This window comes from Rheinheimera soli (genome assembly GCF_031457405.1).
Taxonomy (GTDB): Bacteria; Pseudomonadota; Gammaproteobacteria; order Enterobacterales; family Alteromonadaceae; genus Pararheinheimera; species Pararheinheimera soli_A.
In genome coordinates this window covers 346,028-400,276 of record NZ_JAVDWR010000002.1, presented here as the reverse complement: position 1 = coordinate 400,276, position 54,249 = coordinate 346,028, and the positions used below count along the sequence as shown (strand labels likewise).

At 47.3% G+C, this 54,249-nt stretch carries 51 protein-coding genes and 4 tRNA genes (1 of these 55 running past the window's edge); 15 read left to right on the top strand and 40 right to left on the bottom strand.

Translation table 11 applies throughout. The annotated features are described in order from the left end of the window. Positions 1-301 precede the first annotated feature (301 nt). From J2W69_RS06495 to dnaQ, 6 genes are all read right to left on the bottom strand, one after another. Positions 302-378 (bottom strand) — tRNA-Asp (locus J2W69_RS06495). 42 nt (positions 379-420) lie between these two features. After that, a tRNA-Asp gene (locus J2W69_RS06490) sits at positions 421-497 on the bottom strand. 27 nt (positions 498-524) lie between these two features. Then, a tRNA-Asp gene (locus tag J2W69_RS06485) sits at positions 525-601 on the bottom strand. Between the two features lie 19 nt (positions 602-620). Next, positions 621-697: transfer RNA gene (locus tag J2W69_RS06480), tRNA-Asp, on the bottom strand. Between the two features lie 108 nt (positions 698-805). Continuing rightward, positions 806-2,233 carry a TIGR03503 family protein gene (locus J2W69_RS06475; RefSeq protein ID WP_310275755.1) on the bottom strand — a complete coding sequence of 476 codons (1,428 nt, stop codon included), beginning with the start codon at positions 2,231-2,233 and terminating at the stop codon, positions 806-808. After that, the gene (gene dnaQ, locus J2W69_RS06470; RefSeq protein ID WP_008900555.1) at positions 2,221-2,925 is read right to left on the bottom strand and encodes a DNA polymerase III subunit epsilon; all 705 of its coding nucleotides are present in this window, start codon (positions 2,923-2,925) and stop codon (positions 2,221-2,223) included. Before dnaQ ends, J2W69_RS06475 begins: the two co-directional genes overlap by 13 nt. 65 nt (positions 2,926-2,990) lie before the next feature. Here dnaQ and rnhA point away from each other — a divergent pair, with 65 nt between their 5' ends. Beyond that, positions 2,991-3,461, top strand: a complete 471-nt coding sequence (gene rnhA, locus J2W69_RS06465) for a ribonuclease HI (RefSeq protein ID WP_310275752.1) — start codon at positions 2,991-2,993, stop codon at positions 3,459-3,461. On the opposite strand, the gene J2W69_RS06460 is transcribed toward rnhA, so the two are convergent. The 3 genes from J2W69_RS06460 to J2W69_RS06450 all read right to left on the bottom strand — a co-directional run bounded on the left by J2W69_RS06460 (position 3,456) and on the right by J2W69_RS06450 (position 5,409). After that, on the bottom strand, positions 3,456-4,205 hold the full coding sequence (locus J2W69_RS06460) for a sulfite exporter TauE/SafE family protein (protein WP_310275750.1): 750 nt from the start codon (positions 4,203-4,205) through the stop codon (positions 3,456-3,458). The two genes, rnhA and J2W69_RS06460, sit on opposite strands and share 6 nt — an antisense overlap. Positions 4,206-4,335: 130 nt before the next feature. Continuing rightward, positions 4,336-4,890, bottom strand: coding sequence for a glutathione peroxidase (locus J2W69_RS06455; protein ID WP_310275748.1), 555 nt, complete (start codon positions 4,888-4,890; stop codon positions 4,336-4,338). 165 nt (positions 4,891-5,055) lie between these two features. Further along, positions 5,056-5,409 carry a DUF2750 domain-containing protein gene (locus tag J2W69_RS06450; RefSeq protein WP_008900551.1) on the bottom strand — a complete coding sequence of 118 codons (354 nt, stop codon included), beginning with the start codon at positions 5,407-5,409 and terminating at the stop codon, positions 5,056-5,058. A 162-nt stretch (positions 5,410-5,571) separates the two neighbouring features. On the opposite strand from J2W69_RS06450, the gene ettA reads away from it, so the two are divergent. Continuing rightward, entirely contained in the window at positions 5,572-7,233 is a 1,662-nt protein-coding gene (ettA, locus tag J2W69_RS06445) for an energy-dependent translational throttle protein EttA (protein WP_310275745.1), read from the top strand. 70 nt (positions 7,234-7,303) lie between these two features. Here the strand turns inward: ettA and glnB are convergent, their stop codons facing one another. Continuing rightward, complete coding sequence (glnB, locus tag J2W69_RS06440) at positions 7,304-7,642, bottom strand: nitrogen regulatory protein P-II (RefSeq protein WP_008900549.1); 339 nt, start codon at positions 7,640-7,642, stop codon at positions 7,304-7,306. 7 nt (positions 7,643-7,649) lie between these two features. Then, a complete protein-coding gene (locus J2W69_RS06435; protein ID WP_310275742.1) occupies positions 7,650-9,263 on the bottom strand; it encodes an NAD+ synthase in 1,614 nt (537 codons plus the stop codon). A gap of 161 nt (positions 9,264-9,424) precedes the next feature. On the opposite strand from J2W69_RS06435, the gene J2W69_RS06430 reads away from it, so the two are divergent. Further along, entirely contained in the window at positions 9,425-9,943 is a 519-nt protein-coding gene (locus J2W69_RS06430; RefSeq protein ID WP_310275740.1) for a GspH/FimT family pseudopilin, read from the top strand. Positions 9,944-9,953: 10 nt separating this feature from the next. Here the strand turns inward: J2W69_RS06430 and J2W69_RS06425 are convergent, their stop codons facing one another. The 17 genes from J2W69_RS06425 to murJ form a co-directional block, all read right to left on the bottom strand. Then, positions 9,954-10,358: a type IV pilin protein gene (locus J2W69_RS06425; RefSeq protein WP_310275738.1), complete on the bottom strand. Its 405-nt coding sequence runs from the start codon at positions 10,356-10,358 to the stop codon at positions 9,954-9,956. Then, a complete protein-coding gene (locus tag J2W69_RS06420) occupies positions 10,355-11,917 on the bottom strand; it encodes a hypothetical protein (protein ID WP_310275735.1) in 1,563 nt (520 codons plus the stop codon). Before J2W69_RS06420 ends, J2W69_RS06425 begins: the two co-directional genes overlap by 4 nt. After that, positions 11,904-12,287 carry a hypothetical protein gene (locus tag J2W69_RS06415; RefSeq protein ID WP_310275733.1) on the bottom strand — a complete coding sequence of 128 codons (384 nt, stop codon included), beginning with the start codon at positions 12,285-12,287 and terminating at the stop codon, positions 11,904-11,906. Before J2W69_RS06415 ends, J2W69_RS06420 begins: the two co-directional genes overlap by 14 nt. A gap of 12 nt (positions 12,288-12,299) precedes the next feature. Next, the gene (locus J2W69_RS06410) at positions 12,300-13,241 is read right to left on the bottom strand and encodes a PilW family protein (protein WP_310275731.1); all 942 of its coding nucleotides are present in this window, start codon (positions 13,239-13,241) and stop codon (positions 12,300-12,302) included. A gap of 1 nt (position 13,242) precedes the next feature. Next, on the bottom strand, positions 13,243-13,734 hold the full coding sequence (locus J2W69_RS06405; protein WP_310275729.1) for a prepilin-type N-terminal cleavage/methylation domain-containing protein: 492 nt from the start codon (positions 13,732-13,734) through the stop codon (positions 13,243-13,245). A 63-nt stretch (positions 13,735-13,797) separates the two neighbouring features. After that, positions 13,798-14,223 carry a type IV pilin protein gene (locus J2W69_RS06400; protein ID WP_310275727.1) on the bottom strand — a complete coding sequence of 142 codons (426 nt, stop codon included), beginning with the start codon at positions 14,221-14,223 and terminating at the stop codon, positions 13,798-13,800. Beyond that, on the bottom strand, positions 14,223-17,678 hold the full coding sequence (locus J2W69_RS06395; protein ID WP_310275726.1) for a pilus assembly protein: 3,456 nt from the start codon (positions 17,676-17,678) through the stop codon (positions 14,223-14,225). The genes J2W69_RS06400 and J2W69_RS06395 overlap by 1 nt, the downstream gene beginning before the upstream one ends. 18 nt (positions 17,679-17,696) lie before the next feature. Continuing rightward, positions 17,697-18,227, bottom strand: a complete 531-nt coding sequence (locus tag J2W69_RS06390) for a pilus assembly PilX family protein (RefSeq protein WP_310275724.1) — start codon at positions 18,225-18,227, stop codon at positions 17,697-17,699. A gap of 2 nt (positions 18,228-18,229) precedes the next feature. After that, positions 18,230-19,162, bottom strand: a complete 933-nt coding sequence (locus J2W69_RS06385; RefSeq protein WP_310275722.1) for a PilW family protein — start codon at positions 19,160-19,162, stop codon at positions 18,230-18,232. Then, a complete protein-coding gene (pilV, locus tag J2W69_RS06380; protein ID WP_310275720.1) occupies positions 19,159-19,590 on the bottom strand; it encodes a type IV pilus modification protein PilV in 432 nt (143 codons plus the stop codon). The genes J2W69_RS06385 and pilV overlap by 4 nt, the downstream gene beginning before the upstream one ends. A gap of 12 nt (positions 19,591-19,602) precedes the next feature. Further along, a complete protein-coding gene (locus J2W69_RS06375; protein ID WP_310275718.1) occupies positions 19,603-20,130 on the bottom strand; it encodes a GspH/FimT family pseudopilin in 528 nt (175 codons plus the stop codon). A gap of 160 nt (positions 20,131-20,290) precedes the next feature. Further along, positions 20,291-21,220 carry a 4-hydroxy-3-methylbut-2-enyl diphosphate reductase gene (ispH, locus tag J2W69_RS06370; RefSeq protein WP_310275716.1) on the bottom strand — a complete coding sequence of 310 codons (930 nt, stop codon included), beginning with the start codon at positions 21,218-21,220 and terminating at the stop codon, positions 20,291-20,293. Positions 21,221-21,222: 2 nt separating this feature from the next. Next, on the bottom strand, positions 21,223-21,654 hold the full coding sequence (gene fkpB, locus J2W69_RS06365) for an FKBP-type peptidyl-prolyl cis-trans isomerase (RefSeq protein ID WP_008900534.1): 432 nt from the start codon (positions 21,652-21,654) through the stop codon (positions 21,223-21,225). Continuing rightward, entirely contained in the window at positions 21,651-22,178 is a 528-nt protein-coding gene (gene lspA, locus J2W69_RS06360; protein WP_310275714.1) for a signal peptidase II, read from the bottom strand. Before lspA ends, fkpB begins: the two co-directional genes overlap by 4 nt. Continuing rightward, complete coding sequence (gene ileS / locus J2W69_RS06355; protein WP_310275711.1) at positions 22,178-25,006, bottom strand: isoleucine--tRNA ligase; 2,829 nt, start codon at positions 25,004-25,006, stop codon at positions 22,178-22,180. Before ileS ends, lspA begins: the two co-directional genes overlap by 1 nt. Before the next feature lie 57 nt (positions 25,007-25,063). Then, complete coding sequence (ribF, locus tag J2W69_RS06350; protein WP_310275709.1) at positions 25,064-25,996, bottom strand: bifunctional riboflavin kinase/FAD synthetase; 933 nt, start codon at positions 25,994-25,996, stop codon at positions 25,064-25,066. A gap of 62 nt (positions 25,997-26,058) precedes the next feature. Continuing rightward, entirely contained in the window at positions 26,059-27,633 is a 1,575-nt protein-coding gene (gene murJ / locus J2W69_RS06345) for a murein biosynthesis integral membrane protein MurJ (RefSeq protein ID WP_310275707.1), read from the bottom strand. Positions 27,634-27,805: 172 nt separating this feature from the next. On the opposite strand from murJ, the gene rpsT reads away from it, so the two are divergent. Beyond that, positions 27,806-28,081 (top strand): 30S ribosomal protein S20, encoded by a 276-nt coding sequence (gene rpsT, locus J2W69_RS06340; protein WP_008900529.1) that lies wholly within the window; start codon positions 27,806-27,808, stop codon positions 28,079-28,081. 319 nt (positions 28,082-28,400) lie between these two features. Here the strand turns inward: rpsT and J2W69_RS06335 are convergent, their stop codons facing one another. Continuing rightward, positions 28,401-28,700, bottom strand: coding sequence for an ArsR/SmtB family transcription factor (locus tag J2W69_RS06335; protein ID WP_008900528.1), 300 nt, complete (start codon positions 28,698-28,700; stop codon positions 28,401-28,403). Positions 28,701-29,090: 390 nt separating this feature from the next. Here J2W69_RS06335 and J2W69_RS06330 point away from each other — a divergent pair, with 390 nt between their 5' ends. Further along, on the top strand, positions 29,091-29,582 hold the full coding sequence (locus tag J2W69_RS06330; RefSeq protein ID WP_310275702.1) for a hypothetical protein: 492 nt from the start codon (positions 29,091-29,093) through the stop codon (positions 29,580-29,582). A 2-nt stretch (positions 29,583-29,584) separates the two neighbouring features. Here J2W69_RS06330 and J2W69_RS06325 read toward each other — a convergent pair whose 3' ends face one another. Further along, positions 29,585-29,947 carry a hypothetical protein gene (locus J2W69_RS06325; RefSeq protein ID WP_310275700.1) on the bottom strand — a complete coding sequence of 121 codons (363 nt, stop codon included), beginning with the start codon at positions 29,945-29,947 and terminating at the stop codon, positions 29,585-29,587. Positions 29,948-30,157: 210 nt separating this feature from the next. Here J2W69_RS06325 and smrA point away from each other — a divergent pair, with 210 nt between their 5' ends. After that, positions 30,158-30,736, top strand: coding sequence for a DNA endonuclease SmrA (smrA, locus tag J2W69_RS06320; RefSeq protein WP_310275698.1), 579 nt, complete (start codon positions 30,158-30,160; stop codon positions 30,734-30,736). A 500-nt stretch (positions 30,737-31,236) separates the two neighbouring features. Here smrA and J2W69_RS06315 read toward each other — a convergent pair whose 3' ends face one another. Further along, the gene (locus tag J2W69_RS06315) at positions 31,237-32,001 is read right to left on the bottom strand and encodes an enoyl-CoA hydratase-related protein (RefSeq protein ID WP_310275696.1); all 765 of its coding nucleotides are present in this window, start codon (positions 31,999-32,001) and stop codon (positions 31,237-31,239) included. Continuing rightward, entirely contained in the window at positions 32,001-32,921 is a 921-nt protein-coding gene (locus J2W69_RS06310) for a 2-hydroxyacid dehydrogenase (protein ID WP_310275694.1), read from the bottom strand. The genes J2W69_RS06315 and J2W69_RS06310 overlap by 1 nt, the downstream gene beginning before the upstream one ends. A gap of 102 nt (positions 32,922-33,023) precedes the next feature. Here J2W69_RS06310 and J2W69_RS06305 point away from each other — a divergent pair, with 102 nt between their 5' ends. The 3 genes from J2W69_RS06305 to J2W69_RS06295 all read left to right on the top strand — a co-directional run bounded on the left by J2W69_RS06305 (position 33,024) and on the right by J2W69_RS06295 (position 36,527). Beyond that, a complete protein-coding gene (locus tag J2W69_RS06305) occupies positions 33,024-33,827 on the top strand; it encodes a UDP-2,3-diacylglucosamine diphosphatase (RefSeq protein WP_310275692.1) in 804 nt (267 codons plus the stop codon). Between the two features lie 100 nt (positions 33,828-33,927). Further along, the gene (gene olsF, locus J2W69_RS06300) at positions 33,928-35,634 is read left to right on the top strand and encodes a bifunctional ornithine lipid synthase OlsF (RefSeq protein WP_310275690.1); all 1,707 of its coding nucleotides are present in this window, start codon (positions 33,928-33,930) and stop codon (positions 35,632-35,634) included. Between the two features lie 191 nt (positions 35,635-35,825). After that, the gene (locus J2W69_RS06295) at positions 35,826-36,527 is read left to right on the top strand and encodes an OmpW/AlkL family protein (RefSeq protein ID WP_310275688.1); all 702 of its coding nucleotides are present in this window, start codon (positions 35,826-35,828) and stop codon (positions 36,525-36,527) included. A 54-nt stretch (positions 36,528-36,581) separates the two neighbouring features. On the opposite strand, the gene J2W69_RS06290 is transcribed toward J2W69_RS06295, so the two are convergent. Further along, a complete protein-coding gene (locus tag J2W69_RS06290; RefSeq protein ID WP_310275686.1) occupies positions 36,582-37,244 on the bottom strand; it encodes a PilZ domain-containing protein in 663 nt (220 codons plus the stop codon). A 271-nt stretch (positions 37,245-37,515) separates the two neighbouring features. Then, positions 37,516-41,409 (bottom strand): phosphoribosylformylglycinamidine synthase, encoded by a 3,894-nt coding sequence (gene purL / locus J2W69_RS06285; protein ID WP_310275684.1) that lies wholly within the window; start codon positions 41,407-41,409, stop codon positions 37,516-37,518. Between the two features lie 151 nt (positions 41,410-41,560). On the opposite strand from purL, the gene mltF reads away from it, so the two are divergent. Together mltF and J2W69_RS06275 are read left to right on the top strand one after the other, a co-directional pair. Next, positions 41,561-42,994: a membrane-bound lytic murein transglycosylase MltF gene (mltF, locus tag J2W69_RS06280; protein ID WP_310275682.1), complete on the top strand. Its 1,434-nt coding sequence runs from the start codon at positions 41,561-41,563 to the stop codon at positions 42,992-42,994. A 75-nt stretch (positions 42,995-43,069) separates the two neighbouring features. Then, positions 43,070-43,237, top strand: a complete 168-nt coding sequence (locus tag J2W69_RS06275) for a hypothetical protein (RefSeq protein ID WP_008900515.1) — start codon at positions 43,070-43,072, stop codon at positions 43,235-43,237. Here J2W69_RS06275 and tadA read toward each other — a convergent pair. Next, positions 43,227-43,748, bottom strand: a complete 522-nt coding sequence (tadA, locus tag J2W69_RS06270) for a tRNA adenosine(34) deaminase TadA (RefSeq protein ID WP_310275679.1) — start codon at positions 43,746-43,748, stop codon at positions 43,227-43,229. The two genes, J2W69_RS06275 and tadA, sit on opposite strands and share 11 nt — an antisense overlap. A gap of 208 nt (positions 43,749-43,956) precedes the next feature. Between tadA and J2W69_RS06265 the strand changes: the two genes are divergently transcribed. Further along, positions 43,957-44,175: a hypothetical protein gene (locus J2W69_RS06265; protein ID WP_310275677.1), complete on the top strand. Its 219-nt coding sequence runs from the start codon at positions 43,957-43,959 to the stop codon at positions 44,173-44,175. A 273-nt stretch (positions 44,176-44,448) separates the two neighbouring features. Here J2W69_RS06265 and guaA read toward each other — a convergent pair whose 3' ends face one another. Both guaA and guaB read right to left on the bottom strand, forming a co-directional pair. Continuing rightward, positions 44,449-46,026, bottom strand: a complete 1,578-nt coding sequence (gene guaA, locus J2W69_RS06260) for a glutamine-hydrolyzing GMP synthase (protein WP_310275675.1) — start codon at positions 46,024-46,026, stop codon at positions 44,449-44,451. Between the two features lie 74 nt (positions 46,027-46,100). Continuing rightward, complete coding sequence (guaB, locus tag J2W69_RS06255; protein ID WP_008900511.1) at positions 46,101-47,570, bottom strand: IMP dehydrogenase; 1,470 nt, start codon at positions 47,568-47,570, stop codon at positions 46,101-46,103. Positions 47,571-47,701: 131 nt separating this feature from the next. Here guaB and xseA point away from each other — a divergent pair, with 131 nt between their 5' ends. The 3 genes from xseA to J2W69_RS06240 all read left to right on the top strand — a co-directional run bounded on the left by xseA (position 47,702) and on the right by J2W69_RS06240 (position 50,159). After that, on the top strand, positions 47,702-49,042 hold the full coding sequence (gene xseA / locus J2W69_RS06250; RefSeq protein ID WP_310275673.1) for an exodeoxyribonuclease VII large subunit: 1,341 nt from the start codon (positions 47,702-47,704) through the stop codon (positions 49,040-49,042). Further along, positions 49,042-49,515, top strand: coding sequence for a hypothetical protein (locus tag J2W69_RS06245; RefSeq protein ID WP_310275671.1), 474 nt, complete (start codon positions 49,042-49,044; stop codon positions 49,513-49,515). Before xseA ends, J2W69_RS06245 begins: the two co-directional genes overlap by 1 nt. Before the next feature lie 110 nt (positions 49,516-49,625). Then, on the top strand, positions 49,626-50,159 hold the full coding sequence (locus tag J2W69_RS06240) for a dihydrofolate reductase family protein (protein WP_310275669.1): 534 nt from the start codon (positions 49,626-49,628) through the stop codon (positions 50,157-50,159). Between the two features lie 119 nt (positions 50,160-50,278). Here the strand turns inward: J2W69_RS06240 and J2W69_RS06235 are convergent, their stop codons facing one another. The 3 genes in view from J2W69_RS06235 to J2W69_RS06225 are tightly spaced (at most 25 nt apart) and all read right to left on the bottom strand, a layout consistent with a single transcriptional unit that may run on beyond the window. Beyond that, positions 50,279-51,547 carry a sensor histidine kinase gene (locus tag J2W69_RS06235; RefSeq protein WP_310275667.1) on the bottom strand — a complete coding sequence of 423 codons (1,269 nt, stop codon included), beginning with the start codon at positions 51,545-51,547 and terminating at the stop codon, positions 50,279-50,281. A 2-nt stretch (positions 51,548-51,549) separates the two neighbouring features. Next, on the bottom strand, positions 51,550-52,251 hold the full coding sequence (locus tag J2W69_RS06230; RefSeq protein ID WP_473091922.1) for a response regulator transcription factor: 702 nt from the start codon (positions 52,249-52,251) through the stop codon (positions 51,550-51,552). A 25-nt stretch (positions 52,252-52,276) separates the two neighbouring features. Then, a protein-coding gene (locus tag J2W69_RS06225; protein WP_310275665.1) for a carboxypeptidase regulatory-like domain-containing protein crosses the window boundary here: on the bottom strand, positions 52,277-54,249 show its 3' portion. 412 nt of this gene lie beyond the right edge of the window; only the last 1,973 of its 2,385 coding nucleotides appear in the window; its start codon lies beyond the right edge, outside the window; it ends in the stop codon at positions 52,277-52,279.

The window sequence follows — 54,249 nt, the reverse complement described above, 5'->3', positions numbered from 1 at the left end:
ATGCTTTAATTGAAAGCAACCGACTGAACTGTTGTCGCCAGACAGCTTTGCGGATTTGAAACATAAAAAAACCAGCTCAAGGCTGGTTGATTTGTTTACTGAATTTAAAACCCAGTAAATTGGCTTCGCTGCCGGGACTCGAACCCGCGCATCTTTCAACCTTGGGCGTGACAGGCCGGCCATGCTTTAATTGAAAGCAACCGACTGAACTGTTGTCGCCAGACAGCTTTGCGGATTTGAAACATAAAAAAACCAGCTCAAGGCTGGTTGATTTGTGTACTGAATTTAAAACCCAGTAAATTGGCGGAGCGGACGGGACTCGAACCCGCGACCCCCGGCGTGACAGGCCGGTATTCTAACCGACTGAACTACCGCTCCGCACTGGAGTGAGCTTGCGCTCTAATGGCTTGTTTGCTGAATTGGCGGAGCGGACGGGACTCGAACCCGCGACCCCCGGCGTGACAGGCCGGTATTCTAACCGACTGAACTACCGCTCCGGAATCAGACAAACGATAAATGCTTAGTGGCGGAGCGGACGGGACTCGAACCCGCGACCCCCGGCGTGACAGGCCGGTATTCTAACCGACTGAACTACCGCTCCGAAGAAGCATTTATTAAATTGGCGGAGCGGACGGGACTCGAACCCGCGACCCCCGGCGTGACAGGCCGGTATTCTAACCGACTGAACTACCGCTCCGCGCCAATACACTGCAGCATTTTCAATTGGGTATGCTGCTGTGCGGCGGGAATAATACGGATTCACCGGTGGGCCGTCAACGACTTTTTTGCCGCTTTTGTTTATTCCTTAATCATCCGGTAAAGAAAGTTCCATAATGTCGTTCTTCTTGCTGTTTTTTTGCCCTGAAGTGCCCGCCTTTGCTTCACCTGGTCCAGGCATGGCGATAGTATTTAAATCCATCGAGTTGTTCTTTTTCGCAAACAAGGTCTTAAATGAACGATCCGTTGCCACCATCCAAATAGCAAAACCACCTCCCCCTAAAATAACTACGTTGCTCAGGATCACTAATAACCATGGGAAAGATTTCGCTTCTTCAACTACAGGCTCAGTCACCGTAAGGCTGGCTGGCATTTCTGCAGTTTGAGTATTCAGACCAGTATCCTCTGTATCAGCCACAGCAGCCACCACAGGTCCAGGCTCTACCACTTGAGCGACAAAAGAGGCTTGAGGTAAGGTGATCACTACATCGCGCCCTGTCACTGTCTGAGCAAACAGGGTGCTGTCGACTTTATAAGTGCCGCTGGCATAATTGACTATTTTCAGCTTTTTATCCACTTCGGCACTTTCGCCCAGGGTAAAACTTTGTATTTCATTATTCGGAAAACGAACCTTGCCCTGCAAAGCGACTGACCTTGGATTAATCATAGGATCTGTCACTTTAAAAGTCAGCCAATGCAAATCTTCAGCTGTTGTCGCCTGCGCCACCTCATAGCTGATTGGGCTTTTATGAATAATTACCGGTTCCTGAACTACCTCGCGGGTATATAAAGGAGTTTTCACCACAAACTTGGGTAACCACTGGCCTGGCTTCATCTCCAGTTTAAATTCACCGGTAAAAATACCGTCCCTGGGTTTTTCATCAAAATTGCGGCCATCATCAGCCAGAGTCGTCAGTTCAATGACACCAGCACCAAAATTCTCATGTTCCGAGTTGTTGCTGCTGATAAAAAGCACATCAAGCCGCAGCAAATCACGGAAGTCTTTTGCCACTATAGGCTTGCCCCCATTGGTTAATGTGGCTGTCACTTTAATGGTTTCCCCTACCATCAGATGATCTGGTAAAGGAGGCACATTTAACTCAATATCTGTCAGTACCATAATTTTACTTTCAGGCAAAATTTGGCCTATAGCCTGCCAGGGACCTGGAGTAGGCTTCTTAATTTTTATCAAATCGTAGGTTTTATCGTCGTACCACTGAATATCCTGATCATCAGCATTAATGACATTCACTTTGCTGCCATCGGGCTTCACCAAAATAACGGACGCTGAACCTCGTTTTCGGAAAAAAACCATGGTGATTTCTTCGACTTCGTAATCAATGCGGAATCTGTTATCAAACAAAGGGATCTGGTTTTTGGCGGGTAAATCGGGCAACACACTTAAACCTGTTGGATCATTCAGCGATTCGCCGACCCTGTCCGTCGTTACAGCAACATCCTGCGCCATCAACTGCAGGCTCAAACATAAAAAAAGCGTGTACATTAATTTCGCCACAAGCAACTTCCTCCCTTTTTCTGCACCAGGTCCAGACGTTGCTCATGCGACTGCAATTCAGCGTCAGAGGCAAAAATAACAGGTAAACGACTGGTTCGTTTCAGTTGCCCTACCACCACATTTTGTTGGGCAGCTGCTTGTTCGTCATTGGCTAAATTTAAGCTAACCTGCCCCCCTGTCATCGCCAGATAAACATCAGCCAGAATTTCAGCATCCAACAAAGCGCCGTGTAAGGTACGGTGGCTGTTGTTAATGTCGTAGCGACGGCATAAAGCATCCAGGTTATTTTTCTGCCCGGGATGGGCTTCACGCGCCATTTTCAGCGTATCCAGCACACCACAGATATCAGTGACTGGCGAAAGTGCAGGACGCAGCAGATTAAATTCGTGGTTGATAAAGCCAACGTCGAAGGCTGCGTTATGGATCACCAACTCAGCACCCGCAATGTACTGACAAAATTGCTGTGCTATTTCGGCAAAGCGTTGTTTGCCTATTAAAAACTCATTGGTAATACCGTGAACCGCTATGGCTTCCTGATCAATCAGTCGGTCCGGTTGCAAATAGACATGGAAATTATTGCCGGTCAGCCGACGATTAATCAGCTCCACGCAACCAATTTCAATGATGCGATGGCCTTCCTGCGGGCTTAAGCCTGTGGTTTCGGTGTCGAGTACTATCTGTCTTTTCAGCATTCTGATTCGTGTTCTTAGCGCTTTTACGTTAGATTATACGCCGATTTCAGTTGTGGGAAGCATCGATGCGTAAAACAGTAGCAATCTATACAGACGGGTCTTGCCTTGGAAACCCCGGACCAGGCGGTTATGGTGTGGTTTTGCGCTATCAGGAGCACCAAAAAGAAATGTCTGGCGGCTATCAACAAACCACCAATAACAGAATGGAATTGCTGGCTGCTATTGTGGGTCTGGAGAGTTTAAAACAGCCTTGTGATGTGGACTTAACCACTGACAGCCAATATGTGCGCTTAGGTATTACGCAGTGGCTGGCCAACTGGAAAAAAAACAATTGGAAAACAAGTCAGAGAGAACCTGTGAAAAATCAGGATTTATGGCGTCGCCTGGATGCCGCCTGTCAGGGACATAAAGTGAACTGGCATTGGGTTAAGGGTCATGCCGGACATCCGGAAAACGAGCGTTGTGACGAGTTAGCCAGAATCGCGGCTACCCACAATGCCACAGAAGTGGACACTGGTTTCCAGGCATCGTCATAAAGAGAAGACAGGCCAAAGCAATGAAACCGCAGTCCCCATCAGCAGTATAGAAAAGCTTTTCCGCACCCATAACTGTGGAATATAAGCCGATAAAATAATGCCGCCCAAACTGCCCCCTGCACCAATTAAGCCCAGCCAGCCAATCAGTTCCAGCGGCAAAGTTTCTCCCTGAACAGACATCAGCCAGTAATGGCTGATAAAGCCCGTGCTACTTTGCAAGAAAATTAATGCCAGACTACAGGCAATAGCCCCAGACATAGGGATTGTTGTTACCGCAAGCAGCAAGGGCACTATTAAAAAGCCGCCGCCCACACCCACCAAACCGGTCAGCATACCTAAACACATTGCCAGAGCAGCCAACAACCAAAACGAATGGATCTGCCATTGCCAGATGCGTTGACGCCACATATTAGCGGCGCTGCCCAGCATTAAAACAGCCAGAATTAATAGTTGAAAAGATGAGTGCAACCATTGAGCTAAAGCAACCCCAAGCAAAGTTCCAAAAAAAGCCGGCACAGCAAAACGCTTAAATAATGCGAAATCGAGATGACGTCGCCACAGATAAGGCAATAAAGCGATAAAGCTGATTTGAGCCACTACGCCTAAAGACGAGACTATCGCCACTTTTTCAGGCAACTGAACTAAATGCACCAGCACTGGAACGGTCAGAATAGAACCACCCGATCCCAACAGACCAACACTTAAGCCAATAATTAAGGCTGAAATCAGTACCAGAGCAGACATAAAAAACCACAAAGCTTAATAACTAAAAGAAATATTAAGCTTCACTAAAGGAATAAGCAAGCGCAGGTTACATTGAAATGAAGACAAAAAAACCAGCATCAGCTGGCTTTTTATTCACACAACAAACGGCTTATTCAGCTGTTAATAAAGCTTCCACTTCTTTGACAAAATCAGCATCGTCTGGTGACACCTTGCTGCCAAAGTGTTTGACCTGTTGCTCGTCTTTGCTGACCAGATATTTGTTAAAATTCCAGGACGGTTTTTCACCGGTTTTGGCGATTAAGGCTTTAAATACCGGATTCACATCACTGCCGCGTACTGCACTGGTGGCAAACATGGGGAAAGTCACGCCGTAGTTGATATAACAGACTTCAGCTGTTTTTTCCGCGTCATCATGTTCTTGCATAAAATCGTCCGACGGGAAACCTAAGACCACTAAACCCTGATCTTTGTATTTCTCATACAATCCCTGCAAAGCAGTAAATTGAGGAGTAAAACCACATTTACTGGCAGTATTGACGATCAATAAGGTTTTACCTTTATACGTCTCGCATAAATCCAGTGTTTCTTTTTTACGTAACTGCGGTAGTGAATGGCCCAAGATTTCACCGCAACTATTGGCAAAAGCGATACCGCTTGCACTGAGTAACAAAGCAGCGGTTAGCATTTTTTTCATTGTTTTCATTGGTAGTTCCTGTGATTAGATGATGTGAACCGTTACGGACCAAGTCAGATGTTGGATCTGAGGTATAACACCAGACCGTGCACCAGAGGCTATTGTTTCATACCGATATAAAATTCATACAGATACAAAAAAGGCGACCTGAGTCGCCCTTTTATGCATCAGGCTTTATTGCACTAAAGCCAGAGCTTCTAAAATTTCACGTGGCTCTACTTCCGGGCCGTTTAAAGATTCATCCCAGTTGGTGCCGATCAGTACACCGTCGTCGTACATTTCTTGCAGCCAGCCTTCACAGAATACGTCCAGTGGAATAGCTTCAGGTTTGTAGTCTGACCATTCATCCGAGCAATGCACTAAAGCTGCTTCCTGACTGGACCAGAATGGCATGACATCTGTGTCTTCAAAATCAACAGACTCCACCACCAGCAAATCTTCGCCATTGGCTAAAGTCCAAACCACACCATGGGTTTTGGCTTCAGCAATAAAATTTTGAAACACCGGATCATGTGAATATTCGCCCATGGCAACCACCTTTATCTGAACTGTTAGTTTAATTGGCACTATTAGAGCAGAAAACCAGATTAAAGACGAATTAAAATCCCCTTTCCTGCATGGCGCTGTTCCCCTGTTTTTTAAAAATAACGTACAATTGCCGCATTCTAAACAACAAGATGAGTGACTCTTATGGCTCAGTATATTTACAGCATGTACCGCATGTCGAAAGTGGTGCCGCCAAAACGCACTATTTTAAAAGACATTTCGCTGTCGTTTTTCCCTGGTGCAAAAATTGGTGTTTTGGGTTTAAACGGTTCAGGTAAATCCAGCCTGCTACGTATTATGGCAGGTGTGGACCAGGAGTTTGACGGTGAAGCCCGAGCTTTAGCCGGTATCAATATTGGTTATCTGCCACAGGAACCTCAGCTTGACCCGGAAAAAACTGTGCGAGAAGTGGTCGAAGAAGCCGTTGCTGATGTGAAAAACGCTTTAACCCGTTTGGATCAGGTCTATGCCGCTTATGCCGAAGAAAATGCGGATTTCGACGCTTTAGCCCGTGAACAAGGTGAGCTGGAGGCCATTATTCAGGCCAAAGAAGGTCATAACCTCGACAATATCCTTGACCGTGCTGCCGATGCGCTGCGTCTGCCGGCCTGGGATGCGATGATTAAACACTTATCAGGTGGTGAACGCCGCCGTGTCGCTATCTGTCGTTTGCTGTTAGAAAAACCAGATATGCTGCTACTGGACGAACCGACTAACCACTTAGACGCCGAATCTGTGGCCTGGTTAGAACGTTTCCTGCATGATTACACTGGCACTGTGGTAGCTATTACCCACGACCGTTATTTCCTCGATAACGTGGCTGGCTGGATTTTAGAGCTGGACCGTGGTGAAGGTATTCCGTGGGAAGGCAACTACTCTTCATGGTTAGAGCAAAAAGATGCCCGTCTTGAGCAGGAAGAACGCAGTGAAAACGCGCGTCAGCGTTCTATCAAACAAGAATTGGAATGGGTTCGTACCAATCCAAAAGGCCGTCACGCCAAGAGCAAAGCCCGTATGGCCCGTTTTGAAGAACTGCAAAGCCAGGACTTCCAGAAACGTAATGAAACCAACGAGCTGTTTATTCCGCCAGGACCACGTTTAGGCGACAAAGTGCTGGAAGTGAAAAACCTGCGTAAAACCTTTGGCGACCGCGTCTTGATTGACGATTTAAGCTTCAGTATTCCAAAAGGCGCCATAGTGGGTATTATCGGCCCGAACGGTGCTGGTAAGTCGACGCTGTTTAAGATGATCACCGGTATGGAACAAGCGGACGGCGGCACTATTGAAGTAGGCGAAACAGTTCAAATCGCCAGCGTTGATCAGTTCCGTGACAGCATGAACCCGAAAAACACCGTATGGCAGGAAATTTCCAACGGTCAGGATATTCTGCAAATTGGTAACTTCCAAATCCCAAGCCGTGCTTATGTCGGTCGCTTTAACTTTAAAGGCAACGATCAGCAGAAGTTTATTGGTGACTTATCCGGTGGTGAGCGTAACCGCGTGCATTTGGCTGCGCTGTTAAAAGCGGGCGGCAACATGCTGCTACTGGATGAACCCACCAACGATTTGGACGTAGAAACTTTACGTGCTCTGGAAAACGCCATCCTCGACTTCCCAGGCTGCGCCATGGTGATCTCGCACGACCGTTGGTTCCTTGACCGTATTGCCACTCATATTCTGGATTACCGCGACGAAGGTAAAGTAAACTTCTTCGAAGGGAACTATTCAGACTATGAAAGCTGGATGAAAGCCACTTACGGTTCAGATGCTATGCAACCGCACCGCATTAAATACAAAAAGATCTAAGATTAAACAGAGATCTAACGAAAAGGGGGCAAAGCCAATGGCTTTACCCCCTTTTTATTCACGCCTGATTTTACACTGCGTCTTCGTTTTCTTCGCCTGTGCGGATACGAATGACACGTTCCACATCAAACACAAAAATTTTGCCATCACCAATACGGCCTGTCTGGGCAGTTTTGATAATCACATCAATACAACGTTCGACCTGATCATCCGGCAGCACCAGCTCAATCTTTACCTTAGGTAAAAAGTCGACCATATACTCAGCACCACGGTACAGTTCAGTGTGACCTTTCTGACGACCAAAACCTTTCACCTCAGTCACTGTCATGCCGGTGATATTAATTTCGGCCAGAGCTTCCCGTACATCGTCTAATTTAAAAGGCTTAATAATAGCTTCAACTTTTTTCATGACTTCCTCAGCGCTGTTTCCGCATCCACGATGTGATGGGGTATCTTCTGTCTTTACCAAAGTTGCGGCTGGTCACTTTTGGACCCACGGCCGACTGGCGTCTTTTGTATTCGTTAATGTCGATTAAATTTAAAACCCGGCGAACTGTCGCTTCATCATAGCCCATAGCTACTATCTCAGGCAGCGACTTGTCGTGCTCGACATAAGCTTCAATCATCGCATCTAAATCATCATAAGGTGGCAAATTGTCCTGATCGGTTTGATCCGGCGCCAGCTCAGCAGATGGTGGCCTGTCTATAACCCGCTGTGGGATCACAGGTGAAATACTGTTGCGATACTCTGATAAACGATACACCAGGGTTTTAGGCACATCTTTAATAACGGCAAAACCACCACACATATCACCGTATAAGGTGCAGTAGCCTACAGCGTTTTCGCTTTTATTGCCTGTAGTTAACAGCATACGGCCGGTTTTATTCGACATCGCCATTAATAACACACCACGAATACGGGCCTGCAGGTTTTCTTCAGTTGTATCTTTGCCACGGCCTTTAAACAGCGGTGTAAGTTGCTGCATAAAGCTGTTGTACATAGGTTCAATAGAGACTGAATCAAATTCAACGCCCATTACCTCTGCCTGAGCTTTGGCATCTTCCACACTCATAGAGGAGGTATAAGCAAAAGGCAGCATCAGGGCTTGAATTTTATCCGCACCTATAGCATCAGCAGCTATCGCCAGGGTTAAAGCTGAGTCGATACCACCGGACAAACCCAACACTGCACCGGGGAAGCCGTTGTGCTGAATATAATCGCGGGTTGCCATCACTAAAGCGGCATAAACTTCAGCTTCCAGTGATAAGCGGGGTCTGAGATCTATAGGGCCATAATGCTGACCAGGGGCGGCTAAATTGACTGTCGCAAGTTCAGGCTCACAGGCTTTACCACGGAACAGTAATTGCGCATCGGGGCTGACTACCAGAGACTGACCATCAAATACCAGTTCATCCTGACCAATCACATGATTCACATACACAAAACCTAAATGCAGATGCTTAGCTAAGGTTTGCAGTAACTCTTCACGCCGTGAAGCTTTGCCTATTTCATAAGGCGATGCGTTTAACACCAAAGCCCAGTCCGCGCCTTGCTCTTTGGCTAAAGCAGCCGGAGCGCCCTGCCAGACATCTTCGCAAATCAGTACAGCAAAACGCTGGCCTTTCAGCTCAAAACAACAAGCTTCAGTGCCTTCAGTAAAATAACGTTTTTCATCAAAGACGCCGTGATTTGGCAATGCCTGTTTGTAATAACGGGCTATCACTTCACCATTTTGAATGACAGAAGCGGCGTTATACAAAGCTTCACCGTCACGCCAGGGGTGGCCAATCACCAATGTATTCGGCAGCTTAGCCGCACAAATCTGCTGCAGACTTTGTTCGACCAACAACTGAAAGTCACCGCGCAGCAATAAATCTTCTGGCGGGTAGCCAGTTAAAGTCAGCTCAGGAAATAACAACAAATCGCTTTGACTGCCTGTGGCAATCTCCAGCACTTTTGCGGTGTTTTGCGTCACAGCAGCCACAATAAAGGGCTGCTGTACCAGGGTAATAGAGACAGCAGAGGACATCTGAACCTGCACTAAAGGATGAAAAAACTGCCGCTATGGTAGCGATTTTTGCTGCCGGACTCAATCAAGCAGCGGCAGAAGCTGTATTTCAGCTGGCATTTAGATATTTAACATAAATGCAACTAAACTTAAGTTGATACATTCCACGGATGGTCAGGCTTATGCGATATCACCAGAGGATCCCAAAAGCACGGGCTTTTAGCCTGATAGAGCTTTTAATTGTATTGGCTATTGTGGCGATACTTTCGGCTATAGGCATGCCTAATTTACGGGAAGTCTGGCAACGCTTGCAGGCTGAACACTTTATGCGGCAACTCAGTCAGCACCTGGCCTATGCCAAAGTCCATGCTATAGCCCAGCAAAAGCCGGTACAAATATGCCCACGTCATGGACAACTATGCAGTTCAGACTGGAACTCGGCGCCTATTCAGCTGCATCAGAAAGGTTTAAAAAGTTGGCAGGACTTATTATTACGTGAACTGAAGCACCCGGTGAAAAGCCATCAGTTGTTTTATAACAGGCCGTCACTGCAGTTTCGCAGTGACGGTAGCCTGGATTTATTAGGGTCCGGTACTTTTGTTTATTGCAGTAAAGATTCTTACCGCTGGCACTTCAGGCTCAGCGTTAGTCAGGCTGGCCGTAGTCGTCTATGGCAAGAGAATAGCCCTTGCCCTTATTAGGCTGTGCAGTTTAGTAACTCCAGCAGGCTGACCCGGGTTCACTGCTTTTTTGGCCGTAGCTGTTCAGCAAAAACACCTGACAGCTTTTATCTTCGCTCTGAGCCTGTTGTGCCTGTGCTTTAAGCTGATAACCTTGCTCGGTGACCACTGCACTGACTTTATAACGACCGGATTCGGTGACAAACTGCTTAGCCGCAAAACCCAGTTCCGTCAGATCGGCGCTATATCTGTGTTGATCAACCAGTAACATCTCCTGCAAACCAGCCACTTTCAACAGCGCTTGCATCGCTTCAGCTCTGTAGCTTTTTAACACATGGTCCTGATAACCAGGCAACAACACAGAAGCCAGAATGCCCATAATAGCCAGCACCACCAACAGCTCAATTAAGCCTATGCCTTGCGTCCTGAGCTTCATTCATAAGCTCCTTCTTCGCTATGGTAAGTCCCCATTAACTGCCAACGCGGGAAGCTGCTTTGTTGTATAGGTTTACTGCAATGGCTGCAGTCAGGACTGATCTCCAGCAGATTATCGATGAGTACTTGTTGCTGGCTCTGATCAATCAACGAAAAGCCGCCCTGTGCATTAGTTTTAACAATCAGAGCTCCCGCGGCTTTTTCTAAAGGTAAAAGAGGCTTGCGATAGACAGACGACGCATGATGTAAATGCAAAGCCATTAAAGCTGATGACGCCTGCTCAAGACTGCAGACTTGCGTTGGATCCTGCTGCAACAAGCTCAGATACACCACACCAGCAGCGACAACAGGAGGATGAGTCAAGCGTCCTGCAATATGACTGTACCAACCATTTTTCTGTTGGATTTGCTGCCAATCCTGATCGGTTAATACCGCAAGACCAGGCGCCGCCGGCAAAGTCCGGTCGACTAAAACGGCAGACCCGGCTGGTGGACCTTCTTGTAGTTTTAATAGCACTACAACACTTTTTTCTTGTCGCAAAGCTCCCAACAGCAGCAGCCATTGACTGCGTCTGGAATGAAAATCGCTGCCCGCCCCACCCACAGGAACTGCAGCATATAAGGTGCGGATAAATTGTATGTCGCTGAACTCAAGGGATGACAAATCAGCGATTAGCTGGATGTTATAAAACTGGTTATGCTCCATCTGAGCCAACCAGACCTGACCCGCTTTGGTACTGAAAATCAGACTGTCTGACATTGAATCCCTGTTTTGATCGTACACAGTCAAGGCGCCGGATAAGTCAGACACTTTCTGCCCGGCGACCAGCCTGCCACGCACCTTACCTGTCAGGGCTTCCACTTTATAAAACAGCGGTTTTTGCTCTGTCGCTCCGGTATTGGGTAACAAAATCGACAGAGGCGAATCACCAGGCCCCTGAGCCTGCTCTGCCAGTAATACAGGTTGTGCCATAGCACCGGCTAATTCTTCAAAACCAGCCACTGCAGTAGTGGCAGACCACAAGAGTTCAGGTAAATGCAGGGAGTTGAGCTTTAGGGCAAAATACGACGGACTCTGATTGCTGCTGCCACTGATAAGAATAAACTGATCATTTTGTTTCAGCTCTTGCTCAGTGAGCAGCAGAGGCTGATGAACCTGCTGAGCCAAATCTTCCAGTTCAGCTCTGATCTGCGCTAACGAGGGCAATAACGACCAGGGTAACCACCAGACCGTGCCTTTCGTCTGATCATCCGCTTTGAATCTCAACACGCCTGCATAGCTGACCACCTGATAGCCAGCATCAACATAAGCAGGCAAGGGCTGGCTTTGTACATCCAGTGTACTGCAGGCTATGGCTTCTAATTGAGCAGGCAGATGATCCAGCCACATTGTGGCATCCTCCTGACTCAGCTTTAAATGGGTTGCCAATGCAGTATGCTGTTCCTGATTTAGTTCTGTCAGTTGCACTGAACCAAAACCCGGTATATGGCTCCAGTAGCTACCTGCTGACAGTGGATGGCTGAATAGCAACAGCCAGAGCCCAAACCTAATAAAGCCCATCCCTGCCTCCTTCAGGCAAAGATTGCCTGACTAAAAAGCTGGTCACACTATGCTGATGATGTAGCGCCCCTCCGGTAGTGCGAAGCTGATGCCACTCGCACAGCAACGAGAGATCACTCCAGGCAGCATAAAGCGCCGGACAGGGAGCGACCGTAAAAACTCCGGACTCAAAATCACCTTTTTTCAGCTGTTGCAATTGCTGTACATGCTTGCTTTGGGTTTGTTGTTTTAGCTGAACAGCTAAAGTGGCACTGCCCGCCAACTTTTGGCTCAAACTGGTTTGAACCAGCATAGGTATAGTAATGCACGTTAAAATCAGCATTAATATTAAGGTGGTGACCAGAATAAAACCTTTAGAAATCAACATCATAACGACCTCCTTTTATAAGCGTGTGTTGCTAAATGCCACAGAACTGCTGACTAACAGGCGTCGGAACGGATCAGAGGGAGCTTTAAACCACTCCTGTCCCATCTGATAAAGCTGATTGTTTTGGTAACTAAAGTCCTCATCTAAACTACGTAACAACAGGTAAAACTTAATATTGATAATACGGTGTTTTTGTTGCTGCCAATGCTGTGGCTGCATTTGTGCTGTGGTCAGATAATAATCCACCTGACCATCTGCATTGGCGTCTAAACCAAATTCGAAATGCATACGCTCAACACCATCCATAATGGAATCGGTATCCATTATGGATTGTCCTGCCGCATTGCGGATTAAGCGTTTACGCATTAACACCGGCACTGTCTTGCCCGCATGTTTTTGTTCGCTGATGTAAAAAACTTCGTGGGTGAAAGGCCAGTACAGTGAATCCGGAGTCAACTCAGCACTGGAACTGTTGACAAAACGACTGCTCGCCGCTGAAGTTTCAAAATAAAACCGGTTTGTGCGCATCTGAGTGGCTAACACACTGCTGCCAACCAGACGTTTGAGTTGCAATAACTCAGAGCCTGCTTTGGGCTGATTTAAACAGCTCAGATGTTGATGTGCCCGAATTTGTTCTGCATAGAGTGTCAGGTAAGCTTGGCCTTTCATAGGGAAACTGCCAGCATCCAACTCAGCGACACAATCCCCTAATACCGGAGGCAACTGATGCGAAGCTGAAGCCACATCCGCCAGACTGCGACCAGCGAAAAACATCATATTTGGCAATTCAGACTGGAACAAACTCAACAACATCTGGCTATTTTGTTGCAATTGCACCAGCTGCTGGGTTTGTCGATTGGATTGCTGAGTGGCAAACAAAGTCCCGACCAAAAAGGTCATCAAAACTAAACCTAAAGTCAGACTGATCAGTACTTCAAGTAAGGTAAAACCGCGCATCTCAAGGCACCACCACAGAAAATTGCAGCCGGTTAGGCGATAAATCACAGACAGAGACCGGACGCTGAATTTGTACTTTGGCCTGAGACCGCCAGCTTAACTGCACCAGTTTCTGATCCGCCTGCTGGCGAATACAAAGCGCAGGTTGTTGTAGTAGCAGTAAACTTTGGGGGTGACCTGACGCACTTAAGGTGCTGTATAAATGAAACTGACTCAGTTGTTCCGCATCACAGGTATGGGTTTCGGTGCATGCTACTGATTCGGCAGTTGTCCAGAGCGGATGAATGCCCTCGTAATAGCCGGCAGAACTGTCATGACTTGCCATACGGCTGGCCAGTTCAGTGGTTAAAGACAAAGCTATGGTTTGTTGGGTTGCCATGATCACTTGCTGACGGGCAAATAAAGACGCACTTAAAACGCCAAGCCCTGTAAGACATAGCAATAATAAACTGATCAGAACTTCGGTTAAGGTAAAACCAGAGGCATTCGGCATATCCTTGCGCCTGTGAAAGTCCGTTTACTTTAAATTTACCTCCGTTCCTTAAAAGGTCAAATCCTACCAACACTTTTTCACAATGGTCGCACCAGTGCCACCATTGGCGCCTTTAATACCTGCCTGGTTGTAGCTTAATGAAGTGCAATCGTCAGCGGCTTGTGCGCTTTTGGCTGTAGCTGTCAGGGTAAAGGTGCGGCTGGCTAAATTATCAAGATCAAAGTTAAAACGGTCAGATAAGTCTTTGCTGCATTGCAAAGTTGGCAACTCTGTTGCCGCGCCATTGTTTGTGGCATAGGTCATATTGGTGGTGTACACCCTTTCCATAAACTGGGCGTATTCCAATAAACAGGCGCTCGCACTGGCACGGGCGCTGCCCAGCATATAGCCCTGATACGAAGGCACAGCAATAGCGGTTAAAGTGCCTATGATCGTAATGGCGATCAGTAACTCCACCAGAGAAAACCCATGAGATCTGGTACTTTGCATTAGTTGTCTACCTCTCGCCATGACACGCGGCCACGTCTGATTTGAGTGTTTACGTCTAAATTCACCACATTAGTGTCAGCTAAACCTACCGCCATTTTGTCTTCAAAAAACAAAGGTTCAGTTGGCATACTGTTAAAACGTACACCGGACAATTCCACTATCTCATCCCCTTCTGCCACCCCATCGTCCTGATTAAAACCTTCATCGCCTGAAATATCGAAAAAGTGGTATTTCAAGCGGCCACCATGAAAAGGATCGATGGCCATGACATAACCATCCCCTTCCGGATTACACACATTGCTGTCCGGAATAATACTGTTCACCACTAAAGTGGTGCCCACTAATCGAGGCGAAGACACAATACGTTCACGAACATCGGGCAGGTCGATAAACCAGCCTTGAAAACCGGCCATATCATTGGCGGCAGAAGCAGACACAGTGCGTCCTTCAGTGCCATTGCTGTGGCTGACGTTGGTTAAAGTTCGCTCTTTAAGTAAAGCCCGGCCAGACAAAGCGGTGCCATCCATAATGCCGTACCAGCTTTGTTCGTCATCCAGTTGAGGGTCTGGTGTTTCCAGATAACGGCCTGTGCCAAAAAACAACCACAACTTACCGGTTTTAGGTTCAGACCCCAGCGCTATACCGCCGGTAATAGATTGTGGATCACCAGCCGCATCTTCTGCCTGATACAAAGGCCCGCCGCCATAAGCTATGCCCCAGTTCCCCGGGTTGTTTGACGATAAATCAAACTTCCAGACATTGCCTTGTAAATCTCCGGCAAAAAACCAGTCCGTATTGCCATTTTTACTGTAATCCCAGCCTTCTATCTGGCCTAAACCTGTATCCCCTGAACCCGTTGTCACTTCCAAATTATTACCACTGGCCATAGAAACACCGGTTTCAATATCCAGCACTAACAATCCTGGTTTGCCTGTACTGTTGTTGTAGCCATAGCCAATAACGACAGCCCATTTACCGTTATTTAGACGGGTGATCACTGGTTTGGCTGTTGTGATGCCTAGTTGCGGAAAACTTTTGTCCCATAATAAACTGGCCTGGCTGATTTGCCCCGGGTCGGTAATATCAAGGGCAAACAAACTGTTACCCCCCCTGCCTGTGCTGCCAATCAACACGGTACGCCAGCTGCCATCAAAATACACATCAGCAGACACCGCTGTGCCATCGACAAAATAGTCTTTTTGGATCACACCACTGACATTGGGTTCACTCAGGGCTTTCAGGTTTGTAGCGGTCGTCAGCATCTGCTTTGGCACATAAGCAAAAGCTTCAACACCAGTGGTGGCATTAAAGGCGTGTAACATACCGTCATTGGCGCCGACATAAATCAGTGGCTGCCTGTTTTTATAAGCCGCGATATGCGCTTTGTAACTGCTGGATTCAGGCCAGCTATAAGCATGGTAATTAAAATTCACCGGGGCGCCGACATACACAGGAGAGGAGTTGGCAATATCACCTAAAGCTGTGGATCTGTTGCGGTAGCTGCCGCCATTTTGTTGCTCCAGCGCAGGGTTACCACGTAAATAATCCACCACATTGCTGCTGCCTAAAGCCGCCTGCTGACTGCCAACACCACTGGTTAAGTTGGCCCAGACAAACACATCTGCAGCGGTTTCTGTTTTGCCAAAATAAATCACTCTGTCGTCCCAATCCGGCATTTCCTCCGCAGCACTCCAGACATAACTGGTGGTGTCTTCAATATTGTAATTCACCAAATCACCACTCCAGTCACCGCTGTTAAAGCGGCCCTGATACACACTTTGTTCCGCCTGCAAGGAGGTGGTGGTGCCCGCTAAATTCGATCCAGACGCCACCCGGGCAATAATAGCGGACAAGGTATTGGATAATCCTGTGGCAAAGGTGTCCGGGTCAGCCGCACTGAAAAAGCCCCCTCTGCTGTTAACAGCTGCATGTAATAAATCATCAATTTTTGCCGCTTGTGTGGCTAAAGGATCAGGCCATGAAATAGCACTGGCCGAGCCAATAGCATTAAAAGCTGTAGTGGAACTGATAGTGCCTTCAACCCCAAGGCCGACACCAAAAGTTACCATATGCTGCCAAAAGGCAGGATTAATAGGGCTGGTGGGGACTAAGTTATCCAGATCGGTGCGTAAATCCCGCTTCCAGTAATACATAGCTACATCAGCCAGTGTATTACTGCGGCCATCCGAAAACGGCCCTGATGGCGCATAGACATAAGAGGTACCGCCTGGCCTGCTGATGGTTTGATTATTGGTGGTACTGCCGTCGTTGTTATTACGCGCTGCACTGGTTTGCGCTTGTGATGCGCTGTCTTCGCTCCAGTAGCCATCTGTCATCAAAATGCTATAACTCTGACGACACATAATATGTTGGCTACTGTCATCTGAGCCTGGATTGGCACCCCACGGCCCTTTATTGTCGGTTCTTGAATAATACAAACCGGCATCATTCAATGCTTTACGTAGTGGCGTACCATTGTAGCCATACACTCGTTCATACAACTGATCGTAAAAGCTCTGTTTAGCGTTACCGGTAAAAGGCCGCACACCATTGATAATGGTACTGATACTGGCACCATCTACTGTGCTGCTGCCTTTATTAATAGCGCCAAAACCTACACGTAGCGCTTCAGTTTGAGTAGAAAAAGCCCGGCCTATACCAGATTGAGAAGCCAATAAACGTGAGCGGTAATAAGTGTACCAATTGGCAAAATTCTGTATTTCCTGAGCGTAACTGCAGGTACCGGCAGTGCAGTCAGTGCGATTCAACCGCCCTTCGCCGCTGTAGCTTAAAGTGGCAGCATTAATTTCTACACGCTGGTAATTAGTGTAGGTAAATAAACTGCCTCCCGTATGGTTGTAGTAAACCGCAGGGTAAAAAGTCCGGCTGGCAGTCACGTTCTGACAATTGCTTTTTGTTGTTGCCGTAATAGTGCAATAGCGCCAGCCCGCGCTGGACGTTTCATTCACTGTCAGGTTACGGCTGCCTTTAAAAGTCCGGAATGGATGATGATAAGCCGCAGCAGGGTTAGAGTTTGGATAGGAAGTGCCGTCGGCTTTAATCCAGGGTTTATAAGTAATTGACGGATTATAATAGGATTTATTCAGCGCATAAGAGCGCATAGCTCTGGCATACAAAGCCTCATTATTATTGGTGGCGTTCAGGTTCGTCGCATTACTTTCATCCCGAAACGACACCACATGATGACTGGCGTCTCCATCACCATAAATACCAGCCACTATGGGATAGACATAATGTGGATTATCTGCATAAAGATCCGGGGTAATTTCCCAGTGCATTGAGCCTGAGTCATCAATCATAAACATGATATTGGGTTCTACCGAGCTACCGGTTTGCAGCGGGGGGGAGGTTAAATCCAGCGCGGCGATACTGTAAAAGCTGGTGAGCATCAAACTCAATGCCATGGGTCTTATGCAGGATGTTTTTAGTTTCATCACATCAGCCTCAGCAGATTAGCGCCTGAATAAACTTTGCAGCATGACCGCAGCCCTGCCATTGTCTGACACAGTACGTGCCGTAATACGAAAAGTGGGTGATAAACAACCCACAGAAATTTTGTCTTTACTTGCCACATCAGCGCATTCAGGCGGATAAGGCCAGTCGCCCATATATTCAATCAGAAACTGTGCACCGGTTTCGCTGTCGCTATTCAGTGCTGTCGCCGGCAGCCAAAGCAGCCCGTTGTCATTCCAGCGATCATCAGCACCAACCACAGGTAAATCATAAACCCCTGCGCCATCAATCAGCGCAACAGGGTCGTTCACATTCAGTATAACCTCAGCCTCCAGTAAGGCCGCTTCCACCTGCTGATAGGACGATTGCCGGTCGTACAAATTGGCGCTCATGCGCTCCTGCAATAAGCTTGATTGCATACTGCTGACGGCGACCAAAGTAATGGCCAATAGCAGCAATAAGCTAATGACCAGCACTATACCCTGCTGCTGACGGATGAGATGAGAGGACTGAAACTCTGCTGCGTTCATAATCAAATCCTGTTCCTGATGCTGATCTGATAATTCATCCGGCTCATTTGTTCAGGTAACTGCAGATCCGCAGCCCCGGTAGCGGCAAACTGCAATGAAATGCGTACTGAAATAATATCCATCCAGTCCAGTACCTGATTGGCGTCACGCCAGCTTCTGCTGCGCTCATCCATAAACTCCAGCTGTAAATCAGTGACACCATAAAGAATTTCTTCAGCCGCACTGTTGTTTCTGACCCTAAACAAAGAGGTGTTTTGTTGATCTGTGCTGGTGGCTACATACCAGCTGACCGAATCAAAGTTCATCAGCATCGAATTAACTGCATATTGTTTTACTGTTCCCGCTGCGCCATCACACAACAATGGAAAACCCAAACCTGAAGCACAGTTGCTGACATTGGCCTGATGGGACACGCTGGTCATATCGGTCGCGCTGACACTAAAAATGCTGCTTAAGGTTTCATCGCAAAGTATTAATAAATCACCGTTTTGCAGCTGATGCTCAGTACTGAGCAGCAATTGGCTCAAGGCCGCATCATGGGATTCCACACTGTAACTGCGGCCAGAGCCAAACATCAGCCGGATAGCGTCTGTACCTGCCAACGGAGTCACTCCATTCATTGCAGGAGCAGGCTGTTGAAAGCCTTCAATACCGCCGTTCCAGACAGCCCAGGCTGAGCCTGCCACATTAGCGGCATTGAGCACATTCACCACGCGGGAGGCGTTACCACAGCCAATATAACCGGAGCGCCGGATGTCATTGGCCATCAGCTCAAACGTAGTTCGGCTGGAGTTTTGTAATTCGCCCAACACTGTATTCAGCCCGGCCGTTTTACTGTTGGATAAATACACCCCTATCACAGAACCTGTCAGTAATAAACCAAGCAGCATAGCGATCATCAGTTCAGATAAAGTAAAACCCTGCTGCTGTTTCATGGCCGCACCAGAATTTCGAAATTGCTGGAACCAGTCACTTTCTCGTCCAGCCAGCTGATACTGATGGTATAGACACCAGCAGCAGGATCCCACTCCACTTCAGGGCAACTGCTGGTTCCAGTGGCGAGTTGTAACTGCAGCGCCCAATCCGCCAGCAATTCAGACTCGCAATTCCCTGCATAAGAGCCTGCTCTGGCCACAACAGGGTTGGAGCGGATCATTTCAGTTAAAGTACCAGCCATAATCAGCGCAGTGGTGCGCTCCTGGGCACTTTGGCTATAACGCACCGAGCTGCTTTGCAAAGCGGCTATGCCCAACAAACCAATGGCCAGCACCAGCACCGCGATCAGGATCTCGATCAAGGCAATGCCTTGTTGTGTTGATCCGGAACAGCAGTTGTGGGGATGGTTGCTATTGAGGCTGTGCATGGGCGCTCCTTATCAACTGCCGCATTGGGACAGCTGAATACTGCTGCGTCCACCGGATAAGAAAGTCAGGGTTCTGCCATTGTCCGCAAAGGCAGGGCCATCGGCACATAAGCTAAAACTGGAATTGAGTGGTTGATTGGTTTGACTGCGGATTAAGCCCTGCCCACTAAAACGCAGTTCAGTAAAGGCAGCGCTGATGATCAGTCGCTCGTCAAAGCGGCCAGCCCGGATCACTATGACTGGTGAGGCTGTATCCGTCACCAACCAACCTTGCCAGGAACCACTGGCAGCAGAACAGTCGTTTAGTTCGGCATTTGCTTTACATAAACGTATGGTTTGATTTTGTTTAATGGCTTCAGAGCGCGCCAGTTGGATCACAGAAAGCAGTTCATTGGCCTGGCCCGACAAACGGTTTCGGGCCAGCAAATCAGTAAAGGAAGGCACAGCAACAGCCACAAGCACCAACAGCACCAGAAGGGAAATCATCAGTTCAATCAGGGTAAAAGCTTTTTGCCGCTGCAACAAAGGACGATCATCCATTTGTTTACTACTCCCATAGGCCACCTACTGAAAAGGACCAAGGGTTTAAGCATAGCAAAAGATTGGCAGGACGCTAGGCGCTCAACAGCACAGTTGTGCCTGCAGCCAAAGCTTCAGGCACAACTGGTTAACAAAGAGAAAACTACTTGAAATGATAGTGTTAGCGAAGCTCTGCCGGCACGGCAAAAATAACGTTTTCTTCACGGCCTGGGTGCTCAATCACCTGCTTGCCACCCCACTCTGTCAAACGCTGCACCACTTGCTGCACTAATACTTCAGGGGCTGAAGCTCCGGCAGTGACCCCCACAGATTTAACATCTTTTAACCAGTCCTGCTGAATATCAGCAGCAGTATCTATCAGGTAAGAACGACAGCCCATTTTTTCAGCCAGTTCGCGTAAACGATTTGAGTTACTGCTGTTTTTTGCGCCAACCACCAATAAGAGTTCAGTTTTGGCCGACAACTCACGCACTGCATCCTGCCGGTTTTGGGTGGCATAACAAATATCGTCTTTGCGTGGCCCTTCAATATCCGGGAAACGTTTGCGCAAAGCATCAATCACATCAGCGGTATCATCCACAGATAAAGTCGTCTGGCTGCTAAAGCACAACACAGCCGGATTTTTCACCTGCAGTATTTCAACATCCTCCACCGACTCGACCAGATAAATGCCGCCTTCAGCGTTGTCGTATTGGCCCATAGTGCCTTCTACTTCAGGGTGTCCGGCATGGCCAATCAAAATACATTCTATGCCTTTACGACTGGCACGGGTCACTTCCATATGCACTTTGGTCACCAGCGGGCAAGTAGCATCAAACACTTTCAAGCCACGTTTTTTAGCTTGCTCACGCACAGCCTGCGATACACCATGAGCGCTGAAAATAACAATGGCGTCATCCGGTACTTCGTCCAGTTCATCGACAAAAACAGCACCGGCACGGCGTAAACCATCCACCACAAATTTGTTATGCACCACTTCATGGCGCACGTAAATAGGCGGCTCGTAAATTTCCAGCGCGCGGGAGACTATGCTGATAGCACGGTCTACACCAGCACAAAAACCACGTGGATTGGCGAGTAAGATATCCATAATTAATTGATAACCTGTACGATTTCAACGTTAAAAGTCAGAGTCTGTCCTGCCAGCGGATGATTAAAATCTACAGTCACGGACTCACCCACTACTTCACGGATCAAACCCGGCAGTTCAGAACCATCCGGCATAGCAAAACCTACAATCATGCCCACCTGAGCAGGCGCATCGGCTGAAAACTTGCTGCGATCGACATAATAAATATTATCAGGATTAGGCAAACCATAAGCATCTTCAGGCGCTAAGGTAAAAGTACGTTTGTCACCAGCTGCCATTCCACCTAACTGAGCTTCAAAAGCGGGCGATAAACTGCCATCACCCATTTGCAGTTTGGCCGGTTTGTTATGCACCCTGGTGCTTTCGGCGGCGCTGCCATCGGATAATTTAATATCAAAGTGAAATATCACAGTACTGCCTGGACCTATGATCACGGCTTGTCTCCTGAAGTGGCTTTCTGGGTTTCAGTGTCATTGGTAAAACTGTCCCAGATCAGTAAAACGGCACCAATGCTGATAGCGCAGTCGGCGATATTAAAAATAGGGTAATGCCAGTTCTGATAAAACACATGCAGAAAATCCACCACATAACCATAAAGGCTGCGGTCGATTAAGTTACCTATAGCGCCGCTGATAATCAGGCTTAAGGCTAAAGACAACTTCACCTGAGCTTTCGGCAAACGGCTTAACCAAACGGCTAAAACGATGCTGACCACTACGGCTATCAGGGTAAACAACCAGCGTTGCCAGCCGCCTGCATCACCTAAAAACGAAAAGGCAGCACCATAGTTACGGGCATAAGTGAAATTAAATACCGGTAACAAAGAAACCGACTCACCCAAACTGAAATTCTGAATGACCCAGACTTTGCTAAGCTGATCAGCAACCAGCAGCAGCAGGACCAGCCACCACCAGTGCCAACCTGTGTCTTGAAATAAACGCCCTTTAACTAAAGACATTAAGCAAACTTCCTTACTTCACCAGCACCTTCAACGTTATCCACACAGCGGATACAAATCAGCGGATGCGCCGGATTCAAACCTACATCGTGTCTGTGGTGCCAGCAACGATCACACTTAGGCGCAGTAGATGCGTTCAATACCACAAAGAGGTTATCCATTTCGGTCGCTACTGCATCAGCAGGAGCAGCTTCACTGGAGACCACTGCAGTCGACGTTAACAAAGCAAAACGTAACTCATCGCCGATAGAGATCAGGTCTGTTGCCAGTTGGCCTTTGGCGTATAACGTCACTTCAGCTTGTAATGACGCACCAATTTTGCCATCACGACGCCCCACTTCCAGCACCTTGTTGACTGCATCACGCACTTCCAGCAGTTGTTGCCAGAAGGCATCATCAAACTGACCAGCAGGCACTGTATCCAAGCCCTGATACCAAACTTCAGTAAAGACAAACTCTGAATGCTCACCCGGCATCACTTCCCAGATTTCCTGAGCTGTGAAGCTCATGATAGGTGCCATCCAGCGCACCATAGCCTGCACCACATGGAATAATGCAGTCTGGCAGGAACGACGGGCTAAACCATCAGTTTTGGCTGTGTATTGACGGTCTTTAATCACGTCTAAGTAGAAACTGCCCAACTCTACAGTACAGAAATTCATCAGCTTCTGGCTAACCTGATGGAACTGGTAGTTCTCATAGGCATCGACAATTTCCTGCTGCAGTTTGGCAGCACGTTGCACCAGCCATAAATCCAGCTGCACCATCTCTTCAAATGGCACCAACTGTGTTTCTGGTTCAAAACCTTTTAAGTTCGCCAGAAGGAAACGGGCCGTATTACGGATACGACGGTATTTATCGGCAGCGCGGTTTAAGATTTCATCCGAGACTGTCATCTCTGAGGTGTAATCCGTAGTGGCTACCCATAAACGCAGGATATCAGCGCCTAACTTGTTCATCACGTCTTGCGGCGACACCACATTGCCCAAGGACTTGGACATTTTGCGGCCTTCACCATCGACGGTAAAACCATGGGTCAGTACTTGTTTGTATGGCGCGTGGTGTTTAATAGCCACACCCGTCATCAGGGAGGACATAAACCAGCCACGATGCTGATCCGAACCTTCTAAATACAAGTCAGCCTGAGTGGCACCATGAAATTCAGGGCGAGGGTCAATGACACAAGCGTGAGTGACGCCAGAATCAAACCAGACGTCCAGAGTGTCAGTTACTTTGACATACTGAGCTGCATCAGCACCCAGCAAAGTTTCAGCATCTAAATCAAACCATGCCTGAATACCAGACTGCTCGACTAACTTAGCGACTTGCTCCATCAGGGCCTGAGTATTTGGGTGCAGCGCACTGGTATCTTTATCAACAAAAAGTGCAATAGGTACACCCCAGGTACGCTGACGGGAGATACACCAGTCCGGACGACCTGCTACCATGTTTTCAATACGTTGTTGGCCCCAGTCCGGGATCCAGCGGGTTTTACCAATCTCTTGCAGCGAGGTGCTACGCAGCCCTTTTTGTTCCATGCTGACAAACCACTGCGGTGTCGCACGGAAAATAATAGGGGTTTTATGGCGCCAGCAATGCGGATAGCTGTGTGTTAAGGCTTTGTGCACCAGCAGCTTGCCTGCTTCTTTTAAAGCTTCAACCACAGAATCATTGGCTTTAAATACATGCTGACCAGCAAACAGCGGCGTATCCGGCAGATAAACACCGTTCGCGCCTACAGGGTTGGCCACTTCTAAGTTGTACAACTTACCTACAGTAAAGTCTTCCGGACCATGGCCTGGTGCTGTGTGTACAGCTCCAGTACCAGAATCAGTAGTGACGTGATCACCTAAAATGACCGGCACTTCAAAGTCGTACAGCGGGTGTTTTAATTTCACCAGCTCCAGTGCCTGACCTTTGCAGAATCCCAGATTATGATAATGTTCCACACCAGCACGGGCCATCACAGCAGTGACTAAGTCTGTCGCCAGAATTAAACGTTCAGGGCCATGTGGGCCTTGTTCGACCTGTACCAGGCTGTACTCAATTTTGGCATTCAGTGCCACAGCGCGGTTGGCCGGAATAGTCCAGGGCGTGGTCGTCCAGATCACAACAGACACAGGGCCAGAACCGGTGTGGCCTTCAGGGTGATCAAATTTATTCACATCAGCTTCGTTCACCAGCGTGAAACGAACATCAATAGCTGGTGATACTTTATCCTGATACTCCACTTCAGCTTCAGCCAAAGCAGAACCACAGTCTGTGCACCAATGCACTGGCTTAAAGCCTTGCTGTAAATGACCATTGTCGATGATACGGGCCAAAGAGCGGATGATATTGGCTTCGGTATGAAAATCCATAGTACGGTATGGATTGTCCCAATCGCCTAAAACACCTAAACGGATAAAGTCGATTTTTTGAGCTTCGATTTGCGTCAGCGCATAATCACGGCATTTTTGACGGAATTCAGCCGCTGTCAGCTTAACGCCCGGCTTGCCATATTTCTTTTCGACCACCAGTTCAATAGGCAAACCATGACAGTCCCAACCCGGCACATAAGGGGCATCGAAGTCAGACAAGGTCATGGCTTTGACAATCATGTCTTTGAGGATTTTATTGACCGCATGACCAATGTGAATATTACCGTTGGCGTATGGAGGGCCATCGTGCAGGATAAAGGTTTTTTTACCTTGTTTGGCCTGACGAATTTTCTGGTACAGATTTTTTTCTGTCCAGTTGGCTAACATCTGTGGCTCACGCTGCGCAAGGTTGGCGCGCATGGCAAAAGCCGTGTCCGGTAAATTCAAAGTCTGCTTGTAGTCAGTCATCCGTTGTTGTTCCGTCTTCTTTAAGTTTAAATTCGTTGTTGCGTTGCCATCAGCTTATTAAGCCGGTGGCAACCCAAAATAATCACGCGCCTGCTGCGCATCTAATGCAATTTGTTGCTGCAATTGCGCAAGGCCGTCAAAACGTCGCTCTGACCTGATTTTTTGCTTTAAAATCACTTCGATCTGCTGACCGTATAAGTCGCCGTTAAAATCAAAAAAATGAGCTTCAAGCTGCTCTTTTTTACCTTGTAAAGTGGGTCTGGAACCAATATTAGCCACGCCATGGTAAAAACCCATCTGGGTCACAGCTTCAATGGCATACACCCCATGCACAGGTAAATTCTTCCGATAGAGCCAGACATTGGCCGTTGGAAACCCTAACTGCCGCCCTACTTTCTGACCATGCCGTACCCGACCCATCAATGAAAATGGCCGGCCTAACATTTGTGCAGCCAGCTCTAACTGATCTTGCTCCAGAGCCTGGCGAATTAAAGTGCTGCTGACCCGCTGGTCATTTTGTTTCAGGCTGGCCGTGCTACCCAAACCAAAACCATGCTGCGCTGCGGCTTGTTGTAGCAAAGCAAAATTACCGGCACGGTTTTTACCAAAACAAAAATCATCACCGACAATCAGATGCTTTACACCCAGTTTATTCAGCAATAAGTCCTGAATAAATTGCTCTGGCTGCTGACTGGCAAATTCACGGGTAAAAGGCACGCAAAGCATGCGATCCACACCTTGTTGCGCCAGCCAGTGGTATTTTTCCCGAAAACGGCATAAACGCGCTGGTGCACCTTCAGGGTTAAACAACTCCAGTGGCTGGGGTTCAAACACCATCACCACTGCAGGTAAATTCAACTCTGCCGCAATAGCTTTTAATTGCGTCAGTACTGCCTGATGCCCCAGATGCACGCCATCAAAATTGCCTATAGTTAAGACGCAGCCCTGATGTCTGGGTTGAATTGTATGTAAGCCGCGAATTAACTCCATCCGGTATTCTTACTCTGCCGCTGCGAAAAGTGCCCGATTATAACCTTAAGTGACCCCAAGAATCATTTGCTTTCAGCATTTGTCTGGCGTTTAAAATCGTTCAAACGAACACCAAACACAAAAAGTAAAACAAAGTAGGTCACAATAGCAAAAGCAAAATAAGCCAACAGATGCAACACCTGGCCTGATAAGCCCAAAGCAATCCAGCCCGTCAAATCAGGCATGACATACAAAATACAGCCCGCCATTACAGCTGCGGCAATAAAAGCCTTGGCGATAAACCAGCTGGTTTTACTGCTAAAGCTATAAATATCACGCTGCTTTAAGCCACGATAAAGTAAATACGCATTTAAAGTACCGGACATAGCTGTAGCTAATGCCAGACCAACATAACTTAAAAAAGGCGCCAGCATCAGGTTAAACACCATATTGGCTACCATAGCAATAATGGCAATTCGCACCGGTGTCTTAATATCCTGTCTGGCATAAAAAGCCGGAGCCAGCACTTTAATCAGCATCAGCGCCACTAAGCCAGTGTTGTAAGCTATCAGGCTATAAGAGGTTTTTACGACGTCATCGGCAGTAAATTCACCACGCATAAAGACCGATGCAATAATAGGTTCAGCCAGCACGATGAGACCCATCATGGATGGAATACCAAACAGGCAAATAAAACGCACGGCCCAGTCCAGGGTGTATTTAAAGGCCTCTTCGCTCGCAGACGCATAATGACGTGACAAGCCAGGCAAAATCACAGTAGCAATTGCAATGCCAAACAAACCCAAAGGAAACTCCAGCAGGCGGTCAGAGTAATACAACCAGCTAACAGCCCCTGTGACTAAAAAGGACGCGATAATGGCATCCAGTAATAAGTTTATCTGACTGACCGACACCCCAAACAAAGCCGGGATCATTAAAGTGCGGATTTTAGTCACATTTGAGTCTTTCCAGCCCCAGCGTGGCATCACCAGAAAACCGGCTTTAGCTAAAAACGGCAACTGGAATAAAAACTGAATCAAACCACCTAAAAATACGCCCCAGGCAATAGCTTCTGCCGGGTTTTGCATTTGCGGTGCTAAATAAATAGCGGCCCCTATCATGGCAATATTTAAAAACACCGGGGTAAAAGCAGCCACTGCAAACTTGTTATAGGTATTAAGCACAGCTCCCGATAAAGCCACAAAAGTGATAAACCATAAATAAGGGAAGGTGATTTTTAACAGGAAACTGGCCTGCAGGTATTTATCCCCTTCAGGCGCGCCGTCTAAATAGGCACTAAACCAGCCAGCACCAAATAACATCATCAATACAGGAGAGCCAATCACAGCCAGCAAAGTCACAGCTGTGACAATAAAACCTAAAGTCCCTGCCGCTTTGGCGATCAGTTCACGTACCGCATCATCACCATGTTTTTCTTTTACTTCAGCCAGTACGGGCACAAAAGCCTGTGAAAAAGCTCCTTCGGCAAATAAACGTCGTAAAAAATTAGGAATTCGGTTGGCCATAAAAAAAACATCGGCCATAGCGCCTGCGCCTAACACATTGGCGACAATCACATCACGCACCAAGCCCAATACCCGTGAAATAAGGGTCATAAAGCTTACGATCATGCCTGATTTTAATAATTTTCCTGACACAGACTGCTCCTGCAACGACATTTCTGCTATTTTCACCCGAGTCAGAGTGGATTACCAGCGAAGGGCTAATTTTATTCTGTAATCTGTCAAGGAAACCATTTGACAAGGGCCTACAAAATAGGCATATTATGCGGCCTTTAAAGGTCCCGGTTTAGTTTTTAGGAGTGTTACCTTGGCTAACATCAAGTCTGCTAAGAAGCGCGCTATTCAATCAGAAAAGCGTCGTCAGCAAAACGCAAGTCAGCGCTCAATGATGCGTACTTTCATGAAGAAAACATACGCTGCAGTGTTAACTGCTGATTTGGCTGCTTCACAAGAAGCGTTCAAAAAGATGGTTCCAATTTTGGATCGTATGGCAGACAAAGGTCTGATCCATAAGAACAAAGCTGCCCGTCATAAGTCACGCTTAAATGCGCACGTTAAGGCTTTAGCTACTAAAGCAGCTTAATTTCAATTCGCTGTTGTTCGCAACAGTAAATTGTGACAGTGCAAAATAAAAAAACCACCGCAAGGTGGTTTTTTTATTCGCCGTCTTCCATGACGCTCACCCTTCGGGCCAGCTAAAGCTGTTAAAAATCGTTCCTGACGATTTTTTATTCGCTGCCATCCATGGCGCTCACCCTATCGGGCCATTGTCGCTTCGCTCCAATGTTCAAAAACACTCCTGATATTTTTGTATTCGCCGTCATCCATGACGCTCACCCTTCGGGCCAGCTAAAGCTGTTAAAAATCGTTCCTGACGATTTTTTATTCGCTAATCTACTTTACTATTTCTTCTCACAATAGAGCTTATGCAGTAACCCAATCAAAGCAACAGCTTCTGCGCTATGGATACGATAAAATACGGTTTGAGCTTCTTTACGGGTTTTCACCAGCTTTTGTCGTCTGAGTACAGCCAGATGCTGAGACAAAGCCGACTGACTTAAACCCAACTTGTCATTCATTTCGGTGACTGATAACTCAGACTCCAGCAAATAACACAAAATCAGCAAACGGCGTTCATTGGAAACCGCCTTCAGCAGCTTGGCTGCCTGCGCCGAGTTTTTCAGCATTTCTTCCAATTTCATTTTGTTGCTTCTTTGATCTAAAAAACAGCATTATGCCGCCGGGCCATCCGCTTAAACAATACGATCTATTCTCATCTGTCGTGTTTCAGGCTGTACCTGACTCATAGCGCGAAAACAATGGGGGCAGCGCTTACATAAGAACATAGTATTTTTGATTGCAGCCGCCACAGCATAGGCTGAACTGTAGTTTTCGTTCGTGATCAGGAGCCATGCTTTTGGCCGATAAATTGGTTCCTGCACTGCCAAAAAATGGCATACATTACTTTGACTCGCTGTTCCAGCATGATGACAGAAGGAACAAAACAGAGCCGATCCGTAAAAACAAAACTTGCAAGTCTGACTCATCATGACCGAAACTAAGGCTAACACTTCAGTTAACTTACATCACTAATGGCCAAACAAATCAAAAAGACCTCGCTTTTAAGCGAAGCCGAACGACAGAAACTATTAAAAAAAGCGGGCAATAAAAAGCCAATCACTCAAGCTCAGGCGACAACAGCTGCAATTCCGGCTGCGCGATCAGTGCCACGTTCAGCAAACCGATCAGCGAGCCGGGAGCAAGCGGATAACCCAACAGGAAGCAAAGCAAAACTCTGGGGGGGCATTGCAGTGCTGCTGCTTAGTGTTTTTATCATAGCGCCAAAACCTCAATTGCTTGAATACCAAAGTGCTGGCCTTATTACCAAAAGTATCTATATGCCAGGCTGGTTTGGTAAGCCAGGTAGTATTCTGGATACCAACCAACGTGCAATAGTGGCAGAAGACGAATACAGCCTGTATTTGTGTTTTGAAGGCCAAAGCAATGAGCAGTGTGCAAAATACCAGCTACGCCAGCAGCAAGGTTTAATTGCCGCAGCCTTGTTCTGGTATTCATCACACTGAGGCTATTTGGAATGACTGCGCCAGCAAATCCGGCATAACCAGAGTTGTATCCCAAGCACCAGCAATATCATGGCAGAGGGATACAACAAATAGCTCGGTGCGTAGTTAAACAACAAAGCCCCGCCGGACAGGTAAATAAAAGGCTGCAGTTCATAACACCAGAATGGCAAAACTCCCTGCTCCTTAAATTTAATACCATAAGGGCTGCGGCGTTTCTCGCAGCGGATCACCCAAACCACGGCTCCGACAAATATCAGTACTACACCAGATAAAGCTGCAGTCCAATGCGGTAACCACAAGACGCTTTGTGCGCCACTAATCACATAAAGATAAGGCAAAGTTTCATAAAGCCGTTCAGGGATCATGATGCTCTCCTTGCAGAATCAAAGTCAGTTTAAGCATAGATCAAAGTAAAATAGTTGTTACCAAAAAGTACAATTGTATTAATCAATAGTCTAAGACGGTCAATACCAATACAGATAAGGCATAAAAACCTGAGGCAAAGCACTGCGACTTCAAATAAGACGGGTATATAATGTGGCAATTCCCGGTCAGCTTAAGGCGGAGTAGTACTAATGCATGACGAAGATCTGGACTTGTTTTTACAGGAAATGGCTGGCGTGAAGCGCTTAAATGTCGATGCTATTGCCGATCCTAATGGTGAACATAATCCAAGTCTGGCGCAACTGGCACGGCGTAAAGCAGCCGAACAGGAAATGGAATACGATCCTAACTACCTGAGTATGGAGTACGTAGACCTGGTTGCGCCTGACGACGTGATTGCCTATAAAAAAGATGGGGTGCAGGATGGTGTATACAAAAACCTGCGGCTGGGTAAATACCAAATGGATGCCACTCTGAATCTGCTGGGAAAAACTCTGGTCGAAGCTCGTGCTGCTTTATATAGTTTTATTGCTGATTGCCATCAGCGTGGCATCCGGACTTTATTGATCCATCATGGTATGGGGCGTGACAGCAAACCTCATCCGGCGATATTAAAAAGTTACTGTTTTAAATGGTTACCACAAATACCTGAAGTCCTGGCCTGCCATACCGCTTTAAAACCTCATGGCGGCTATGCTGCGACTTATGTGTTATTGCAGAAAAATGCAGAACAAAAGCGGGAAAACCGCGAGCGGCATCAGAAGAAATAACAGATAGCAATCCAAAGCCATTGGGCCAGGTAGGGGCTGGGTTTATCCCTGCCCGTTCCGCATTTGAATCACTGCTGCGGTGAACTTCTTTCCAGAAGATCTGGCAGCCAACATTCAGGTAAGAAAAAGATATACAAATACCCCCAAACTACGGGGGTACCTGGTCAGTACTATCCTTTGACTGACTGCTGTCCCTGGGAGCAATGAGTTGCCTCATTTGCTTCAGCCTTTGTTAGAAAAGCCGACAATGCCATTAATAACACCAAAATGGCGATTGCAGTAAAGCCAAGACCGCGACTGGACGCTTTACGCATACAAAACCTCAGACTAAAAATTATTGTTATTGTTCTTGCTTTTTTGTGGATCTTGAGCAATCCAAAACCAGTGTAGACAACTTGTTGTTTAGTTACAAGATTTACAATCAATTACAACTGATTTTCTGATAAAGAGACAAAAAGAGACGCAAAATAGCCCCTGTTTTTAGATCTTAGTCGCGAGTTTTAACTTTTAGTGGCGAGTTTATGCTGTAAAGCTGTAATTGCCTGACGCGCAGCCTCTTGTTGCAAACTATAAAATTGTTGCTGATATTCAAATTCAACAGCCTGACTATGCTCTTTGCATTGCAATAGCTGACGCATTGAGCTTTTGGTTTGCCGTACTAACTCAGTAGGCACAGTGGCTAAATCTGCTGTCATTGCCAGAGCCCTGGGTAAGAGTTGATCAGCAGCCAACACTTCTTTGACTAAACCATATTGCCAGGCTTGTTCTGCATTGAGTTTTTCACCACAAAACAACATAGCCATAGCTTGTTGCCAACCGATCAATTGCGGTAATAACCAACAATGTCCGCCCCCTGGATGCAAAGCCAGCTGGAAAAAACGGCTGTCAAACCAGGCATCTTTGCTGGCTAAACGAATGTCACAGACCATAGCCAGGTTCATACCGGCACCAACAGCAGGGCCATTGACTAAAGCTATGGTGAGAAGCGGCGAATCCGCCACCTGACTAAAGGCCTGATACAACTGTTTCAGTTCGGTACCGTCACCATCTACCGCATGTTGCAACACAGCTAAATCAGCACCAGCACAAAAAGCGCGTTCAGTGCCAATCACACACAAAACTTTCAGTTCTGGATCTAAACTCAGTTGATGCACAGCGGCCGCAATTTGTAAGGCGCTTTCAGGTGTTAATAAATTACGTTTTTCAGCTGCAGTCAGTTGTAACACCGCAACATGACCCTGTTTTTCAATAGTAAAACTACTCATCAGTAGCCCCTTTCCCTGTTGACCAGATGCTTTAAAGGTAGCCCATTTATGGAGCGTTGATAATTTTCAACAATCTGATGAATTGCAGTGTCGACATTAGTTACAGCTGAACAATGTGGAGTCACCAGTACAGCCGGATGTTGCCAATAAGGATCGGTCGCAGGCAAAGGCTCCTGGCGAAACACGTCCAGACAAGCCGCCTGCAACTGGCCAGCATCTAAAGCAGCCAATAAAGCCCGGTCATCCACTATAGCCCCACGAGCCACGTTGACGAGGATTGCACCCTGTTTAAAAGCAGATAAACGCTCTGTATTTAAGAAGTTCGTGGTCTCAGCTGTCAGAGGCAATAAACAAATCACCATATCGGCATCACAAACAGCGTTTTTAAAGCCAGTATCGCCTGCGTAGCACTGGATGCCGTTCAGTTGTTTTAAGCTACGCGACCAGCCACTGACCTGATACCCTTGCTGCAAAAAATACTGCGCTGCCGCCTGCCCCAGTTCACCTAAACCCAGCAGACAAATCTGTTGAATAGTGCGAGGGCTTTTGGGTTTCCAGAGCTTCTGTTGCTGCTGACGCTGAAATAAATCCAGCCGCAACTGGTAATGCAGCACTATGCCAGACAGGTAATTCACCATAGAAGACGCCAAAGCAGGATCAACAATACGGCTTAGTGGCAAATCCGGTAAGGTCGGATCCGACACTATGCTATCCACTCCCGCACCAAAAGACTGCAAGCTTTTTAAATTGCTTAAAGCCGCTAAGGAACCTTGTGGTTGTTTCCAGACCACAGCCATTTGCACTTGTTCAGGCGCACTGTAATCAGGCCATTGTTGGATCAAAACACCGGGTAATAAGGCATTCAGCTTTTCTACCAATGTATCTAACTTACGATCGGGGATCACCAGGGCTATAGACATCTGTTCACCAAAGCTTCAATTTTTCGTCATATCTCTGACATGGGCAAAGCACATTCTACCCGAGCCTGAAGAACCAAGGCCAACAATTCGCAGGAGCTTTGTATGCTGCATTGTCGAACTATCTTCTTGTCTGACATTCATTTAGGAAATAAAGACTGTCAGGCGACCTATCTGCTGAACTTCCTCAATCAAACCAAAGCCGACACTATTTACCTGCTGGGCGATATCCTTGACCTGTGGGCTATGCAAAAACAAGTGTGCTGGAGTCCGGAGCAAAATGCCGTGATCCAAACCCTGCTGGCGAAAGCGGATCAGGGCACTGAAGTCATTTATATTCCAGGTAACCATGATGAAGAGTTCCGTCACTGGGCCGGTCGTCAGTTTGGCACTATTAAACTGCAATTACGCGGTTGTCACACCACGGCTTTAGGCAAAAAATTGCTGCTGTTGCATGGCGATGAATTTGATAAAGAAGTGAATTTCGGGCGATTTCACGCCTGGCTGGGTGACAATCTGTATGACTTTTTATTGTTTTTAAATCGCTGGAGCAACCGTATCCGTCGCGCTTTAGGTGGACGTTATTTTAGCCTTGCCGCCTTTATCAAAAGTAAAGTACCAGGCGCTCAGCAGGCGATTGCCCGCTATCGTGATGCAGCAGTGGCAAAAGCCAAACGCTCAGGTTTTGATGGTGTGGTTTGTGGTCATATCCATCATCCGGAAATCAGCTTGCAGGATGGCATTATTTACTGCAACGACGGTGACTGGATTGATAACTGCACTGCCCTGATAGAGCAACAAGATGGTTCACTAACGCTGTACCATTGGACAGAACAAAGCCATACGCTGGCCGCCATGCCAATGGCAGTGCTGGCGGAAGAAGAACCTGCTCAGAGCAAAGTTGCCTGAGCAGGTTAAAATTTCCACAAAAAGCCATAAATCTGACGCATTTTTGTCATCTTAACCCCCTACTCTCTGTACGGACAAAGGTCCTTACAGAGGTATCGCTATGATCAGTGTTGACCAAATGATGCAAACGCATCTGCCAAAACTTGAACAAAAACCCTGGTTAGCCAAACCGGTCAAAGGGGCCTTACGCCAACTTTTACACGAACAGGAATTTATCGCCTTCGCTAAACGTTATCCGCATTTGCAAGGGATTGAATTTGTAGAACAAGTACTGGATTACTTTAACTTCGCTTATGCAGTACGTGACAACGAAGTAGAACGTATCCCCAGCACTGGCCGTATCGTCATTATTGCCAACCACCCTATTGGTTCTTTGGACGGTTTAGCTCTGATCAAACTGGTGCGGGATATCCGGCCTGATGTGAAAGTAATAGCGAATCAGCTGTTGATGGCGGTTGAACCTCTGCACTCCTTGCTGCTACCTGTAAATAATATGAGTGGCGGCACTGAACGCAGCCGCATCGACCGCATCAGCGATCACTTAGCCGCAGAAGGTGCGCTGATTTTATTCCCTGCTGGTGAAGTGTCACGCTTAAAACCAAACGGTATTCGTGATGGCAAATGGCATGGTGGCTTTTTACGTTTTGCGATGAATGCCAAAGCGCCTATTTTGCCTATTTACATAGATGGCCGTAACTCTGCGATGTTTTATGGCGCTTCGATGATTTACAAACCACTGGCCACTATGTTGCTGGTACAGGAAATGTTTAACCAGAAGCATAAAAACATTGCAATGCGGATTGGTGAACAAATTCCATATGACAGCTTTGCGCATCTGGCATTAGAAACCCAGGCCAAGGTAAAGTTGTTTAAAAAACACTTGTATCGCCTCGCCAAAGACAAAGGGCCACTGTTTAAAACCCAAAAAGCCATAGCTCACCCTGAAGATCGTATTTTGCTGAAAAAAGCCGTTGAAGCTTGTCCGCTGTTGGGTGAAACCAGTGATGGCAAACAGATTTATTTATACCAGTATGAGCAAAGCTCGCCCGTACTGCGTGAAATTGGCCGCTTACGCGAAATCGCCTTCAGAGCTGTAGGTGAAGGCAGCGGTCAGCGCCGTGATATCGATCAGTACGACAGCTATTACGAACAACTGATTTTATGGGACAAAGACGACTTAGAAATAGTCGGAGCTTATCGTTTTGCCAACACAGCCAAAGTCATGGCAGAAAAAGGCCTGGCCGGTTTGTATACCGCGTCTTTATTTCAGTTTAATCCACAGATGACACCTTATTTAGATCAGGGTCTGGAACTGGGTCGCAGCTTCGTACAACCACGTTACTGGGGCAAACGTAGTCTGGATTATTTATGGTATGGCATAGGCGCTTACTTAAAACAAAACCCGGATATCCGGTATTTGTTTGGCGGCGTCAGTTTATCCAACAGTTACCCTAAAGCGGCGCGCGATCTGATGGTGTATTTCTACAGCCTGTATTTCCGCTGCCCTGAACAAAGTGCTGTGCCTAATATTCCATATGAATTGCCAATGGATACCTTAAGCCAGCTGCAGCAACATTTTAACGGCGATAACTACAGTCAGGATTTTGTGCAATTAAAGCACTTACTGGCCAATATGGGTGTCAGTATTCCTACTTTGTATAAACAATACAGTGAACTGACCGAACCCGGTGGTGTACGTTTTCTGGCTTTTGGTGTCGACCCGGACTTTGCCGACTGTGTGGATGGTTTAGTACTGGTGGATATGACAAAGCTGAAAGACAATAAAAAGGCGCGTTATATTTCCTGACCTCAAGCCCCAGGTTTATAAAGAAGCCTGTTCATTCAGGCTTTTTTGTTTTTGAATTCTGTATTTGTTGTTTTAAATCAATAAAACAAGCAAAGCTTGGGCTCAGCCATATGCATTATTGATCTGGGGCAAAGTTTCATGGCAGCAGAAGCGCAGAATGACGCCAGTTTCCCAAGCTAAGGATCATTCTGATGAAAACAAGTTACAAAACCATCGCATCTCTTGTATTGGCAGTCTCTGCTGCCCCTGCTCTGGCCAACTGGTCAGTCAATGTTGGAGCTATTACTGTGGCACCACAAGATTCCAGCAGCCACCTGAATGTAGTGGAAACTGTTGCTGGTTTACCAGCCAACTCCACAGAGTTGTCTGTAAATAACAATACCCAGTTGGGCATTACTATCGACTATCAACTGAATAAAAACTGGACCATAGAGCTGATTGCAGCCACCCCATTTAGCCATGATATCCAGGTGAAAGGTTCTGCCATCAATGGTTTACCTATTGGCAGCACCAAACATTTGCCACCCACTTTGTTAGCTCAGTACCATTTTGATTTGGGCAACAGCAGGTTTGATCCTTTTATTGGCTTAGGTCTGAATTACACTACCTTTTTTCAGGAAGAAGTATCAGGCGAGCTGGTCAGCACCTTACAGGCGCTGAATGTCACTGATGCAAATGACAAAGTGCAGTTGAAATTAAAAGACTCAGTGGGCCTGGCCATGCAGGCAGGTGTCAATATCAAACTGGCGGACAGCTGGAGCGCCCATCTGATGCTGAGCAAAATGGATATAGAGACTGAAGGCCGGGTGCAGGTCAATGGCACTACTATTCAGTCAGTGGACGTGACTATCGACCCTTATGTCTGGATGATAGGTGCTCGTTATTCTTTTTAAGTCTTTATCAGTCACACTGTTCCGGGCAGCTTTTGCGGGCTGTCCGGACGTCCTTCAGGATGCGACAGCCAGTTTATCTAAATACAGCTGCGGTAAGTTAAACTGAATACCAATAGATAGACCGCGATCTTCTACTCTGGAATTACGCACTTCTCCCTTAATTTGCTGATCGATGCCTATTTTTTCACATTGGATATGTAAAACCACAGGGGCCAGATTCACCTTGCTGCCCTGATGAGAAGGCTCAAACAGGAAACGACAACCGCCACTGGATACATCAATCAGATGCCCACGGAAACTGCGGGCATGCTGCACAACTTCAAGATTTAACCGCACTGAAGCAGGAATAAAAATGCTGCTACGTCGTTCGGTGCGCAAAGCGCGGCGTTGGATCACCACAGGAAAGCTGATCACCACTAATTTATCCGGGAAACGCATCAATTGCAGCAGTTCAGATTTAAAGGCAAAACATTCGCCGACTGAATCTTCCACTAAAAAGCGACAGACCACAGCCAGCCCGTTAATAAAAAACCGATCCGGCAAGCTATCGTCATCAAGCCTGAACAACACATATTTACCTGCTTTATAACCCACCAGCTCACAGCTACAGCGGCTTTTGCGTTGATCCAGCAATTCAACATCAAAACGCTGGCCAATTTTGACATGTGACAACCATTCTTTATTGTCATGGGGTTCAGAACTCACAGCGACTTGCATACCTTATCCTTCAGGTTACACCGACTTCATGTCGGACATCTCACTCAAACAGGTGAATAAAAAGAGATGCAGCTAGTTTGTGAAAAAATGTGTCAGGGATCAAGAACAAAATGAAAATATCTGCACATACAGTAAAAATGAAAAGTTTATTTAAAAACTCTGTTACATAACACAACAAAATCGCCCGGAGCGATTTTCACTCACGTCGTCCGTGACTTCGAATAAAACAAAACCTGCCGAAGCAGGTCTTGTTGTTTTCACTTTTACTGTATTAGCCTAACCAGACTCGTGCGTTGCGGAACATCCGCATCCACGGGCTGTCTTCCTGCCATTCATCCGGATGCCAGCTGTTCGCCACAGTGCGGAATACCCGCTCAGGGTGAGGCATCATAATAGTGACGCGGCCATCGGTCGTAGTTAACGAGGTAATACCCAGCGGTGATCCGTTTGGATTCGACGGGTATTGAGTGGTCACGTTGCCGTAGTTATCAACAAAACGTAAGGCCACTGTGCCACTTTGATCGGCGGCTTGCAGTGCAATTTGCGATGCAAACTCTGCATGACCTTCACCGTGGGATACAGCGATAGGCATACGGGATCCGGCCATACCTTTAAAGAATAAAGAGGCACTTTCCTGCACTTCGACCAGGCTGAAACGGGCTTCAAAACGCTCTGATTTGTTGCGAACAAAACGTGGCCATAAATCAGCGCCAGGGATCAGGCTCTTCAGATTTGACATCATCTGACAACCGTTACATACACCTAAACTGAAGGTCGTTTCACGTTCAAAAAAGGCAGCAAACTCAGCCCGTGCTTTGTCGTTAAACAGCACTGACTTCGCCCAGCCTTCGCCAGCACCTAAGACGTCACCGTAAGAGAAACCACCACAAGCCACTAAACCGTTAAATTCAGCCAATGAACGACGACCAGATAAGATGTCGCTCATATGCACGTCTACCGCATTAAAACCTGCTCTGTTGTAGGCAGCTGCCATTTCGACATGAGAGTTCACACCTTGCTCACGCAGAATAGCGACTTTCGGTTGTACGCCTTTCAGGATATAAGGGGCTGCCACATCTTCGTTCAGGTCAAAGCTTAATTTTGCATTTAAGCCAGGATCTGTGACATCAGCTTTAGCCACAAACTCCTGACGGGCACCTTCAGGGTTATCACGCATCAACTGCATTTGATAAGTGGTTTCGGCCCAGATGGTACGTAATGTCGTACGGCTGTTGCTGTATACCAGCTGATCACCGTGACTGATCTGAATTTGATCGTCCGTGGTGACTTCACCTAATAAATGCGCCACAGCAGATAAATCATGCTGAGCTAAAATCGCCTGCACTACAGGTAAATCGCTGTTCGCCACTTGTAACACTGCGCCTAATTCTTCACTGAAAAGTACAGCTAAGTTATCTGTGCCTAAGCTCTGGATATCCACTTTGACACCAGCTTTACCGGCAAAGGCCATTTCTGCCAATGTGACAAATAAACCACCGTCAGAGCGGTCGTGGTAGGCCAGTAATTTCTGCTGGGCCACTAAAGCCTGAACTGCCTGATAGAAGTTCATCAGTAATTCAGGGCTTTCCAGATCTGGTGCTGTCTGACCTAACTGCTTATAGACCTGAGCTAAACAGGAAGCGCCTAAACGGTTGGCTCCCTGACCTAGATCCAACAGGATCAGGCTGCTTGCGCCTTTGTCGGTACGCAGCTGTGGTGTCACAGTACGACGTACATCTTCAACACGGGCAAAAGCTGTGATAATCAAAGATAAAGGCGAAGTCACTGTCTTCTGCTCACCATCCTGTTGCCAGCTGGTTTTCATCGACATGGAGTCTTTACCTACAGGGATAGTTAAACCCATAGCAGGACATAACTCTTCACCTATGGCTTTCACCGCCTGATACAAACCAGCATCTTCACCAGGGTGACCTGCAGCAGACATCCAGTTGGCCGACAGTTTGATATGTTTAATATCACCAATCTGAGTGGCCGCAATGTTGGTGATCGATTCAGCCACGGCTAAACGGGCAGAAGCGGCGAAGTCTAATAAAGCCACAGGGGTACGTTCACCCATCGACATGGCTTCACCGTGGTAGGTATCGTACGAAGCTGCGGTCACACCGCAGTTCGCTACCGGCACCTGCCATGGACCCACCATCTGATCCCGCGCCACTAAACCTGTCACTGTGCGATCGCCTATGGTGATCAGGAAGGTTTTTTCAGCAATAGTAGGTAAACGTAATAAACGCTCAGCGGCATCAGCTACTGTGACACCGTTCAGATCTAAAGCTTTACCTTCTGTCACCTGAGTTTTCACATCACGGTGCATTTTAGGCGCTTTGCCGAGCAGCACGTTCAGTGGCAAATCAATAGGCGTATTGCCAAAATGCTGGTCTGATAAGGTCAGGTGGTGTTCAGCTGTCGCTTCACCTACTACAGCATAAGGCGCACGTTCACGCTTACAAATTTCTTCAAACACAGGCATCTGATCGACAGGAATCGCCATCACATAACGTTCCTGTGATTCGTTACACCAGATTTCCAGTGGTGACATGCCTGGTTCATCGTTTGGCACGTTGCGTAATTCGAATTTACCACCCACACCACCATCGTTCACCAGCTCAGGAAAGGCGTTGGATAAACCACCAGCCCCTACGTCATGGATAAAACAAATAGGGTTTTTATCGCCCAGCTGCCAGCAGCGGTCTATCACTTCCTGGCAACGGCGTTCAATTTCAGGGTTTTCACGTTGTACTGAAGCAAAATCTAAATCTTCAGCCGACTGGCCTGAAGCCATAGAAGAAGCAGCACCACCACCTAAACCAATGTTCATCGCCGGGCCACCCAGCACTACTAACTTGGCACCAACTGGTAACAGACCTTTTTGTACGTGTTCAGCACGGATATTGCCTAAACCACCGGCAATCATAATTGGCTTGTGGTAACCACGAACTTCTTCGCCATTGTGGCTTGGTACTTTTTCTTCGTAAGTACGGAAGTAACCCAGAATATTTGGACGACCAAACTCATTGTTAAAAGCAGCACCACCTAAAGGACCATCAGTCATGATGTCCAAAGCTGTCACTATACGGTCTGGTTTACCAAAGTCGGTTTCCCACGGTTGTTCAAAACCAGGAATACGTAAGTTGGATACAGAAAAACCTGACAAACCAGCTTTTGGTTTAGCACCGACACCAGTGGCACCTTCATCACGAATCTCACCACCAGAACCTGTAGCAGCACCAGGGAATGGCGAAATAGCTGTTGGGTGGTTATGAGTTTCCACTTTCATCAACACATGAATATCTTCATGGTTGTAGCCATATTCCTGAGTATCAGCAGACGGGAAAAAACGACCGGCTTTAGAACCTGTCATTACAGCGGCATTGTCTTTATAAGCGGACAACACGTGCTCAGGCGTTTTTTCAAAGGTATTTTTGATCATCTTAAACAGCGACTTCGGCTGTTGTTCGCCATCTATAGTCCAATCGGCGTTAAAGATTTTATGACGGCAGTGCTCAGAGTTCGCCTGCGCAAACATATAAAGTTCAATATCATTTGGGTTGCGGCCCAACTGATTAAAATTTGTCACCAGATAATCGATTTCATCGTCAGCTAAGGCCAGACCCATATCGATATTGGCTTTCACTAAAGCTTCACGGCCACCTTTGATGATATCCACTGAACTTAAAGGCGCAGGTTCAGCTTTGCGGAATAAGGCAGAAGCTTGTTCAAACTCGCTGAACACCACTTCCATCATACGGTCGTGTACTAAGCCCTTCAACTGCTGCAGCTGTGCTTCAGTTAAAGTGGCAGTGGTCTGAATATAATAAGCCACACCACGTTCTAAACGTTTCACCTGATTCAGGCCACAGTTATGAGCTATATCAGTGGCTTTGGAAGACCATGGAGAGATAGTGCCAGGGCGTGGCGTCACCACCAGCAACAAACCTTCTGGTGTATGGCTGACGATAGTAGGTCCGTAAGTCAGCAACTTGCTTAAGGTCGTTTGTTGTTCAGCCGACAGTTCGCTGCTTAAATCAGCAAAATGCATAAATTCGGCATAAACACCATGTACAGGCAAGGAGGCTTTGGCACAAAGATCGATGAACTTCTGAACTCTAAACTCGGACAGTGCAGGTGCACCACGCAGGATCAACATAGGTTTTTTTTCCGTTGGTTGAGCGACAATGGAACCCAAAATCAGGCGCCGCATTATAAAGAAAAAACGTCAGTAATGGTATGAATAAGATCTGACGGCCTGCAGGAATTTTGGTATAAATGGCGCAGATTGAAAGCAAAGGCATAACCGGATGATTCGATTTGGTATTTCAGCAGCTGCACTGACAGCAGTAGTTTCTTGTACTCCGGTACAGGAACCTGTTCAGCTTCATGAAATTTATCAAAGAGATAGCATTCGTGTTGGCATTTTAAACAGCCCTACCAGCTACTATATAGGAGCCGATGGACCAACAGGCTACGACTATGAACTGTCGGTGGCTTTGGCGGATAAATTAGGCGTTGAACTGGAGTTATTTCCCAGCTATCAACGTGAAGATTTGCTGCAAAAACTGGATTTGGGTCAGGTTGATTACATAGCTGGTGGCTTGGCTGTAACGGACAGCCGCAAACAAAAGTACCGTATAGCGCCAGCTTATTTATGGCGCAATGAAGTGGTGGTGTACCGCAAAGGTGAAAAAAAGCCAAACAGTTTTAACGATATTAAAACACCTGTTCTGGTCCCAAAAGACAGCTCCCTGGCAGAAACACTCAAAGAAGTTCAAAAAGAATATCCGCAGTTGCAATGGCAGGAAAGTGAATCTGAAGATGCAGACGAGCTGCTGCAGCAAGTAGAAGACGGCAAAATTCCTTATACGCTGGTCGACTCCAACTTATTGGCGGTGAATCAGCGCTTTTTTCCCAACCTCACAGTCGCCTTTCAGGTGAAAGAGCAGCAGCCTGTGGCCTGGCTGTTAAATAATAAAGCTGACGACTCCTTTTGGGCTGTGCTGATTGAGTTTTTTGGTCAGACTTATCAATCCGGCGATTTATTGAGCCTGGAAGATAAATACTTTGGTCATATCCGCCGTTTTGATTACATTGCCACGCTGGATTACATCAAAGCTATTGAAAAAGATTTACCCCGCTATCAGCCATTATTCGAAAAGTATGCTGGTAATTTTGACTGGCGTTTATTGGCCGCTATTGGTTATCAGGAGTCGAACTGGCGGCCAGATGCCCGCAGCGCTACTGGTGTCGTAGGTTTAATGATGCTGACCGTCAGTACAGCTCAGACTATGGGCGTCAGCAGCAGGCTGGATCCGGCGCAAAGTATCAGAGGCGGTTCTAAGTATCTGCAACGTATGGTTGAACGTATCCCAGAGCGTATTCAGATGCCAGACCGGCTTTGGTTTGCCATAGCAGCCTATAATATTGGCTGGGGCCATGTCGAAAGCGCTCGTGTACTGACAGAGCGGGATGGTGGCAATCCGGATCAATGGCATGAAGTGAAACAACGTCTGCCTTTGCTGCAACAAAAACGCTATTACCAGAATACAAAACTGGGGTACGCCCGTGGTGCTCAGGCTGTTTATTATGTCGAAAACGTGCGTCGTTTCTACGATACGCTGTTATGGGTTGATGAAAAGAAAAAAACCGAACAAAGGTTAGATCAGCAAAAACAGCGCCTTAATGAGCAATTTGGCGATAAAGCGGTGAATCCAATAGAAAAGTCCGGGAACATATAGCAGTCTTCATCAGTCTAATGATTGTATCTGTAAGGCTAAGCTTTTATAGTAGCGGCACTAATTTGGAGTCATTGAATGTTAAAGCGTAAAAAACCTACAATGCTGCGCAAGCGGCGATTAATGGATGTTGCATCCAGCAGAAGACGAGTGAGCCGCAATATGACGATGTTAAAATTAAACAGACGTCGCCGCTCTTTTCAATCCATTCAGGATTTAGCCAGCGCTAACGAGGCTATTGCTTAACCTGCCCTTCCTCAACACTCTGTTGTTTTTCCTGCTGTTTTAAAGCCTTTTGTTCTGCCCTGCGACGGCGGAAAAATTCAGAGAGTTTGTCGGCGCATTGCTGCGCTAAAAGACCATCCGACACATCAAGCTGATGATTCAACACCGGATGTTTCACTATATCCAGCACTGAACCTGCGGCCCCTGTTTTGGCATCTTTAGCACCAAATACCAGACGTTTTACTCTGCTGTGAACCAAAAGACCAGCACACATAGCACAAGGCTCTAAGGTGACATACAAGGTGCAATCAATTAAGCGGTAGTTGCCAATTTTTTCTGCCGCCTGTCGGATGGCAATCATTTCAGCATGAGCAGATGGGTCATTCAGCTGAATGGACTGATTCCAGCCCTCCCCCAACACCACACCATCTTTGACCAGCACAGCACCTACAGGAATTTCGCCGCTTTGCTCAGCTTTATCGGCCAGTTGCAAAGCATACTGCATCCAGTATAAATCGTTGTCTGCGGTCATCTTTGCCTCTTGTGCTGCTGAATCTGGCTAATTTTACCAGCTAAGGTTAAGCTTTTGACTATATTTTAGTGAGTTTACTTAAAGCTGCCTAGCTAAAAATAGGCTAAGCGTTTGAATAAAAACAAGATGTTAACTATGGTATAACACTTGCTAATTGTTGTACGCTCATTTATCAGTTCAGTTTATACAGACTTAGGGAAGGAATATCATGGGACCATTTGAAATAGGTTTTATCGCTGTTGTTGGCGCTTTTGGTTATGCTTTTTATGAAAACTACACTAAAACACAAATCAAAATGAAAAGTGCCGGCCAGTCGAGTGACGAAATCAAACAACAAATAGAGCAGCTAAAAGAAAGGGTTGCGACTTTAGAAGCGATAGTGACAGATAAATCCTATCAGTTGAAACACGAAATTAATAAGCTGTAAAAAACAAAAGGGACAGATTAAATTTGCCCCTTTTTATTATCCAAAGTAATTGCATTTGCAGCGCGACGGCATGTAGGGGCACGGTTTAAAATCTAAACCGGGAACGCGCAGTCAACAAAGCTGCGGCTTCAAGTACGAAGGATCTACCCAAAGTAATTGGAGTTGCAGCTAGGCGAACTGTAGGGGCGTGGTTTATCCGCGCCCGTCCCGATATAAAACCTGTGCCAACAACACGCAGTCAACAACGCTGCGGCTTCAAGTACGAAGGGAAGATTATTCCCACTCAATAGTTGCTGGTGGCTTGCCGGAAATGTCGTACACCACCCGGGAAATACCATTCACTTCATTGATAATGCGATTGGAAATCTGACCTAACAGCTCGTACGGCAAATGTGCCCAGTGTGCTGTCATAAAGTCGATAGTCTCTACGGCGCGGATAGAGACTACCCAGTCGTATTTACGGCCATCGCCCATTACGCCGACAGATTTCACCGGCAGGAATACGGTAAAGGCTTGGCTGACTTTGTCGTACCAGCCTGAATTACGCAGTTCTTCGATAAAAATCGCGTCGGCTTTGCGTAATAAATCACAGTATTCTTTTTTCACTTCACCTAATACACGTACACCTAAGCCCGGGCCTGGGAATGGGTGGCGGTACAGCATGTCGTAGGGCAAACCTAAAGCTAAACCTACTTTGCGCACTTCATCTTTAAAGAGTTCACGCAAAGGCTCGACTAAACCCATTTTCATATCCGCAGGTAAACCGCCGACATTATGGTGCGACTTAATCACATGAGCTTTACCGGTTTTAGAAGCGGCAGACTCAATGACGTCAGGGTAAATAGTGCCCTGAGCTAACCAGCGAGCGTTGCTTAGTTTTTTTGCTTCTTCGTCAAATACTTCAACAAAAACGCGACCTATGATTTTACGTTTAGCTTCAGGTTCAGCTTCACCTTTTAAGGCGTCGAGGAAACGGTTTTCAGCTTTAACATGAATAATGTTCAGACCAAAATGGTCACCAAACATATCCATCACCTGAGCACCTTCGTTTAACCGTAATAAGCCGTTATCCACAAAGACACAAGTCAGGTTTTTGCCGATAGCGCGGTGTAATAACATAGCCACAACGGACGAGTCGACACCACCGGATAAACCTAAAATAACCTGATCATCACCAACCTGCTTTTTGATGTTGGCAATAGCGTCATCAATAATAGTGGCCGGAGTCCAGAGTTTTTCACAACCACAGATATCCACCACAAACTGCTCTAACATACGCAGACCCTGACGGGTGTGAGTCACTTCAGGGTGGAACTGTACGCCATAGAATTGACGGGCTTCGTCAGCCATAGCGGCATGAGGGCAAGTTGGCGTTTGCGCAGTAGTGACAAAACCTTCTGGGATTTGTACGACTTTATCACCATGACTCATCCAGACATCCAGTAAGCCACGGCCTTGTTCATTCAGATGATCTTCAATACCGGTGAACATGGCATTTTCAGCAATCAGTTCAACCTGAGCATAACCAAATTCACGGTACTCGGAACCGGCAACTTTACCGCCCAGTTGTTCAGCCATGGTCTGCATGCCGTAGCACACACCCAGTACAGGCACACCGGCTTCAAATACATAAGATGGGGCGCGAGGTGAACCAGCTTCGGTCACACTTTCAGGACCACCGGATAAAATAATACCGGTTGGAGCAAATTCAGCGATTTGTTCAGCAGTAACGTCCCATGCCCACAGTTCACAGTAAACGCCAATTTCACGCACACGACGGGCGATCAGCTGAGTGTATTGCGAACCGAAGTCGAGGATCAGAATTCGATGGAAGTGAATGTTTTTGCTCATAATCACCTTGTAGTAACAAAAGTCGAATGGATAAAACACAGAGGCTGGCAATTCGCCAGCCTCTGATTAAGCGGTTAACCTAAGCGGTAGTTTGGTGCTTCTTTGGTGATTTGCACATCATGCACGTGCGATTCACCCATACCAGCTGAGGTTACTTTAACAAAGACCGGCTTAGTGCGGACTTCAGCAATAGTGGAACAACCTGTTAAGCCCATAGAAGAGCGCAGGCCACCCATTTGCTGGTGAATAATAGTGCCTATTGGGCCTTTGTACGCCACACGGCCTTCAATACCTTCAGGAACTAACTTCTCAGCATTGTTGCTGCCCTGGAAATAACGGTCAGACGAGCCATTACGTTGTGCCATAGCACCTAATGAACCCATACCACGGTATGATTTGTAGTAACGGCCCTGATACAGCTCTACTTCGCCCGGCGCTTCTTCAGTACCGGCAAACATAGAACCGACCATCACACAATGTGCACCAGCCACTAAAGCTTTAGCTATATCACCTGAGAAGCGGATACCACCGTCAGCGATAATACAAACGTCCATGCCCTGAACACCATCTACTGCATCAGAGATAGCTGTCAGTTGTGGTACACCACAACCTGTGACAATACGGGTGGTACAAATTGAACCCGGGCCTATACCCACTTTGACAGCGTTGGCACCGGCTTCAGCCAGGGCTTTTGCGCCTTCAGCTGTGGCAACGTTACCTGCAACTATTTGTAAATCAGGGTATAAAGCACGGGTTTGACGCACGCGGTCTAACACACCTTCAGAGTGACCGTGTGAGGTATCTATCAATAAAATATCCACACCAGCTTCTACTAAAGCAGCTATACGTTCGTCTGTGCCCGGGCCTACGCCCACAGCAGCGCCGACACGTAAGCGACCAAATTCGTCTTTACAGGCATTTGGTTTGCTGGCGGCTTTGTTGTAATCCTGTACTGTGATCAACCCCTTTAATTTAAAAGCGTTGTCGACCACTAATACTTTTTCAATGCGGTGTTTGTGCATTAAAGCTAAAGCTTCAGCGCGTGGGCCGGCTTCGTTCACAGTGACTAAACGCTCTTTTGGCGTCATCACAGAGGAAATAGCCAGCTGTGGGTTGGTTTCAACGTTCAGGTCACGGCCTGTCACTATGCCAACCAGGTTGTTGTCGGCATCCACTACAGGGAAACCAGAAAAACCATGCTGAGCCGCCAGTTGCTGCACTTCACGGATACTTTGTTCCGGACGTACAGTAACAGGGTCTGATACCACACCACTTTCGTATTTTTTTACTTTACGAACATTGGCTGCCTGCTCTTCGATGGTCATATTCTTGTGAATAAAACCTAAACCGCCTTCCTGTGCTAAAGCAATAGCTAAACGAGCCTCGGTGACAGTGTCCATAGACGCCGATACCATAGGAATATTTAACGTAATTTTGCTGGTCAATTGAGTCCGCAGGTCTGCGGTATGGGGTAACACAGTGGAGTGCGCCGGTACAAGTAACACGTCGTCAAATGTAATGGCTTCTTTCACGATCCTGAGCATTGCAACAATCTCGCTGTTATAAAAAAGAGGGGGGAATGTTGCGGCGCAATTTTATCCGCTTTTACGCTTTGCCACAATCAGTTTTTCGCTTTTGTGTTACATTAGCTGCCTGAACCACCGGAATCCACGCCATGTCGCAAGCTGATATTTACACTGTCTCCCGCTTAAACTCTGAAGTTCGCCTGACTCTTGAGCTGCAATTCCGTCAGCTGTGGTTAGTGGGCGAAGTGTCCAATTTTATCGCTGCCTCTTCCGGCCATTGGTACTTTTCGTTAAAAGATCAGGCCGCTCAGGTCAAAGTGGCGATGTTTAAACAAAGCAACAGATACGCCAGTTTGCAGCCAAAAAATGGTCAGCAAATTCTGATCCGAGCCCGTATCAGTGTGTATGAACCCAGGGGTGAATATCAGTTATTAGCAGATATGCTGGAACCAGCCGGCGATGGTTTACTGAAACAACAATACGAACAAATTAAAGCCACGCTGGCTGCTGAAGGTTTATTAGCACCTGAGCGCAAAAAGCCGCTACCAAAAAAAGTACAAAAAGTTGGAGTAGTCACCTCACCTACAGGCGCAGCCATTCGCGATATCATCACAGTACTAAAACGCCGCGCTCCTGCATTGGAAATCATTATTTATCCTTGTTTAGTTCAGGGCACTCAGGCTCCGGCGCAAATTTACAACGCCATCCAAAAAGCAATCTCCCGCAATGAAGTAGATGTGCTGCTGATTGGCCGTGGTGGTGGTTCGCTGGAAGATTTATGGTGTTTTAACGATGAACAGGTAGCCCGCTTAATAGCCCACTGCCCTATTCCAACCGTCAGCGCTGTAGGTCATGAAATAGACTTTACCATAGCCGACTTTGTTGCAGACGTGCGCGCAGCCACCCCATCAGCCGCAGCTGAGTTGGTCTCCCCTGATCAGCAACAACAGCTTCAATCATTGTTATCGGCAGAACAACGGCTACAACGTTCGATGCAAAGCTACTTAAGACAGCAGCAGCCGCGTTTAACGGCTTTGGTGCATCGCTTAACCTTGCTTGACCCGGCACGACGTTTACAGCAACAGCAGCAGTATCTGGATGAATTACAGATGCGCTTGCAAACAGCCTTAGTGCGACGTATCGATAAAGCGGCGCAGCAACAACAGTTTTTGCAACATCGTTTGCAGCAACTGACGCCACTGGTGCGGATTAAACAGCAGCAACAAAAGTTGAGTCAGCACAACCATCAGTTACTCCAATCTATGCAGCAGTTGCTGAAACAAAAGCAGCAACAGTGGTTATTGCAAAGCAGCCGTTTGCATACCGTCAGCCCCTTAGCGACTTTAGAGCGGGGCTACAGCATCAGCTTTGACGAGCAGCAACAAGTGATTACTGATGCATCGACGCTACAACCGGGCCAACAAGTGAAAACTCAGCTGGCGAAAGGGCATTTTATCGCCCGTATAGAACAAGTTTTTCCAAAACACTGATGCAGCAAACTGATATCAGGATCCTTGCCACAGAATTAGTCCAACTGCTTGGCCCAAAAGACTGGGCCATAGGCGGCAGTTTTTTATTGCAGTGCTATGGCATAGAGCCACAAGCCCGGGATTTGGATTTAGTCTGCACACTGGAGCGCTTTGAGCAGTTTAAAACCCTGCTCAGCCAGTATGCTCACGCTGTGCCTGTATCGCTCCATCCCATTTATCGCAGCAAGGGCTTTGCCCGTTTTAGCAAAAATGGCCTTGTGATCGAACTGATGGCGGGCATACAGGTGCTAAAAGACGACGGCTTACAGCAATTTTTGTTTCAGCCTGAGAAAACTAGCTGGCAGCAGGGTTTGCCGCTGATGCAGTTAGCTGACTGGCTGGAGTTGTATCAGTTATTTGAGCGGCCAAAGCGGGTTAAACAGCTGCAGCAGTATTTGGATGATACTACCCACACGATAACGACGAATAGATAAAAACTTCCCTCCGGGCAAGAATACAAGTTGTAACTGTTCTGCAGATAATTTTATGTTCTGATAGTGGCTGTATTTTTGTAAGGTAACACGCAGACAAAAGGCACATATCAATGAAAGTTAAAGTATTTATAGCCACCAGCCTGGACGGTTTTATCGCAAAAAAAGATGGCGACATCAATTGGTTAACCTCTGCCACAGACTCAACAGACGATCATGGTTACAGCGCCTTTATGTCTGGTATTGACGTGATTTTAATGGGCCGGGCCACCTTTGAAAAAGTACTGAGTTTTGGTATAGACTGGCCTTATGCGGTTAAAACTGTAGTGCTGAGTCATCAACTCAATGCCGCTGATTTGGCACCTGAGCTGCAAAGCAAAGTAGAAATTCGTCAGGGTGCAATGGTGGATATTCTTCATCAGCTTAAGCAGCAGGGTTACAAAGCAGTGTATCTGGATGGCGGTAACATTATTCAACAAAGCCTGCGCCATCATCTGGTAGATGAACTGACACTCACCCGCATTCCGGTGCTGATAGGTGAAGGTATAGCGTTATTTGGTGCTTTGGCTACTGATATCAAACTACAGCATCTGGAAACCAGGGTATACCAGAGTGGGTTTGTGCAGAGCAGGTATAGCTGCAAATAAGCAGAAGTTGAAATAAATCCTGACTTGCAGCCTTTATTTAGCTAAAGTCTGTCATTTCATCGGCACTGTTCCACAGCGATCAATGCTCATACTTTCATTGTTTGCAATATCTGCCGTCATCACCACGAAAGACGGGCGACTACACACTTCTCGTCAGCGAGTAGCGTAAATGACCAGCCATTGCGCTCACACAACCTTTGCACTATCCCCAGCCCCAGGCCATATCCCTCAGACGCCTCGGTCGGCGTATGCCGTCCGTCAGCGTCGCTGTTTAGTTGGTTGCTGTCGTGGTTCAGTTGATTGGTAATCAACAACTCCTGCTCTTTGATAAGAATCGAAATTGGCCCCTGCCCGGTGTGCGTGTGCTGGAATGCATTTCGCACCAGATTATTGACGGCGATAGAGAAAGCCTGTTGATGCCCGCAGACGCAAGGGTGTTCGAGTTGGTCGATTTCAACATCGACCAACTTGCGGTTCAGTAAGTGGCGCTGCAGATCGATCGCCTGCCTTACCAGCGGCATCACCAAGAACTGCTCTTGGTATAAGCCATCATCCGTTTCGCGAGCGAGGCACAAGAACATTTCAATAGTGGTCTTCATATCGAGCGTCGCACGCCTCACTCTATCCAGCGCCTGCACATCGGCTGCCGACAGATCACTCTGTTCCAGCAGCTCAAGCGCGCCTGTGATGACAGTGATTGGAGTGCGTAACTCATGACTGGCTGAGCTGGTAAAGTCTCGCTCCCTTGCAACAAAGGCGCTGATACGCTCAAGAGTTTTCTCAATGGCCGCTGCGAGTACACCAACCTCGTCATCACCAAAGCGGCCTGACTCTATGCGTTTGTAATCTTCAGCCGACAGGTGTTCAAGGTCGATGTCCGCAACAGCTTTGGCGAGCTGTGCGACAGGGGCTACAGCTCTGCGCATCACAACAACTCCCAGCCCGAAGCCAAAAACACCCAATGTACCCACCACACCTGTGATGACCAGCAACAACCACCAATCCTCTGACGATGCAGCCTCAATACCAGCAACGTCGAACACCACAAAGGCCTTTTGTTGTTCGTTGCTTGCAGGTTGTTTTTCATTGGTGGTAGATAGCACCGCGACATGCAACTCTTCGGCTTCGAATTCGTACAATCCTTGCGCGGGATCCGTCTGCGCCCATTGCTGCAGTGATTCCGGCAAGCTGGTTACCTTATCGTAGCCGCGAAGGTTCATCGTCAGCTCGGGATAGCTTTTGGCCGCAACCTGTAGCTGTTGCATCAGCACACGGTCTTCGGTCAATCTGATCGCAGCGAGGAAAGCGAATCCCCACGCCACGCTAAGTACTGCAACACAGATCGCAAATGCAAAGGCGACACGCTGGCGTAAACTGCGACGGTACATTGCTAACTATCCTCCGCAATTCGGTAGCCGATGCGATGCACTGTATGAATAAGCGGGCTATCAAAGGGTCTGTCTATAGCCTGGCGCAGCTTGTACATATGTGAGCGAAGTGCATCGCCATCGGGGATTTGGTCAGCCCACAACAAGGTTTCGAGCGTATCGCGATCCACAACAGAAGGCGCCTCTTCCATCAATCGTTGCAGTAGTTTCATGCCAGCAGGATTGAGATCGACGCGCCTCCCGGCACGATGGACTTGCATAGTAGACCTGTTCAGAGTCAGCTCCCCCACACTGAGCAGGTTGTCGGTTTTGCCGTGGCTGCGTTTATACAGCGCTTGCAGTCGCGCATGTAACTCCTGCAATGCAAATGGCTTGACCAAATAGTCATCGGCTCCCGCCGAAAACCCCTTCAGTTTATCGTCAAGCGTGTCTCTCGCCGTGAGCATAAGCACGGGTGTGTTGACTACGGCATCAACGCGCAGTTTTTTGCAAAAACTCAGGCCATCCATACCGGGCAGCATCAGGTCCAGTACTATAACGTCGAACGGGTTCGTCAACGCCAGGTGCATCGCGCTGATACCGTCGTAGGCAAAATCCAGAATATAGCTATGCTTTTCAAGATAGGCGGCAATGTTCGCACAAATGTCGCGATTATCTTCGACAATCAAGGCTCTAATAGGCGCTGCACCAAGATTCTGTACCATCTACTCCCCTCCCTTTACCAGGCCCTTACCAGGCATAGTCAAATCGAAGACCAATCAATGGCTCGGCTTCGCTCTCGTCTTTCACTTCAACGCCCCGGCGGTAGTCAAACCCGGTGTCGTCACCCGACGAGGCTGACGTGACGTTGATCACATCGAGAAAGGCAGTGACATCTATAGGGCCAAAGGCGCGTCTATAGTCAACGCGAAGGTTCAACAAGCCTGAACCGCTTTTACGACCGACATTACGCTCAGTGATCTCTTTCGAGTAGCGTAACGGTTGTCCTGCGCCCAACACGTCTGCATGAATAATAAAGTTGTCGTCTGGCCTGCCGGAAAGATATTTGTAGCGTCCTGCGACCTTCCAACGGTCACTGATTTCCCAGGTCAGGCCGAGGCTGGCAACATGGTCGCGGCTGAATTCGGCGGCGACGTCACCACGACCGTCTTTGCGGTCGACTACGGCATCGTTGTAAGAATAGGTTGCACTGGCGTAAAGTCCTTCGCGAATTGTGCCCATGACAACAATATCGACGCCGTAGGATGTGCCGTCTCCCATGTTGGCAAAGGTACCGCTAGCCCTATCAAGATCTACCACCAGGTTGTCGAGGTTTTGATAATAGGCCTCAGTCAACACCGACCAATTGGTGTTCGGGAAATATTTGAAACCTGCACTGGCATGGCTGATTTTTTCATTCTTCAGATCGTTTGACTCGTTAGCAGCCAGGTATAGAAACCGTGGCGACTGATGAAAAAGCCCCGCGGTTGCAAAATATCTGACCTGACCAGCCGGCTGCCAGTTGACGCTGAACCTGGGGGATACCAAGCTCTCGTTGGCAAAACCGTCCCGTTCGAGCCGCAGGCCTGTGCCAAAATCCCAATCACCCAGCTCAAAAACCTGATTAACGTAGCCAGCATAGCTGGTTTCTTTTTGCTTTATTGAAGAATTGATATTCTCTGGAGTCAGCACAATAAAACGCTGTTCAGGGTCAGGTCTGAAATCATCGTCGTCGTATATAAAACGGTTCCAATCGCCATCCAGGACAGTGTTGTAGTCGAGATCAATTTGCGTGATCTGAACACCCGAACTGAACAGGCCCCATTGATTCGTTGTCTCAAAATCGCTGCGCCAGCCGATCTCCGTTTCATTTTCACCTATGGTCTTAATGTCTTCCCGCACCGGAAAATCAGAGGCGGGTGAGCCTGCCGGTACCAGATCAGGAAAGGCTTCGCCCTCTGAGCTTATCTTGTCGCTTTTGCGGTAGTACACCTTATTGGTCCAGACTGCTTCTTCACCGATTAATGATCGCAATGTCAGACCATACAAATCACTATCTTGTTCAGAAGACTGAAGAGCAGCATCTTCGAAATTGGGCGATTCGAAAACGTGAGTGACGTCGCGAATATAGTCTTCGTGTGTATCCATCAGCAGAATTTCAACTGTGTTGTTTTGATTAATGGGTATAACCGACTTCAGGATGATATCTCTTAACACTGGCTCGCCAATATCCAGTTCTTCAATAGTTTCAAACAAGGCGCCGAAGTCCAGCCGCCTTGCAGAAAACAGCATAGTAGAGTCATCAGTGATACCTGTAGGGCCGTCGTAACCCACTTCATAACCTGCAAGATCGTAGCGAAAACTTGCTGAAGGGCTTGGATTGCCATCGGCGACGTCTAATTTGAGTAGCGATGCTGCCCGACCGCCATAAGCCGGACCCCAACCACCGGGCGAGAATTGTGCGCCGCCGATCACGTTCGGTGCGAAAATCGAGAAACGACCACCCCCACCCACATCTTCCTCTTCACCCAAAGTGGCATCAAAGTGCACCGCTTTATCAAAGGGAAAGTCATCGACGAATAACAAATTATCTCTTGGGCCACGGCCACGGACACTAAAGCTGGCGAATTCACTGGCGGATGCCAGGCCAGGCAATCCGTCCAGTGACAGCAGCGGATCTGCACCTCCGCCCACAGCGCTTGCCAGGGCTTCTCTGTCGAGAT

Excerpts from the sequence above, each read along its gene's own strand:
- dnaQ (WP_008900555.1), bottom strand. The coding sequence starts at position 2,925 with ATGCTGAAAAGACAGATAGTACTCGACACCGAAACCACAGGCTTAAGC.
- rnhA (WP_310275752.1), top strand. The coding sequence starts at position 2,991 with ATGCGTAAAACAGTAGCAATCTATACAGACGGGTCTTGCCTTGGAAAC.
- J2W69_RS06460 (WP_310275750.1), bottom strand. The coding sequence starts at position 4,205 with ATGTCTGCTCTGGTACTGATTTCAGCCTTAATTATTGGCTTAAGTGTT.
- J2W69_RS06455 (WP_310275748.1), bottom strand. The coding sequence starts at position 4,890 with ATGAAAACAATGAAAAAAATGCTAACCGCTGCTTTGTTACTCAGTGCA.
- J2W69_RS06450 (WP_008900551.1), bottom strand. The coding sequence starts at position 5,409 with ATGGGCGAATATTCACATGATCCGGTGTTTCAAAATTTTATTGCTGAA.
- ettA (WP_310275745.1), top strand. The coding sequence starts at position 5,572 with ATGGCTCAGTATATTTACAGCATGTACCGCATGTCGAAAGTGGTGCCG.
- glnB (WP_008900549.1), bottom strand. The coding sequence starts at position 7,642 with ATGAAAAAAGTTGAAGCTATTATTAAGCCTTTTAAATTAGACGATGTA.
- J2W69_RS06435 (WP_310275742.1), bottom strand. The coding sequence starts at position 9,263 with ATGTCCTCTGCTGTCTCTATTACCCTGGTACAGCAGCCCTTTATTGTG.
- J2W69_RS06430 (WP_310275740.1), top strand. The coding sequence starts at position 9,425 with ATGCGATATCACCAGAGGATCCCAAAAGCACGGGCTTTTAGCCTGATA.
- J2W69_RS06425 (WP_310275738.1), bottom strand. The coding sequence starts at position 10,358 with ATGAAGCTCAGGACGCAAGGCATAGGCTTAATTGAGCTGTTGGTGGTG.
- J2W69_RS06420 (WP_310275735.1), bottom strand. The coding sequence starts at position 11,917 with ATGGGCTTTATTAGGTTTGGGCTCTGGCTGTTGCTATTCAGCCATCCA.
- J2W69_RS06415 (WP_310275733.1), bottom strand. The coding sequence starts at position 12,287 with ATGATGTTGATTTCTAAAGGTTTTATTCTGGTCACCACCTTAATATTA.
- J2W69_RS06410 (WP_310275731.1), bottom strand. The coding sequence starts at position 13,241 with ATGCGCGGTTTTACCTTACTTGAAGTACTGATCAGTCTGACTTTAGGT.
- J2W69_RS06405 (WP_310275729.1), bottom strand. The coding sequence starts at position 13,734 with ATGCCGAATGCCTCTGGTTTTACCTTAACCGAAGTTCTGATCAGTTTA.
- J2W69_RS06400 (WP_310275727.1), bottom strand. The coding sequence starts at position 14,223 with ATGCAAAGTACCAGATCTCATGGGTTTTCTCTGGTGGAGTTACTGATC.
- J2W69_RS06395 (WP_310275726.1), bottom strand. The coding sequence starts at position 17,678 with ATGAAACTAAAAACATCCTGCATAAGACCCATGGCATTGAGTTTGATG.
- J2W69_RS06390 (WP_310275724.1), bottom strand. The coding sequence starts at position 18,227 with ATGAACGCAGCAGAGTTTCAGTCCTCTCATCTCATCCGTCAGCAGCAG.
- J2W69_RS06385 (WP_310275722.1), bottom strand. The coding sequence starts at position 19,162 with ATGAAACAGCAGCAGGGTTTTACTTTATCTGAACTGATGATCGCTATG.
- pilV (WP_310275720.1), bottom strand. The coding sequence starts at position 19,590 with ATGCACAGCCTCAATAGCAACCATCCCCACAACTGCTGTTCCGGATCA.
- J2W69_RS06375 (WP_310275718.1), bottom strand. The coding sequence starts at position 20,130 with ATGGATGATCGTCCTTTGTTGCAGCGGCAAAAAGCTTTTACCCTGATT.
- ispH (WP_310275716.1), bottom strand. The coding sequence starts at position 21,220 with ATGGATATCTTACTCGCCAATCCACGTGGTTTTTGTGCTGGTGTAGAC.
- lspA (WP_310275714.1), bottom strand. The coding sequence starts at position 22,178 with ATGTCTTTAGTTAAAGGGCGTTTATTTCAAGACACAGGTTGGCACTGG.
- ileS (WP_310275711.1), bottom strand. The coding sequence starts at position 25,006 with ATGACTGACTACAAGCAGACTTTGAATTTACCGGACACGGCTTTTGCC.
- ribF (WP_310275709.1), bottom strand. The coding sequence starts at position 25,996 with ATGGAGTTAATTCGCGGCTTACATACAATTCAACCCAGACATCAGGGC.
- J2W69_RS06335 (WP_008900528.1), bottom strand. The coding sequence starts at position 28,700 with ATGAAATTGGAAGAAATGCTGAAAAACTCGGCGCAGGCAGCCAAGCTG.
- J2W69_RS06330 (WP_310275702.1), top strand. The coding sequence starts at position 29,091 with ATGGCCAAACAAATCAAAAAGACCTCGCTTTTAAGCGAAGCCGAACGA.
- J2W69_RS06325 (WP_310275700.1), bottom strand. The coding sequence starts at position 29,947 with ATGATCCCTGAACGGCTTTATGAAACTTTGCCTTATCTTTATGTGATT.
- smrA (WP_310275698.1), top strand. The coding sequence starts at position 30,158 with ATGCATGACGAAGATCTGGACTTGTTTTTACAGGAAATGGCTGGCGTG.
- J2W69_RS06315 (WP_310275696.1), bottom strand. The coding sequence starts at position 32,001 with ATGAGTAGTTTTACTATTGAAAAACAGGGTCATGTTGCGGTGTTACAA.
- J2W69_RS06310 (WP_310275694.1), bottom strand. The coding sequence starts at position 32,921 with ATGTCTATAGCCCTGGTGATCCCCGATCGTAAGTTAGATACATTGGTA.
- J2W69_RS06305 (WP_310275692.1), top strand. The coding sequence starts at position 33,024 with ATGCTGCATTGTCGAACTATCTTCTTGTCTGACATTCATTTAGGAAAT.
- olsF (WP_310275690.1), top strand. The coding sequence starts at position 33,928 with ATGATCAGTGTTGACCAAATGATGCAAACGCATCTGCCAAAACTTGAA.
- J2W69_RS06295 (WP_310275688.1), top strand. The coding sequence starts at position 35,826 with ATGAAAACAAGTTACAAAACCATCGCATCTCTTGTATTGGCAGTCTCT.
- J2W69_RS06290 (WP_310275686.1), bottom strand. The coding sequence starts at position 37,244 with ATGCAAGTCGCTGTGAGTTCTGAACCCCATGACAATAAAGAATGGTTG.
- purL (WP_310275684.1), bottom strand. The coding sequence starts at position 41,409 with ATGTTGATCCTGCGTGGTGCACCTGCACTGTCCGAGTTTAGAGTTCAG.
- mltF (WP_310275682.1), top strand. The coding sequence starts at position 41,561 with ATGATTCGATTTGGTATTTCAGCAGCTGCACTGACAGCAGTAGTTTCT.
- J2W69_RS06275 (WP_008900515.1), top strand. The coding sequence starts at position 43,070 with ATGTTAAAGCGTAAAAAACCTACAATGCTGCGCAAGCGGCGATTAATG.
- tadA (WP_310275679.1), bottom strand. The coding sequence starts at position 43,748 with ATGACCGCAGACAACGATTTATACTGGATGCAGTATGCTTTGCAACTG.
- J2W69_RS06265 (WP_310275677.1), top strand. The coding sequence starts at position 43,957 with ATGGGACCATTTGAAATAGGTTTTATCGCTGTTGTTGGCGCTTTTGGT.
- guaA (WP_310275675.1), bottom strand. The coding sequence starts at position 46,026 with ATGAGCAAAAACATTCACTTCCATCGAATTCTGATCCTCGACTTCGGT.
- guaB (WP_008900511.1), bottom strand. The coding sequence starts at position 47,570 with ATGCTCAGGATCGTGAAAGAAGCCATTACATTTGACGACGTGTTACTT.
- xseA (WP_310275673.1), top strand. The coding sequence starts at position 47,702 with ATGTCGCAAGCTGATATTTACACTGTCTCCCGCTTAAACTCTGAAGTT.
- J2W69_RS06245 (WP_310275671.1), top strand. The coding sequence starts at position 49,042 with ATGCAGCAAACTGATATCAGGATCCTTGCCACAGAATTAGTCCAACTG.
- J2W69_RS06240 (WP_310275669.1), top strand. The coding sequence starts at position 49,626 with ATGAAAGTTAAAGTATTTATAGCCACCAGCCTGGACGGTTTTATCGCA.
- J2W69_RS06235 (WP_310275667.1), bottom strand. The coding sequence starts at position 51,547 with ATGTACCGTCGCAGTTTACGCCAGCGTGTCGCCTTTGCATTTGCGATC.
- J2W69_RS06230 (WP_473091922.1), bottom strand. The coding sequence starts at position 52,251 with ATGGTACAGAATCTTGGTGCAGCGCCTATTAGAGCCTTGATTGTCGAA.